This window comes from Paenibacillus sp. A14 (assembly GCF_036864815.1).
Classification (GTDB): domain Bacteria; phylum Bacillota; class Bacilli; order Paenibacillales; family Paenibacillaceae; genus Fontibacillus; species Fontibacillus sanfengchensis.
The window spans coordinates 230,687-288,357 of the sequence record NZ_JBAGJD010000005.1 but is presented as its reverse complement, the minus strand read 5'-3'; the positions used below and the strand labels follow the sequence as shown (position 1 = coordinate 288,357).

At 51.8% G+C, this 57,671-nt stretch carries 44 protein-coding genes and 2 CRISPR repeat arrays (2 of these 46 running past the window's edge); of the genes, 11 read left to right on the top strand and 33 right to left on the bottom strand.

The genetic code is table 11. From position 1 onward, the window contains the following. Nucleotides 1–781, top strand: partial view of a helix-turn-helix transcriptional regulator gene (locus tag V4U88_RS15795; RefSeq protein ID WP_334074208.1) — the 3' portion only. Its footprint begins 530 nt before the window's first position; 781 of the gene's 1,311 nt are visible here — the last part of the coding sequence; its start codon lies beyond the left edge, outside the window; the stop codon is at nt 779–781. Further along, complete coding sequence (locus V4U88_RS15790; protein ID WP_334074207.1) at nt 768–1,592, top strand: WYL domain-containing protein; 825 nt, start codon at nt 768–770, stop codon at nt 1,590–1,592. Before V4U88_RS15795 ends, V4U88_RS15790 begins: the two co-directional genes overlap by 14 nt. Before the next feature lie 43 nt (nt 1,593–1,635). Here the strand turns inward: V4U88_RS15790 and V4U88_RS15785 are convergent, their stop codons facing one another. Beyond that, the gene (locus tag V4U88_RS15785; RefSeq protein WP_334074206.1) at nt 1,636–2,688 is read right to left on the bottom strand and encodes a hypothetical protein; all 1,053 of its coding nucleotides are present in this window, start codon (nt 2,686–2,688) and stop codon (nt 1,636–1,638) included. 472 nt (nt 2,689–3,160) lie between these two features. Further along, nucleotides 3,161–4,546: an SEC-C metal-binding domain-containing protein gene (locus V4U88_RS15780; RefSeq protein ID WP_334074205.1), complete on the bottom strand. Its 1,386-nt coding sequence runs from the start codon at nt 4,544–4,546 to the stop codon at nt 3,161–3,163. A gap of 416 nt (nt 4,547–4,962) precedes the next feature. On the opposite strand from V4U88_RS15780, the gene V4U88_RS15775 reads away from it, so the two are divergent. Then, entirely contained in the window at nt 4,963–5,868 is a 906-nt protein-coding gene (locus tag V4U88_RS15775; protein WP_334074204.1) for an AraC family transcriptional regulator, read from the top strand. A 55-nt stretch (nt 5,869–5,923) separates the two neighbouring features. Here V4U88_RS15775 and V4U88_RS15770 read toward each other — a convergent pair whose 3' ends face one another. Beyond that, nucleotides 5,924–6,313 carry a tautomerase family protein gene (locus V4U88_RS15770; RefSeq protein WP_334074203.1) on the bottom strand — a complete coding sequence of 130 codons (390 nt, stop codon included), beginning with the start codon at nt 6,311–6,313 and terminating at the stop codon, nt 5,924–5,926. 30 nt (nt 6,314–6,343) lie between these two features. Then, on the bottom strand, nt 6,344–7,105 hold the full coding sequence (locus V4U88_RS15765; protein ID WP_334074202.1) for a DeoR/GlpR family DNA-binding transcription regulator: 762 nt from the start codon (nt 7,103–7,105) through the stop codon (nt 6,344–6,346). Nucleotides 7,106–7,414: 309 nt separating this feature from the next. On the opposite strand from V4U88_RS15765, the gene iolA reads away from it, so the two are divergent. The 4 genes from iolA to fba all read left to right on the top strand — a co-directional run bounded on the left by iolA (nt 7,415) and on the right by fba (nt 12,238). Then, nucleotides 7,415–8,878, top strand: coding sequence for a methylmalonate-semialdehyde dehydrogenase (iolA, locus tag V4U88_RS15760; protein ID WP_334074366.1), 1,464 nt, complete (start codon nt 7,415–7,417; stop codon nt 8,876–8,878). 17 nt (nt 8,879–8,895) lie between these two features. Further along, nucleotides 8,896–9,879, top strand: coding sequence for a 5-dehydro-2-deoxygluconokinase (gene iolC / locus V4U88_RS15755; RefSeq protein WP_334074201.1), 984 nt, complete (start codon nt 8,896–8,898; stop codon nt 9,877–9,879). An 87-nt stretch (nt 9,880–9,966) separates the two neighbouring features. Continuing rightward, a complete protein-coding gene (locus V4U88_RS15750) occupies nt 9,967–11,301 on the top strand; it encodes a gluconate:H+ symporter (protein WP_334074200.1) in 1,335 nt (444 codons plus the stop codon). A gap of 73 nt (nt 11,302–11,374) precedes the next feature. Next, nucleotides 11,375–12,238 (top strand): class II fructose-1,6-bisphosphate aldolase, encoded by an 864-nt coding sequence (fba, locus tag V4U88_RS15745; protein WP_334074199.1) that lies wholly within the window; start codon nt 11,375–11,377, stop codon nt 12,236–12,238. 81 nt (nt 12,239–12,319) lie between these two features. Here fba and V4U88_RS15740 read toward each other — a convergent pair whose 3' ends face one another. The 3 genes from V4U88_RS15740 to V4U88_RS15730 all read right to left on the bottom strand — a co-directional run bounded on the left by V4U88_RS15740 (nt 12,320) and on the right by V4U88_RS15730 (nt 16,340). Next, nucleotides 12,320–14,425, bottom strand: a complete 2,106-nt coding sequence (locus tag V4U88_RS15740; RefSeq protein ID WP_334074198.1) for an ATP-binding protein — start codon at nt 14,423–14,425, stop codon at nt 12,320–12,322. Between the two features lie 5 nt (nt 14,426–14,430). After that, complete coding sequence (locus V4U88_RS15735) at nt 14,431–15,042, bottom strand: cobalamin B12-binding domain-containing protein (RefSeq protein WP_334074197.1); 612 nt, start codon at nt 15,040–15,042, stop codon at nt 14,431–14,433. Nucleotides 15,043–15,167: 125 nt separating this feature from the next. After that, nucleotides 15,168–16,340 (bottom strand): DUF5050 domain-containing protein, encoded by a 1,173-nt coding sequence (locus V4U88_RS15730; protein ID WP_334074196.1) that lies wholly within the window; start codon nt 16,338–16,340, stop codon nt 15,168–15,170. 807 nt (nt 16,341–17,147) lie between these two features. On the opposite strand from V4U88_RS15730, the gene V4U88_RS15725 reads away from it, so the two are divergent. Further along, nucleotides 17,148–17,429, top strand: coding sequence for a hypothetical protein (locus V4U88_RS15725; RefSeq protein WP_334074195.1), 282 nt, complete (start codon nt 17,148–17,150; stop codon nt 17,427–17,429). Between the two features lie 544 nt (nt 17,430–17,973). On the opposite strand, the gene V4U88_RS15720 is transcribed toward V4U88_RS15725, so the two are convergent. The 4 genes from V4U88_RS15720 to V4U88_RS15705 are packed head-to-tail and all read right to left on the bottom strand — an operon-like array spanning nt 17,974 to nt 21,551. Further along, nucleotides 17,974–18,957 carry an SPFH domain-containing protein gene (locus tag V4U88_RS15720; RefSeq protein WP_334074194.1) on the bottom strand — a complete coding sequence of 328 codons (984 nt, stop codon included), beginning with the start codon at nt 18,955–18,957 and terminating at the stop codon, nt 17,974–17,976. A 17-nt stretch (nt 18,958–18,974) separates the two neighbouring features. Further along, nucleotides 18,975–19,760, bottom strand: a complete 786-nt coding sequence (locus V4U88_RS15715) for a TPM domain-containing protein (RefSeq protein WP_442951892.1) — start codon at nt 19,758–19,760, stop codon at nt 18,975–18,977. 8 nt (nt 19,761–19,768) lie between these two features. Further along, a complete protein-coding gene (locus tag V4U88_RS15710) occupies nt 19,769–20,800 on the bottom strand; it encodes a TFIIB-type zinc ribbon-containing protein (protein ID WP_334074364.1) in 1,032 nt (343 codons plus the stop codon). A gap of 28 nt (nt 20,801–20,828) precedes the next feature. Then, entirely contained in the window at nt 20,829–21,551 is a 723-nt protein-coding gene (locus V4U88_RS15705; RefSeq protein WP_334074193.1) for a PspA/IM30 family protein, read from the bottom strand. A 210-nt stretch (nt 21,552–21,761) separates the two neighbouring features. Here V4U88_RS15705 and V4U88_RS15700 point away from each other — a divergent pair, with 210 nt between their 5' ends. Next, complete coding sequence (locus tag V4U88_RS15700) at nt 21,762–23,558, top strand: right-handed parallel beta-helix repeat-containing protein (protein WP_334074192.1); 1,797 nt, start codon at nt 21,762–21,764, stop codon at nt 23,556–23,558. 90 nt (nt 23,559–23,648) lie between these two features. Here the strand turns inward: V4U88_RS15700 and V4U88_RS15695 are convergent, their stop codons facing one another. The 21 genes from V4U88_RS15695 to V4U88_RS15595 form a co-directional block, all read right to left on the bottom strand. Continuing rightward, nucleotides 23,649–25,040, bottom strand: coding sequence for an ABC transporter substrate-binding protein (locus V4U88_RS15695; protein WP_334074191.1), 1,392 nt, complete (start codon nt 25,038–25,040; stop codon nt 23,649–23,651). Nucleotides 25,041–25,129: 89 nt separating this feature from the next. Then, a complete protein-coding gene (locus V4U88_RS15690) occupies nt 25,130–26,101 on the bottom strand; it encodes a VanZ family protein (RefSeq protein ID WP_334074190.1) in 972 nt (323 codons plus the stop codon). 449 nt (nt 26,102–26,550) lie between these two features. Beyond that, nucleotides 26,551–26,703 (bottom strand): hypothetical protein, encoded by a 153-nt coding sequence (locus tag V4U88_RS15685; RefSeq protein ID WP_334074189.1) that lies wholly within the window; start codon nt 26,701–26,703, stop codon nt 26,551–26,553. Nucleotides 26,704–26,767: 64 nt separating this feature from the next. Further along, nucleotides 26,768–27,694 (bottom strand): carbohydrate ABC transporter permease, encoded by a 927-nt coding sequence (locus tag V4U88_RS15680; protein WP_334074188.1) that lies wholly within the window; start codon nt 27,692–27,694, stop codon nt 26,768–26,770. Between the two features lie 33 nt (nt 27,695–27,727). After that, a complete protein-coding gene (locus V4U88_RS15675; protein ID WP_334074187.1) occupies nt 27,728–28,639 on the bottom strand; it encodes an ABC transporter permease in 912 nt (303 codons plus the stop codon). A 12-nt stretch (nt 28,640–28,651) separates the two neighbouring features. Continuing rightward, nucleotides 28,652–30,265, bottom strand: coding sequence for an ABC transporter substrate-binding protein (locus V4U88_RS15670; protein WP_334074186.1), 1,614 nt, complete (start codon nt 30,263–30,265; stop codon nt 28,652–28,654). 578 nt (nt 30,266–30,843) lie between these two features. Next, entirely contained in the window at nt 30,844–33,123 is a 2,280-nt protein-coding gene (locus V4U88_RS15665) for a helix-turn-helix domain-containing protein (protein ID WP_334074185.1), read from the bottom strand. A 442-nt stretch (nt 33,124–33,565) separates the two neighbouring features. Beyond that, nucleotides 33,566–33,916: a zinc ribbon domain-containing protein YjdM gene (locus tag V4U88_RS15660; RefSeq protein WP_334074184.1), complete on the bottom strand. Its 351-nt coding sequence runs from the start codon at nt 33,914–33,916 to the stop codon at nt 33,566–33,568. A 95-nt stretch (nt 33,917–34,011) separates the two neighbouring features. Then, nucleotides 34,012–36,999 carry an Ig-like domain-containing protein gene (locus V4U88_RS15655; protein WP_334074183.1) on the bottom strand — a complete coding sequence of 996 codons (2,988 nt, stop codon included), beginning with the start codon at nt 36,997–36,999 and terminating at the stop codon, nt 34,012–34,014. 443 nt (nt 37,000–37,442) lie between these two features. Then, nucleotides 37,443–40,943: direct repeats of the CRISPR family, unit length 32 nt; unit sequence ATTTCAATCCACGCACCCGCGTAGGGTGCGAC. A 169-nt stretch (nt 40,944–41,112) separates the two neighbouring features. Then, nucleotides 41,113–41,403, bottom strand: coding sequence for a CRISPR-associated endonuclease Cas2 (gene cas2, locus V4U88_RS15650; protein ID WP_334074182.1), 291 nt, complete (start codon nt 41,401–41,403; stop codon nt 41,113–41,115). Between the two features lie 9 nt (nt 41,404–41,412). Continuing rightward, nucleotides 41,413–42,444: a type I-C CRISPR-associated endonuclease Cas1c gene (gene cas1c / locus V4U88_RS15645; RefSeq protein ID WP_334074181.1), complete on the bottom strand. Its 1,032-nt coding sequence runs from the start codon at nt 42,442–42,444 to the stop codon at nt 41,413–41,415. Further along, complete coding sequence (gene cas4 / locus V4U88_RS15640; protein ID WP_334074180.1) at nt 42,441–43,100, bottom strand: CRISPR-associated protein Cas4; 660 nt, start codon at nt 43,098–43,100, stop codon at nt 42,441–42,443. Before cas4 ends, cas1c begins: the two co-directional genes overlap by 4 nt. Then, the gene (gene cas7c / locus V4U88_RS15635; protein ID WP_334074179.1) at nt 43,090–43,953 is read right to left on the bottom strand and encodes a type I-C CRISPR-associated protein Cas7/Csd2; all 864 of its coding nucleotides are present in this window, start codon (nt 43,951–43,953) and stop codon (nt 43,090–43,092) included. Before cas7c ends, cas4 begins: the two co-directional genes overlap by 11 nt. 5 nt (nt 43,954–43,958) lie before the next feature. Next, a complete protein-coding gene (cas8c, locus tag V4U88_RS15630) occupies nt 43,959–45,896 on the bottom strand; it encodes a type I-C CRISPR-associated protein Cas8c/Csd1 (RefSeq protein WP_334074178.1) in 1,938 nt (645 codons plus the stop codon). Further along, complete coding sequence (gene cas5c / locus V4U88_RS15625) at nt 45,893–46,612, bottom strand: type I-C CRISPR-associated protein Cas5c (RefSeq protein WP_334074363.1); 720 nt, start codon at nt 46,610–46,612, stop codon at nt 45,893–45,895. Before cas5c ends, cas8c begins: the two co-directional genes overlap by 4 nt. A 45-nt stretch (nt 46,613–46,657) precedes the next feature. Next, entirely contained in the window at nt 46,658–49,093 is a 2,436-nt protein-coding gene (gene cas3, locus V4U88_RS15620; RefSeq protein ID WP_334074177.1) for a CRISPR-associated helicase Cas3', read from the bottom strand. A gap of 365 nt (nt 49,094–49,458) precedes the next feature. Further along, a CRISPR array of direct repeats spans nt 49,459–50,221; the repeat unit is 32 nt; unit sequence ATTTCAATCCACGCACCTATGTAAGGTGCGAC. A gap of 644 nt (nt 50,222–50,865) precedes the next feature. Further along, entirely contained in the window at nt 50,866–51,354 is a 489-nt protein-coding gene (locus V4U88_RS15615; protein WP_334074176.1) for a nitroreductase family protein, read from the bottom strand. Nucleotides 51,355–51,535: 181 nt separating this feature from the next. Beyond that, complete coding sequence (locus V4U88_RS15610; RefSeq protein ID WP_334074175.1) at nt 51,536–52,351, bottom strand: hypothetical protein; 816 nt, start codon at nt 52,349–52,351, stop codon at nt 51,536–51,538. Nucleotides 52,352–52,377: 26 nt separating this feature from the next. Then, the gene (locus tag V4U88_RS15605) at nt 52,378–53,034 is read right to left on the bottom strand and encodes a PspA/IM30 family protein (protein WP_334074174.1); all 657 of its coding nucleotides are present in this window, start codon (nt 53,032–53,034) and stop codon (nt 52,378–52,380) included. A gap of 1 nt (nt 53,035) precedes the next feature. Beyond that, nucleotides 53,036–53,572: a hypothetical protein gene (locus V4U88_RS15600; RefSeq protein ID WP_334074173.1), complete on the bottom strand. Its 537-nt coding sequence runs from the start codon at nt 53,570–53,572 to the stop codon at nt 53,036–53,038. A 63-nt stretch (nt 53,573–53,635) separates the two neighbouring features. Next, on the bottom strand, nt 53,636–53,761 hold the full coding sequence (locus tag V4U88_RS15595) for a hypothetical protein (RefSeq protein WP_334074172.1): 126 nt from the start codon (nt 53,759–53,761) through the stop codon (nt 53,636–53,638). 189 nt (nt 53,762–53,950) lie between these two features. On the opposite strand from V4U88_RS15595, the gene V4U88_RS15590 reads away from it, so the two are divergent. Together V4U88_RS15590 and V4U88_RS15585 are read left to right on the top strand one after the other, a co-directional pair. Further along, nucleotides 53,951–54,403 (top strand): MarR family winged helix-turn-helix transcriptional regulator, encoded by a 453-nt coding sequence (locus V4U88_RS15590; RefSeq protein WP_334074171.1) that lies wholly within the window; start codon nt 53,951–53,953, stop codon nt 54,401–54,403. A 25-nt stretch (nt 54,404–54,428) separates the two neighbouring features. Continuing rightward, nucleotides 54,429–54,947 carry a GNAT family N-acetyltransferase gene (locus tag V4U88_RS15585; protein ID WP_334074170.1) on the top strand — a complete coding sequence of 173 codons (519 nt, stop codon included), beginning with the start codon at nt 54,429–54,431 and terminating at the stop codon, nt 54,945–54,947. A gap of 96 nt (nt 54,948–55,043) precedes the next feature. Here V4U88_RS15585 and V4U88_RS15580 read toward each other — a convergent pair whose 3' ends face one another. Beyond that, nucleotides 55,044–57,671, bottom strand: the 3' portion of a protein-coding gene (locus tag V4U88_RS15580; RefSeq protein ID WP_334074169.1) for a cellulase family glycosylhydrolase. Its footprint extends 621 nt past the window's final position; the window shows 2,628 of its 3,249 coding nt (coding positions 622–3,249); its start codon lies off the right edge, out of view; its stop codon occupies nt 55,044–55,046.

Genomic DNA, 57,671 nt, shown 5'->3' with positions numbered 1-57,671 from the left:
GTACGATTTCGTGGATGTGATGGCCAATACGCAGATCCCCTCCGTCCAGGGATATCTTCTCCGCGACGGTCTAAAGAAGCATCTGCTGCGAAACCGGGCCGAGCCGCAGGCGCTGGAGCATTTTTTGTATAAATACCACTATTATTCGCGGATTCTGGATGAGGCGCATTTGTTCACGCTGCTGGACGCGATCCGGCATCGGCGGCGGGTGCGGTTTTTGTATTTTTCGCCCAAAGCCGACAAAAGCTACGCCGCGCAAAATACGAACCCCTTGTTCGAAAGGGAATCGCAAGGGAAATTGGAGAAAACCCTCCCCTTGAAGGTCGTTTACGACCACCAATACGGGCGCTGGTATTTGCTCGCCTCCGGCAGAGAAGGCATCCGGAAATACCGGATGGAAGGAATGACCCAGCTCGAGGAGGAGGACGCGGTGGCCGAGCAGGTATTTGCGGAGAAAGCGGCCGCTCTGGAGGAGAAGATGAGGTACAGCTGGCTGCTCGATACCGGACGGCCGGTGACGGTGCGGGCCCGCTTTTTCAATCCCGGTCATTTCGAACCGAATTTTGTCAGGGAGCGCGTCCTGCTGCAAGGTCAATGGGGGCAAATCGTCGCCGAGGAAGAGGAGAGCTTCATCTACGAAATCAAGGTCAACGGCACGACCGAAATCAAGCCGTGGCTGCGGAGTTTCGGCTCCAGCTGCGAGGTGCTCGAACCGCTTTATTTTCGCCGCGAAATGATTGCCGAGTGGAAGGAGATTCAGGCCTATTATGAATCCGTTTGAGAAAATTTTTAACTACCAGGTCATTTCCCGTCTGGATGATTCCGGCACGTTTATGGTCACCGCGCACGAACGGGCCTGGCTGAAAAAGATGCTGAAGCATCCGGCGGCCGAGGCGGCCTTTACCCCGGAAACCCGGCAAAAGCTGCAGGATTTGCTGCAAAGCGTAGAGGAGCTGACCACTTCGGATTATCTGACCGAAAAGGCGAAAAGCGCGGAGAAACAGGTATATCACCCGCTGCTGCGCGCCTTGCGCAAACATATCATTGAGCGGGGCGGCATCCGGATCTCGTTCCAGGTGAAGCGCGGCCGAGTGCAGCCCGATCGTTCGGGGCTTGCTTACAAGCTGGAATATTCCATGGTCAAAAGAGAGTGGTATCTGCTCTGGTACGATCTGCGCCATCGGTCGCTGATGAGCACCCGGCTGAGCAAATTGATCTCCGTCGCCCCCGAACCGCTGGACCCGGCCGCCGCCGACCAGGTCTATGAGGAAATCGCCCGGACGCTGGACTCGCGAAAGACGGAAACCGTCCTGGAGGTGGTCCGGGAATATCATAAAGAATTGTCGCGCATTCTGTACGCTTTTTCCTGCTTCGAGAAAACCGTCGAATACGATGAAGAGCAAGGCACCTATCGCCTCCGCGTCTGCGTTCTGGGGGACGAGGTGGAGTATCTCCTGTCCAAAATCCGTTTTCTCGGCAAACGGGTGCGGATTCTGGAGGGCGACTATTTGAAGCGGAGGATGCTGGAGGCGTCGACCAAGGCGCTGGAGCGGTATGGGGATGATGCTGAAGAGGTGGAGTTGTCTTCGTAAAAATAGAGCGGGCGCGGAGATCCTTGTGCTGTGCGGATCTCCGCTATTTTCGCTTCTCCAGCTTCTTCTTGAGCTTGTCCAGTTCGTCCTGCATGGCCGGGCGACGCGGATACATCTCACTCAACCGGTCCAACAACCGCAAACTCGCCTCCCGGGCACCCGCCTCGAAGTAATCTTTGAGAAGCTTGCAGGTTTCTCTGTACTTTCTTCGCTCCGTTGCCTCCTTCGCTTGATTCAAAATAAACTCCTCATACAGGAGATAGGTCTCTTCCGGAAATTCCTTGGCTACCCGCTTCCCGTATTCCCTAATTAGATACTTGTCCTTATGGAGCAGCTCCAGTAGTTTTGCAAACTCCCCGGCTTGATTCAGCAAGGAGGCGTAATCATGGGACATGAGATTTGTGGAAAGCTCTTGCAGCAGCGGCTCCCTCTTTTGTTCCCAAGTTCCCTTCGCTTCATAAAGCAGCTTAAGCTTCGAATAATATGACGTTCTACCGCGGAGCAGGATGTAATGAACAATCTCCTCCAGCTTCTGTGAATCGTTGGTTTCCGTATAGATGGACTCCAGATATTGCGCCCATTTGAGGTTACGGTCACCCCATTCTTTTCTCTGGGACATCGCCTGAACGCAAAGTTGCTCGGCCAACGCATAGTCTTTTCTTTCCAATGCCTTGTTGACGGCCAGTTCCCTGACCTCGGACACTTCCAGATTCTCCATCAGGTACCGGTCTGACGCCTCCGGTCCCTCAAGCCGCTCCACAATTTGATAAGTAATTAAATGCTCATCCGGATATTTGGAGCCGCTAAACATTGTCCCGAAACTTCCGCACACCTCGTAGACTTTTTGCGCCTGCTTTTCATCGCGAACCAACACGACCGCGGCTTTTAACAGACGAAAGCCAAAATCGGCCCAATCCCTCATTCCCGGAAGTTTGGCGGTCTTGAGGAGGGTTTCAAAAAAGTGTTTCCGGTTCGCTTCATCCGCCGTCTCGCACAGGGCGGCCAGCGCTTGAATGCTGAAATTGATCGCTTCTCCCAGGGACCCTGATGAATCATCGGCGTGGGAAAGAAGTTTGATTCCTTCCTTAACCAGCATGATCTCGATATCAAAGCTTCGGCTTGTTCCAGGATCGCCACCATTTCCGCACCAACCCGATTACTGCCTCCGTAAGGCAGGAAGCCCCGGTCCGAATGGCGGCGAATCGTCGCCTTAATCTGATCCTTAAATTCCTTGAGCTGCGGATGTTCCGGCATGGGAGCCCTCCTAATTTTTCTTAATAAACCCCTTACGTTTCAACTAAAATCTGCAACATTTTCACACTTAACCAGTTTTATTAACCAGTTTTAACGGGAAAATCCCCCGTTAATTTTCCACTCTTGGCCCTTGGTTCCGATTTAACTGGAAAAGCTACATCTATTTTGCGGCCCAAACACCGCTATACATGGTTTCCGGCGAATTAACGGGAGGTTTTCCAGGTAATTCACCTCTTCAGCCGCATAGGCACCAGATTAACGGGAACAATTCCCGTTAATCTGATCAAAAAGCCGTTTGTCCCTGGCTACTTTCTTCAAAACTCGTCCAAATCAAACCTTTTCAGCTTGGCTGCGCAGCAGAATTTGAACTTCTTGCCGCTGTTGCAGGGACAAGGCTCATATATATTGGACGGAGACAGCTTTTCGGTCAGCGCTTTTCGTAAATCGCTTAAATCCTCGAAAAATTCGATCCCTATGATACACTCCAAATCGTATTTTTCGCAAATTCGGGAGATTTTAGCGGCCTGTTCTTCCGATTTAACGGTTACGATGACCGTTCTGCCGGATTTGGCCGGGCTTGCCGCTGGCCTGCTCTCCGGCTGGGCCTCAGCCTCTTTTCGTGTTTTGGTGATCATCACGTCAAAAGTCCGATGCTTTTCCGGTATCTCTTCCCTCCTGTCCCCCAAGTACATTTCAGCGACCGGATAAAAGGATTCCAACTGATCCGGAATAAGATCGAAATCCATTTCCAAATGCTCGGGCAAAATCCCGCCCTGGTCTTCCGCCAAACCGAAACCGGCTGCGGTCTCTCCATACGGATCCAAAACCGCGATATCCTCCTTAGTCGGCATGATTTCAATGCCGCCAGCGGTTCGCAGATGGATACCTGTCAGGCCCCGCAGTGCCGCAGCCATCATCTGCCTTAAATCGAGGATATCCATTCTTCGATCATATTTGGCGCAGATCAAATGCTTCTTATAGTGGTAGGCCGCTTTCTCGTTTTCACGAATTTGATCCAACAGGAGTCCCAGACTGAAGTGGGATTCGGCTTGAGCCGGATCGGCCTGAAGGGATTTTTCGAAGGCCGCGGCCGCCAGCTCCGGTCTTTTCCCTTGTATATACAGGTTGCCTAAGCGGTTCCACAGGTATCCGTCCTGCTTACGGTCCGGGTCCGCGAGCAAGTCGAGCAGATGCTCTTCCGCATCGGTCACCCATTGAAAAGAGGTTCCGTCGTGAAGGACCGTTTTTCCTCTCCTGAAATTCGGCTGCTCTTCCATGGGGTCGGCCTTCATCCTCAGCAGATAAACCATAAGAAAAAGCGGGTCTTTCACAGTCCAGTTCCCCGCACCATTACAATGCTTGCAGCGAAAGTAACCCGTTGCTTGAAAATATTTGAACATATCTCCATCGTGTGCTGCTGAGTCGGTCGTTATAGATTCCTCGACATCCCGCCCCTGTTGTTCTATATCAAACAAGATCTGTCCAAGATCATACTGGCCTTGTCTGCCGCAGTGACCGCAAATCAGCGTTTGCTTGTTGGGCTCGGAATAAGCTTCAAACTTCTTCCGGTTTCTATTGATGAGCTTGGCTAGGGCTCCAGGAAGATGAGAAGCAGACGGACTGACGGGGATCTCCGACAAAGGTCGATCCGTTAATAATGAAATCAGATTGGGAGAAATTTGCGCACTCGGGGCCGGCACTATATTACATCCTCTCGTTAAAATTATTTGCTCCTGTTTGACTATGTGTTACAGTTCCAACTTATTCTATTCTACTATTTGCGCGTTGAAAAACGAAGTTTCAATGTCATACCTATCAGAGGAAGGAGAGCTTTGCCGACACGTAGAATTTAACGGGAAAACCTCCCGTTAAAATTGCCGCTCTTGACCCTTGAGTCCGATTAACTGGAAAAGCTCCATCTAATTCGCGCCTCGGCCTCAGAAAAACGCCATTTCAAGCGGATTAGCGGGAGGTTTTCCAGGTAATTCGCCTCTGCAGCCGCATAGCCACCAAATTAACGGGAGGTTTTCCAGGTAATTTGAAACAACGAGCTACTGCACTATTCGCAACCGCGGACAGGTCAAACTCTCCCCGTAGGATTATCATGAGAGGTGTTATGAGAACCAATACAAAGATCGACTGGCACCGGAGAGTGGAGGAAGCCATCCTCCGGATCATGAGTGCGCTGGATGAGCCGCTGAATTTTCGCCAAATATCGCATGAGGTCCATGCCTCGCCCTATCATTTTCACCGGAAGTTTCGCGAGCTGACCGGGGAGAATGTGCATGCATGCCTGAAAAGGCTACGGATGGAAAGGGCGATGCACTTCCTCCGCCACTCCTCGGCCGATGTGACAACGATCGCGTTCGACTCGGGCTACGAGACGCCGGAGGCGTTCACCAAGGCATTCAAGCGAATCTATGGCTTAACGCCCAGCGAAGCGAGAAGGCTTCCGTTTTGGAATGGCGCTCTCCACTCCTCCGTGGGTCTGCACTACAGCGAGCATCGGCCAGCCTATTGGTTCTACCTCAATCCTGAAGGAGAGAATGTTATGCAGACAAAAATTGTCGCTTTTGCCTCAAAACGGACCGTCGGCCTGAGAAATGTCGGGGATTACTGGGGATTGCCCCGGGTTTGGGAGCAATTCCACCACACTCTTGGAGAGCATGATCTATATCCGCAAGCCCGGGAAATGATGTCCGTGTTCCCGGATCATGCCGACGACATCCCGGTACAAGACAAAATCTCTTACGCCGCCATGGTCGTAAGCCCTGACTTCGAGAACACCTATGGGTTGGAGGAGTACACGATTCCCGAAGGCCTTTATGCCGTAACCGTTCACTTTGGCTCCTCGGAAGAAATCGGCCCGACCTGGGACCGCTGGGTGCAGGAATGGCTGCCGGACAGCGGGTGGCGGGCGGACCCTTCCAGGCCCAATTACGAGTGGTACCAAAACCACAGCGTTCCCCCCGAATTGCAGCTGACTTTTTTATGTACGCCGGTGGTAAAAATCCAGTTGTAGCGCCAAAAGCCCCCTCAACTTTTTCGTCGAGGGGGCTTGCTTTTCATGAACCCGTCTACAATTTGCCGGTCAAAAACTGGGCTTCTCCCAGCCCGAAGCTCCAGTCGGCCTCTCCGTTCTCGGTGATCGAAATCATGAGGTCCTGCGGAGAAAGCCCGCATTCCGCCTCAAGCCTCTGTGCCAACAGCGCGTACAGCTTCTCTTTCTGCTCCACGGTCCGGGTCTTGCTGACAATGCTGATCAACACCACGTCCCGGCTGCGTGTAAATCCGAGCCCCGTATCCTCAATCACAAGCTCGTAAGGCTCATGTTGATGAACGATTTGGTAACGGTCGCGGACCGGAACGCCAAACGCCTCCACCATCGCTTCATGCGCCGTATCCAAAAGTTTGCGCAGACTCGCTTCATCTCTTCCTTTAATCACATCAAAACGTAATAGCGGCATATATTCGCCCTCCTTCAACATGTCTGTGCTTTACTCTTCTTCGGCAATATGGACGGCAACGCCATGTTCTTCACAATAGGCCGCATATTCCTCCGGCATTCCCCGCGAGGTAATGACCGCATCCACCTTGTCCAGCGGCGAGTAGGTCAGCAGGGTGGAACGGCCGAATTTGGACGCGTCCGCAAGCAGGAAAAGCTGGTTTGCCTTCTCGGCCACCCGCTTCTTGATCTCGTATTCCAACACGTCGGAGTTGGTCAGACCGCTGGCGATGGAGACGCCGGTGGCGGCCATGAAGGCCTTGTTAATGTTGTATTTCTCCAACAAAGGCAACCCGTCGCTCCCGACGAATGACTTCGTGTCCCGCTTGTACATATTGCCCAAAACCAGGAGGGATATATTGTCCAAATGGGACGCGGCGTTAATGACATCCAAGCTGGTGGTCAGGATTGTCAGCTTGGGCAGGCGCGGCAAATATTCGACCAAATTCCGGGTCGTCGTGCCCGAATCAATGAAAATCAGCTCATGTCCCTCCACGAACTCCGCCGCCCGCTTGGCAATCGCCCGTTTCACCGATTTATTGGTCGTATCCCGATTTTCAAAGGGGATCAATCCCTGAGAAAGCGAGGTGACGCCTCCGTATACTTTTTGAATGGTTCCTTTCTCCAGCAGAACTTGAATGTCCCGGCGAATGGTGTTTTTGGAAACTTGAAAATGCTCACACAGCTCATCCAGCGATGTCGTTCCCAGCGAATGAATGTAGTCCTCCAATTCCTGCAAACGTCTCTCTCTCATGGTTATGCTCCGTTCCTTGTTCTAGTAAACTCATAAAAAAAAGATAACACATAACCAAAATGTAATCAACAATTACCTAAGTTGACAATGACTTAATAATTTTATGTTGACACTTAATCATTAAAATAATAATATTTACTCAAAAGATACCCAAAAGGTGAGTATGACTGAACAATCTTTTTAAAGCTATTAACCTGCACCTTACTTATGGGCCCGCTGAAGCAACAGTTCCCGGCACTTCGAGAAAGCGCCTTCACAGGCTGGTCCGAAGAGGGCGTCTTTTTACAAATCATAGAGAGGATGGACATGATGACGGAAATCAGAAGGCTTCGCAACTATGTAAACGGAGCATGGAGAGAGAGCCGCACCGACCGATATGAAAGCGTTGTTAATCCGGCGACCAAAGAAATTATCGCCTACGTTCCCATTTCCACGAAAGAGGACATTGAGGAGGCTGCGGGCGTAGCCGCACAGGCTTTTGAAAACTGGAAGAACGTTCCTGTTCCCCGGCGGGCCAGAATCCTGTTTAATTATCAACAACTGCTCACGGAGCACAAAGACGAATTGGCCCGCCTCATTACTCTGGAGAACGGCAAAAACCTCACCGAGGCCCTGGGCGAAGTGCAGCGCGGGATCGAAAACGTTGAATTCGCGGCAGGCGCCCCTTCATTAATGATGGGTGATTCGCTGGCCTCCATCGCAACCGATGTGGAAGCGGTCAATTACCGTTATCCGGTAGGCGTTGTCGGCGGCATCGCGCCTTTCAACTTCCCGATGATGGTGCCTTGCTGGATGTTCCCGATGGCGATCGCTTTGGGCAACACCTTTATCCTGAAGCCGTCGGAGCGGACGCCGCTGCTGACGGAACGCTTGGCCGAGCTGTTGACGGAAGCCGGGCTGCCGAAAGGCGTCTTTAATGTGGTCTATGGCGCGCATGATGTCGTGAACGGCATCCTGGAGCACCCGGAGATCAAGGCGATTTCGTTTGTCGGGTCCAAGCCGGTCGGCGAATATGTGTACAAAAAAGGCAGCGAGCATCTGAAACGGGTTCAGGCGCTCACCGGGGCCAAAAACCACACCATCGTGCTGAACGACGCCAACCTCGACGAAACGCTTACCAATATCATTTCAGCGGCCTTCGGTTCGGCCGGCGAGCGGTGCATGGCCTGTGCCGTCGTTACGGTGGAAGAAGGCATTGCCGATGAATTCATCCGGCAGCTCAAAGAGCGGGCGCAAAACATCAAGATCGGAAACGGCTTGGAGGACGGGGTTTTCCTGGGACCGGTAATCCGCGAGGACAACCTGAAGCGGACCCAACAATATATCGAAAAAGGGATCGCCGAAGGGGCCGCGCTGGTTTGCGACGGACGGGAGCATGTGACGGATGACGGTTATTTTGTCGGCCCGACGATTTTTGATCATGTGACCACCGACATGACCATTTGGAAGGACGAAATCTTCGCGCCGGTGCTGTCGATTATCCGCGTGAAGAACCTGAAGGAAGCGGTCGAAACCGCCAACCGCTCGGAATTTGCCAACGGGGCCTGCCTGTTCACGAACAACGCCTCGGCCATCCGGTACTTCCGGGAAAATATCGACGCCGGGATGCTCGGCATCAACCTCGGCGTTCCGGCACCGATGGCCTTCTTCCCCTTCTCCGGCTGGAAGTCTTCCTTCTACGGAACGCTTCATGCCAACGGAAAGGACAGCGTGGACTTCTATACGCGGAAGAAAGTGGTCACCGCACGGTATCCTAAGCCTTCATTCGAATAAAAAAGGGGACGAACGACATGCAACAATCCATAGCATCCAAAGCGTACGATGTGATTGCCATCGGGCGCGCCTGCATTGACCTGAACGCGGTGGAGTATAACCGGCCCATGGAAGAAACGCTGACCTTCTCCAAATATGTCGGCGGTTCTCCCGCCAATATCGCGATCGGAAGCGCCAAACTCGGCCTGAAAGCCGGATTCATCGGCAAAATTCCGGATGATCAGCACGGGCGGTTTATCCGAAAATTTATGGAAGGCGCCGGGGTAGACACCTCCCATATGGTCGTCGATCAGGAAGGGCATAAGGCCGGGCTGGCATTTACGGAGATCAAGAGCCCCGAGGAGTGCAGCATTCTGATGTACCGCGAGGGAGCGGCCGATCTATACCTGCGCCCCGAAGAAGTAGACGAGGATTATGTCCGGCAGGCCAAGGCCCTGCTGGTTTCGGGAACGGCACTGGCTCAAAGCCCTTCCCGCGAGGCGGTGTTTCAGGCGATCGCCTATGCGAAACAGCACGAGGTCGAGATCATTTTTGAACTGGATTATCGGGGCTACACATGGAAGTCGCCTCGTGAAACTTCGATTTACTACTCCCTGGTGGCCGAGCAGGCCCAGGTGATTATCGGAACCCGCGACGAGTTCGATATGATGGACAGCTGCAAGGGTAACAATGAACAGACCGTCGGTCATTTGTTCAAACATCAAGCCCGGCTTATCGTCATCAAGCATGGGGTTGACGGCTCCTATGCCTATACGAAGACTGGCGAGGTGTACCGCGGCAAGGCTTACCGAAGCAAAGTGCTCAAAACCTTCGGTGCCGGCGATTCCTACGCTTCGGCTTTCCTTTACGCGCTGATGTCCGGAAAAGATATTCAAACCGCCCTGCAGTATGGCAGTGCTTCCGCCGCTATCGTCGTCAGCAAGCACAGCTCCTCGGAGGCGATGCCGACCGTTTCCGAGATTGAAGCGCTGATCACAGCCCAAGCCGGATTATCCGGCTAAGGGGCGGCGGCGTATCATGGTCGGAGTTTTAGAAAGCGCTTAAACCTTTAAACCTCATTCCAGACAGACTATCTAGGAGGCAACCCCATGCCAATTCTAATTGTAGCCATCGGCGTACTGCTGTTGTTGTTCATGATCATGAAGCTGAAGTTAAACACCTTTATTTCCTTGGTCATTACCTCCGTTATTGTGGCGGTCTGCCTGGGTATGGATTTGTCGCAGATCATCTCCACCGTCGAGAAAGGAATCGGCGGTCAACTCGGCCATCTCGCCCTGGTCTTCGGGATTGGCGCCATGCTGGGCAAGCTGGTGTCCGATGCCGGGGGCGGTTACCGGATTGCCATCACCTTAATCGACCGCTTCGGTAGAAAGCGCATTCAAATCGCAGTTGTGATCGCTTCGTTTATTATCGGGATCGCCCTCTTTTTTGAGGTGGGCCTGGTTCTGCTCATTCCGATCGTATATGCCATCGCCAAAGAACTGAAAATGCCGTTCCTGTACCTCGGGATCCCGATGGCGGCGGCGCTTAATGTCACGCATGCTTTCCTGCCGCCTCACCCCGGCCCGACGGCGATCTCGGTCGCCTACAACGCCAATATCGGCCAAGTTTTGCTGCTGGGCATTCTGGTCGGGATTCCGACGACCATTGTGGCCGGCCCGCTGTTCAACAAGTTTGCGATGAAGTTTTTCCCGACCGCCTACGAAAAAGCCGGAAACATCAGCGCGCTTGGCGAGCGGAAGGCGTTCAAGCTTGAGGAAACCCCGGGATTCGGAATCAGCGTGTTGACCTCGCTCTTTCCAGTGATTTTTATGGGGCTGTCCACCCTCTATACGCTGATTTTCCCGGCCGACAATACCCTGAAGGAAATCGTGGTCTTCATCGGGAACCCGGGAACATCCATGCTGATTTCCCTGCTGCTCGCCATTTACACCATGGGACGCTCGCGCGGCATCTCCATGAAGGAAGTGGGCGAATCGCTATCCAAGTCGATTGCCCAAATCGCCATGATGCTGCTGATTATCGGCGGGGGCGGCGCCTTTAAGCAGGTGCTGGTGGATGGAGGCGTCGGGGACTATGTCGCCACCTTGTTCAGCAACTCCAATATGTCGCCGCTGCTGGTCGCCTGGATCATCGCCGCGATTCTCCGGCTGTGTTTAGGCTCGGCCACGGTGGCCGCTTTGACGACCGCCGGTCTGGTAGCGCCTATGATGGTGGCCGGGACGGTAGATCCCGCGCTCATGGTGCTGGCTACGGGCGCAGGCAGCGTCATCGCCTGCCATGTCAATGACGCCGGCTTCTGGATGATCAAGGAATACTTCGGGCTCAGCATGAAGCAGACGTTCCAAACCTGGACCCTGCTGACGACGGTGCTGTCCGTAACCGGACTGGGATGCGTCATGCTTCTAAGCTTGTTCATGTAAGAAAGAGAACCGTGAAGCGGAACACGGCTATCGCTTATGAAATCTAGAAACCGGATAGAGAGGAAGATCAACCATGGCTCTAATCTCCATGACATCCATGCTGAGGAAGGCCCTGGACGGCACATATGCCGTCGGCCAGTTTAACATCAACGGTCTCTTGTGGGTGCAGGCCATTCTGCAAGCGGCCGAAGAAACAAAATCGCCGGTCATTCTGGCGGCGTCGGACCGCCTGATCGATTACCTCGGCGGCTTCAGGACGGTCCAAGCGATGGTCTGCTCCATTATGGAGCAGCAGCAAATCACCGTTCCCGTGGCCCTTCACCTGGATCACGGCTCCTCCGTCTCCCGCTGCAGGCAGGCGATCGACGCGGGATTCAGTTCGGTGATGTACGACGGCTCCCACGGACCTATTGCCGATAATATCCGCAATACGAAAGAGGTCGTCCAATACGCCCATGAACATGGCGTGTCCGTTGAAGCCGAGGTCGGGACGGTCGGCGGCATGGAGGATGGACTCGTCGGCGGTATTTCTTACGCGGATTTGAACGAATGCAAGATGCTGGTGGCGGAGACCGGGGTGGACGCTCTGGCCGCGGCGCTCGGTTCCGTCCACGGCAAATATCAGGGCGAGCCCCAGCTCGGTTTCCGGGAAATGCAGGAGATCGCCGAGGCCGTTCGCATCCCCCTGGTGCTTCACGGCGCCTCCGGCATCCCCGTTCCCCAATTGCGGAGGGCCATCGAGCTCGGGCACGCCAAAGTGAATTACAACACTGAACTGATTACGGCATGGGCCACCTCCGTGCGGACAATGCTGCTGTTCAACCCTTCCGTGGTGGAGCCTAAAGTCATTATGGCGCCCGCCAAGGAAGCTTTGATCTCCAAGGTCAAAGATCTCATGGCCGATCTCGGATCCGTGGGAAAAGTTGAAGCAGGATAGACACTTAAAAAAGCTCAAGCGCTGTTCATGAAACTGAAGCGCTTGAGCTTTTTTCCCGTTGAGATGGGAATCGCTATTCGGCTAACTTATGACCTTCATATTCTCGCCGCCGATCCATTCGCGAAACGCCTGGCAGGATTGCCGATACACCTGTTCCAGCCGTCCCCACCGCGACCTTGCGGCTTCCACGTTCCCATCGCGGGCCAGCCGCTCGATCTCGGCCAGAATCCGCGCCACCTCGACCATTCCCACACTGATGCTCGCCGATTTAATATTGTGGGCGATTTGTTCCAGGGGGCCGGCCATATCTTCTTGTCCATCAAGCACGGCCCGCAGTTCGTCCAGTTTGACCGCCGTATCCGTCAGATACATCTCAAACAGGCCACCCAGCATACTCCGGTCCTGCTCATCCCATGGCGGCGGGGCAATGTCCTCTATCGTTTTCCGATTCAGCAGAATCTCCGCATCGGGAAGGTCTGCCGTCAAGCGATCCGCCGCTTCCTCTCCGCGCACCTCGGGAAGAAACCGCGCCAACACTGCCTGAAGCATCTCCAAATGAACGGGCTTCGTGATATAATCGTCCATCCCGGCCTCCAGGCAGCGCTCCCGGTCCCCCTGCATGGCGTCGGCCGTAATGGAGATGATGGGCACATGCCCTCCCTCCGCTTGTTCGGCCTCCCGAATGCGCCTTGAGGCCTCAAAGCCGTCCAGCACCGGCATTTTATTGTCCATAAGGATGAAGCCCGGTCTGCGCTCACGCCACATCCGGACCGCTTCCTCACCGTCCCCGGCGATCAGAATGCGCTCGAAGCCGAGCTTTTTGAGCTGCAGCGTAGTGATGTGCTGGTTAATCACATTGTCTTCCGCCAGTAAGATCAAAGTGTCCAAATCTTTGCCTTCCATGCGCCGAGGGGGTTGTCCGCTTCCCGGCTTGTCCGTACCGGTCAGCGGCGCCGCGGATTTCTCCAGCCCGATTTCAAACCAAAAGGTGGAGCCTACGTCGGGCATACTCTGGACGCCGATCGTTCCGCCCATCATTTCCACCAACTGCTTGGTGATCGAAAGCCCGAGCCCGGTAGAACTGAACTTCGCCGAAAAGCTGTTGGCGATTTGATAAAACGGCTGAAACAACCGCTCCGCGTTCTCCTTGGAAATCCCGATGCCGGTATCCTTGACCTCAAACCGCAGTCGCTGCCGATTCCCGCTGTCCTCCAGCAAAAACACCCGAATCTCGACCTGTCCCTCGTAAGTAAACTTTACCGCATTCCCCGCCAAATTGAGCAGAATTTGCCGCATCCGGTTCGGGTCGCCCTGAAGGCCGGCCGCCACCTGCGGGTCGATAAACACTTTTATTTCGTTGCGCTGCTCCTCCGCCCGGCTGCCCAGCAGTTTGACCACATTTTCCGCGAGCTCCGGCAGTTCGAAAGGGACTTGATCCAGCTTCATTTGACCGGCCTCAATTTTGGACAAATCCAGGATGTCGTTGATAATATTGAGCAGCAAGTTTCCGGAATCCATAATGATCGAAACCGATTTGTGCTGCTCGTCATCCAACCGCGAATCCGCCAGCAGCTCGGCGGTGGCGATGATGCCGTTCATCGGCGTGCGGATTTCGTGGCTCATGGTCGCCAGGAAGAGGCTTTTGGTTCGATCGGCGCTCTCCGCCTTTTCCTTGGCCGCTTTCAGCTCGATGTTTGTTTTCGCCAGTTTCCGCTGCAGGGAGACCAATTCATTGTTCATGGCGGAGAACTCGTCGAAGGTTCTCATTTCCTGCTCCAGTTTGCGCGCCATCTCCCGGCCCAGCTTCTCGTTCGTTTCGCGCAGCGCCTTTAACTGCTCGTCGCTTACCTTTAACATTTCACGAACAAAGCAGGACGAATCCATAGCCCGGTCCGATGCCACAAGCAGCAGTTGCTCATCCAACATACCGCCGTCGACATAAAAAAGTTCGAGACGTCCTCCCCGTTTAAAATAGATCCGCCCGTTCAAAACCGGCTGACCGTTTTGGGCCTGCTCCACTAAACCGCTAAACGCGGAATCCTTCGACTCGTCCATCATCGCGAAAATACTCGTTCCGATCAGGCTGCTTCCGGACCTTTCAAACAGGCCGAAGTCATCCCGGTTGATCTTGATGATTGTGCCGGAAACGGTGCATAGCAGCGAAGTGATGCACTCCTCTCGTTCCATCCGTATCAAGCCTCCTCGCCTAATTCGGCAGACTCCCGGCCACCGAGCAGCCCGTACGCTGCCTCGATCGCCGTTCTTGCATCCCTGGCATAGCCGTCGGCACCGACGCTGCGCCAAAGCTCCGGGTCGATGTTGAAGGGCATGCCGCCGACCAATATTTTGACCTTCCGGCATGCTTCAGCTTCATTGACCCGGATCTCTCCGATCAACTTCCGGACAAGGCTCACATGATAAGTCAGGGTCGCCGACAGAGCCAGTACATCCGCCTTCCTTTCGATGACCGTACGGATCACCGAAGCGAAAGGCACGTTCGCACCGATATAGAACGTTTCCCAGCCGTTTAATTCAAAGATGTCGGACACCATACGCAGTCCGATCTCGTGCAACTCCTCACCGACGCAGGCGGCAACCAGCCGATACCCGCGCCGCGAAGAAGTAAAAATATAAGGGTAAAGCTGTGACATAATCGCCTGTGTCGCGGCCGTAAAATAATGCTCCTGCGCCACCGAGATCCGGTTTAGCTGCCACAGCCTGCCAATCTCATACTGAGCGGGTTGAAAAATTATCCTATTCCTGCCAATCAGTATACTATAGTGCCGAAAGCCGCAAAAGTGCATCCTGCCCTAGGAAGAGGACTAATGAAAGCGCATGAACGAGGATAAGAGCGATACGCCGGCGAAATTAGCTAAAAAACGGACGCAAAAAACACCATGAGGGTGTCATGGTGTCTTTTGCCCCAAAATCAATTTACTTTATAGTGCAGCAAATCTCTGCCGGCCCCGGCACCTCCCAAGGTCGCCACTTTTTTGGGGCTCGTACCGCCCTGCTTCGTCACAAACACTTCGTTGGCCACGGAATATGCCACATAATCGCCTATAGGCTCCACATTTTTGATCCGTACCCAACCGTAATCAAACCCCAGGGGAATATTGACCAGCAGCTTTTTCTTGCCGGTCTTGAGATCCGCCAGGTACAGTTGCTGATTCGACTTGCCGGGATGCTGTTCTTCCGTAAAGTAAAGTTTGCCTTGTTCCGCCGCGAAAATGTCCACGCCATCGGTACGAAGCTTGCAAATCGCCCGTTTACCGGTACCGTCCAGGTTCATTTCGCGCAGTGCCTTGGAGCGGTTATCCAGATAATAAATTTTGTTGTTGGCAATATATATCTTGGCTACATCAGCGTCGCCCGACAGCTTGTTCTTATGGGTGCCGTTCAGCGTCATCCGGTAGAGGGCCCAGCGATTATTTTCGTAGTATTGATAATAGATCCAGCCGTTGTTGACATGTTTGATATAAGAATCATTTGAGGACAGTTTCGTTTTCTTGCCGTTCGACAGTTTATAAATCGCATAATCCCCGTCTACATCCGTAAACCAGACCTCATTGTTCCGGATATACGTTCCTTCTATTGAATGGAGCTGTCCTTTCGCCAAGGTCTTCCGGTCGGACATATTCTTTTCATTTACCCTGACGATATAACCTTTGGCATTGTAATACTGGTAGCCGTCCTGCGCAAACTGTAGATACATGCCGGCGTTGGGATCGAAATCATAGTTTTCCGCCTCGCCGTCCATCCCGATCTTCTGAACTCGATACGCGTCAAAAACGGACCCGGCGGTATAAAAATAACCGTCACTTTCCGCCACAGGAGTGATCATACGCGGCGTTCCCTCAGAGTTCACGTCCTTGCTCTCAATTGTCCCGTCCGGGTAGACGGTCAGGATCTCCCGCCCCCCAGTGTAAACCACCTTCGGCAGCGAGCCCTGCTTTTGCTCCGCGGATCCGTCCTGCGTGGAGCTGTCTCCCCCCGCGACAGTCTCCTGGGTTCCGCCTCCAGCGTTTTCCTCCGCCGCTGCGGGAAGCGCGCTCAAGCAGACGCAGAGCATGATCGCGATAAGGCAAAATTTTTTGAACAACTATCAATTCCCTCCTTTAATATGGGTGTTATTCCCACCCTCCATGATACACCCTTGTCATTTCGAGCAAAAGGAAAAAAATCCTCCCTATACAGGTTGAACTAAAAAATTGGAGTTGGGCAAGGATGTGATAGGGTTTCGGAACTGCGTTGTCAACATCCACAATTGTAGATATAGAGTCCCACCGTCGGAATCTACGTCATTAACGGGAAAATATCCTGTTAATGTACCGCTCTTGGCTTTTCAATCAGATTTAGCTGGAAAAGCTCCATCTATTTCGCGGCCCTATTGCCCAAATACACCATTTCAGGCGAATTAACGGGAGTTTTTCCAGCTAATTCGCCTCTGCAGCCGCATACGTACCAAATTAACGGGAAGAACTCCCTTTAATTCAAACCAAACATTCAGGTGCAGTTCAAGAGTGTAAAAAAACCTTTACACCGCTGTCTAATATGCAAATCAATAGTTCAACCTAATATAGCGGCTTAGGAAAACTCCTGTCCTGGTTCATGCAAAATTTGTAACTTTCTGAATGATAACAACCTGCTATAATACTAGACAAATTTAGACATTTTCCACAATTTGGAGATCTCTATGAGGAGTTTAAGTAAAGAGATCGCTCAAAAAATTATAACCAACGAATTAAGTCCGGAAGCCTTAAAACGCCTATTTCCCGAATATCAAAAGGAGGTGTTGGATGAACTGAGGAAGCTGAGAAATCAGAATGCCTCGGATTTTGCGGATTCGGTTATTGCTAAGTATACAGCGCTAGCCAAAATGGCCAGCCAACAGATTCACAAAAGCGGAATGAATGAAAAAACCGTTCGGGCCTTCCTTCACCATGTGATCAAAGCCAGACTGGCCATCTCCTACATGGAACAATTAAGCTTCGCCGCCACCTTGGAGCAGCTTTCCGGTACCTTGAGATTTAACCTATGGGATGGGACGCTGCTGCAGAAGCTGTTATTTAAACAAGGGTTTGAGCGAAAACCGGTCTCCCTCCGGCTATTCCATACTCCTGGCCGGTGCCCCGAAACCCATATGAAAAGCATGTCTTTCAAACGAAATCCGGCGAAATCTACATTGTAATCGGAACCAGAAATCCGGCGGTCACGGGAGATTTCGAGGCTTATGCAGATGCCAAAAGCTTCACGATGGAGTTGAACGAACGGCTATCTTCTTTCCTTCTGCCCCCATCCGGGGAAAATGCAGTCTATATTTTCCGAAGACAGTAAAAGGACCCTAAACGGCCAAAAGACCTGAAATCCCAAAAGCGGATTCTTAGCTATCTGTCGCGGTAATTAAGGGAAAACAGCGCACTCTGCAAATTTTGCAGTGAATACCGTTTAACGGAAATCATAGCCGCTATTTCTCTAAAAAACGCTTTTTGGAAATTTTAACGGACGTAATAGCGCCTATTTCCCTGGATTGTCCTAGAAAAGACCGCCACAGAGCCAAATAGGCGCTACTGCTTCCGTTAAAATATGACTTCTGCCGCATATGCCGAAATAGCGGCTGCTATTTCCGTTAGAACGAGTTAAGGCGCCACCGGTCGAAGCCCATCTCAATCAAAAAATCCCCAACCTGTATCGGTTGGGGGTCCCCGCTCTACACTATCGTACTCGCCCTCACTTTATCCCAGCTTCTGACCGCAATTGGGGCAAAAATTCGCCCCCTCGTTCTTCGTGCCGCAGTTCGGGCAGAAGTTGGGACGGGCGGCGGCATTTCCCGCAGCGCCCGCGATCGTATTCGGATGTTGCCCCGCGGCCGGGTTCTGGCTCAGGTTTTTCATCATCTCGCCGGCCAGGTTCATGCCCATCATCATCCCCGCCATATCCGCGGCCGCGCCGCCGCCCTGCACTCTTCCGGAAGCGATGCCGTCCGTCATGCTGACCTGCTGGTATTGGGTCAGGTTGCCGATCATCCCCTGGGAGGCGACCTTGGTGATCATATCCTGAATTTCCTGCGGATAATTGAAACTCATCACCTGGAACCCGGTAATGGTCAGCCCGTCGCCTATCACCTCCATGTCCAGGTCTTCACGAATGCCGCGCGCGATTTCCATGCTGTTGGCCTGAAGATTGAACATATCCTTGCCCTCCCGGCCAATCCACTTCATGAGCAATTGGTTCAGTGCCGAAGTAATCCGGATTTTCACGTCTTCCACCAGGTAAGTTTGCTTGACGCCGGCCACCTTGTCGATCAATGTCACATAGTCGTTCACTTTAAAATTGAACGTCCCATTGGCGCGGATCGGCATTCCGCCAGGAAGCTGGGGCGTCGGGATCAGGATCGGGTTTTGCGTCCCCCATTTCACGGTGAACTCCTTGGTGTTGACGAACAGCACTTCCACCCGCATCCCGCTGTTAAACATGAACTTGAACCCTTTTAATGTCGATAAAAAAGGGATGATGTCCGACTCGATCTGAAATTCGCCCTCATCTTTAAAAATCCCCTCGATCTTGCCGTTGTTGATAAAGATGGCGTCCTGGCCGGGACGAATGATCAATTTGCTTCCTTTTTTGATTTCGGGGTTATTCCACTTCCAGAAAATCATATCATCGCGAAACTCTTCCCATTCCACGACATTCGAAAATTGATTTCTAAAAAAACTCATTCTCCTCATCCCTTTCGCTAAAATGATCCCCGGCTGCCGCTGTGCGAATGACCGCCGCTTGTGGTGCCGCCTCCGCCGCCCGAGCTGCTGCTGCTTTTCTCGATTTTCCGTTTCGTCACCGTTGTCCGGATATACCGGTCTTCGCGCTGAAGCACGCCCGAGTTCCCGGCGTCTTCGTAAGTACCGCCGTTCACCGTCACGCGGCCGCCCGAGCGATAAACCATCATGCCGACGGCGATACCGCCGATCGCCAACGCCGCGCCCAATTGGAACCAGAGGCTGAACAATATATTGTCCGGATTGACGCCCGGCTTATATTTCATATACCGGTCCACCGTTTTTATAAAGGTTTCGAACGCCTGCCGATACTCCCCTGCCGACAACAAAGGCGCGATTTTTTCCCGAATCCGGTCCAGCCGTTCATCATCAAAATATTCCTCGCCCTTATAGAATCCGGCCAAATAAATGTCCCGGTTTCTCATATCCATGGTCAGCATGACTGCATTTCCATGGGCTTTATCATATCCCGGGGCCTCTTTATCGTAAAAATCCTCGGTGATTTTCACAACATCCTGATTCTCCGGATTTTCGGTCGTAAGAATGACAATTTCGATCTCATGTTTGGCCCCGTACTCCCTCGCCATGGCGTCCAGCTCATCGGAGTCGGCCTGGTCCAACAAATGGGCATCGTCATAAATCAGTCTTTTTATATCCGCAGACGCTACCGCCTTCTGGGCCATCCCGGGAACGATGAAGCAAAAAACAATCAGTCCTATCGCGGCTGCAAGCCAAATTCGCTTAATCCGCTTGTTCACAGAAATCCTCCCCCCATCATCCAGGCCACCAGCTTCAACGACAGGAAGGAGATGCCGGAAATCCCGGCAAACCATGCCGCCACCTTCGCCTTGCTGATCGGGGGCTTGCCGACGACCTTGCCCGTCTGCCCGTTCATGGCAAAGACATACGGCTTCCGGTTGTAGTCGTAATAGACCATCCAGACCGGAAGCAGGACGTAATCGGCCCGTTTTACCTGCGTACGGATCTGTTTTTCGGAGAGGTCCACCGACGTATATCCCGAAACGGTCGAGGCAATATACGATTCCATGTAAGGCGCCGTCTTTTCCTTGGCCCGCGGGGTGAGGTCCTCATCGGTATAACTGTATTTTTCGGCTATGTATCCGGCCAGATAGGGAGTCTTGAAAGGCTTGAGCCGGTCGTAAGGAAAAGGCTCCAATTTATCCATCAGCTCATCGTTCATCTTCGCCGAGGCGTCGATCGGCAGGCGGACGTAATCAAGGCGGATTTTTCGGTAAATCTCGTAATGCTCCGTTTCCGTATATCTGTAGTCTCCTCTGGTGTAGCTTCTCACCTTTGTCCCGTGGCCTTGGACATCGATGTCGTTATGCAGATCATACAGCCAAAACGGAACATAGACGCCCGTAATGCCCTGAACCCGATCCGCGGTCATAAAGCCCTTCGGGGTGAGCCGCCCTTTCCGGCACCACTTCTTGAAGGCGGCCATCGCCTCCTCCTTGCTTACGGCAAAAGGGATCACCTGCGCCGGGGCCAGCTTCCCGGTCAAGCGGTCGCTGAGCACCACGGCCGAACCGCAGAAAGAACAGCGGGTTGCGCTCGTCTCCGGCTCGGTAACGATCACGGCCCCGCAGCTCTCGCAGTGATACTCCCTCACCTCGTCCTCCGTGAACACCTGCTGCTTCAGCGGATCGGGAATCTGCCCGATATCGTCTTTTCTGCCGCAGCTTGGACAGGACAACATCCCCGTCCCGCTGTCAAAACCCATGCCGCCGCCGCAGTTCGGACATTTGTATTCAATCACCGGCATTTGCCTCACCTCAATCATCAGGAAGAAATCAGGATTCCTTCTTGTTCATTCTCGCTTTGATCGCCGCAAGCTCGTCTTCGGGGTTCATTTCCGCCTTGCCCCCGGCCCGGACAATCGTCTTCGGCCCTCCGGGCACTGACGCTTCCGTCCCCTGTTCCAATTGCGCGATCAGTTCATCCAGATCGTCCTCCCGCGTCCCCGCCCGCAGCTCGGCCAGCGCCTCCGCTTCGTTCAGAGCCTGGTCTGCCTTGGTCTCCAGCGCGCGAAGGGCCTCGCCCGCTCCGCCGGAGCCGTCTTTCCGCCGCAGCGTCTCGGCTTCCGCCAGCCTTGCGCGCAATTCGGTGCGCCGCGCCTCCAGTTTGCTTACATCCGCGGCAAGCTTATCCTGCATTTGCTTCATCTTTGCCGCGTGATCGGCCGCCTGGTCATAGGCCGACTGCAATCCGTGAAGCCTTTCCGCCCGCTCGACCTTGCGCTCCAGAAACTTCAACGCTCCCGATTCGTCGCCCGACGCCACCGCTTTCTCCGCGTACCGCTGCAACTTGCGCACCTCTTCGGCGCACTCCTCCAGCTCCCCCTTTGCCCGGCCTTCTTCCGCCAGCACCGAGGCCGTTTCCGCTTTAATCTGTCCCAAATCGCGGTTCATTTGGCGCAGGCATGCCTCGACCGTTTTCTCCGGATCCTCCGATCGCTCCAGCAAACCGCCAATATTCGCCGTCATCACGTCCCGAAACCTCGACAAAATCCCCATATCCGTCCCTCCTTCGATGATTAGTTTATTTAATAATACAACAAATGGACGAGATTGGTTTCAAACGAGGGGATAAAAGAAGAGCCCCATTTCTGTCCGCCGCTTGTCCAGCAATTGACCGTTAGCTTGATTTTGGCCTTGCTATCCTTAGGTTGTACAGATCTTGCCGTATCTGTAAACGCGAAAAAAATACGGATGGGAGACTAATCTATGGAAAACGAACAAAAAAAGACAAACTGTTACATTATCGATCCTTCGGCATGGGGGCTTCGGACGGATGGCACCGATGCCTTGAAAACAACGGACGGGCTGAACCAAGCGATCGCCTATGCAAAGAATGCCGGGTATCCCGAAGTTTTCATTCCGAAAGGAACCTATTTGATTCAAGGTGTCGGAACCGCCTATCCGACGTCCCCGGAGAAAGGTGCGGGGATCCACGTACCGTCCCACATGAAGCTTGCCCTGGATCACGAGGCGGAGTTGAAGGTCGAACCGAACAGTTCCAAGGGGTATTCCTGCATTTATCTTCGCAAAGTGGAGAATGTCACGATTTCAGGCGGAATCATTACGGGCGACCTGGACCAGCATGATTTCAGCAAGCTTCCCAAATCGTCACAAGAATGGGGGCTGGGGATTTATGTACACGGAGGCAAAAACATCGTGATCGAAAACATGAAGATCCGCAAATGCACCGGGGACTGTATTTTACTCGGTCCGGTGGGCCTCTTGGGGGTGGACCCCGACTATGACAAGCCGGAGAAGGTATCCATCCGAAATTGCTCGCTGGACGGAGCGCGCCGGAACAATATTTCGATTACGGGCGGGGAAGGCGTCTTTGTCGAAAATAATGAAATTACGAACGCGGGCGCCGTAAAAGGCACCAAGCCATGGGCCGGTATCGATATCGAAGGATACGGTGAAGGCGATATCGATTACGAGGAGCCGCGAAAAGTCGTGGTCCGGGGGAATGTATTTCGCGGCAACGCCGAATCGTCCATACTGAGCTTTAACGGTTACGAAGTGATCATTGACGGCAACCATGCCGACAATACGATTTCCTACGGCAACGGCACGGATACCGTCATCAGCAACAATGTGCTGCTGCGGACGGATAACGCCAGAGTCGCCATTGCCGGACAGAAGGTGTCGAACGGACTCGACGGGAACAACGTAACGATTGTCGGTAACAGCATCAAAGGCTTCAGCAGCGGCATCGACGCCCGCGGGAAAGACGTCGTCGTTACGGGAAATACGATTTCCCATTTGGGCAACACGAGCGGTACGGGCATCGGCGTATGGGATGCGGAAAATGTACTGGTTGCGGATAATGCCGTTCACCGCAGCCAAGGCCTGGCATACAAGGTTGACAACAGCAAGGATGTTCAACTTTTGAACAACAAGGCCTACCAGTCGGACAGGTACGGCATGGAGGTGGACAAGTCCCAGGAAGTCGTGTTGCGGGGGAATGTATTTAGCCGCTGCAAGGGCGGCATTCAAATTACGAACCGCGGAACAGGCACGCAGGTGTTGGCGGAAGGCAATCATATCGATTGCACCGGTTATACGGGGCAATCGACGTATACGATCAGCTTCGACAAGAGTAGCGATGTCGCCATCAAATCCAACTATATTCGCGGGGCCCGCAATATCGCCATTTACGGAGCCAGCGCCGCCGGCAGAAGCGTCAAGATCACGGACAACGAGATTGCGGACAGCACAGGCGTAACGGCGGCGATTCAACTGGACGGGGGAGAGCGCGGCGAAATTGCCGGTAACCGGATCACCTTCAACAGAACGGCGGACGGCGGTTACGGGATCGTCTTGTTGAACACCGTGGATGCCCTCGTCGCGCAAAATTCGATTGGATCGAGGTCGAATTTTGCCTTATCCGGCTCAATCGTCACAGAGAAGTCGCAGTCCACCAAAGTAGTGAACAATCTGGCGTTCAAGGGCAGTATGAAATTGAATACGCAGACGGATCTCAATACCGGCAATACGGTGATTTGAGTAGGGATACCCACTCTAAAATCCAGAAATGGCTGTCGAGTCCTCCTCGACAGCCTCCCCGATGATCACAGCCTCCGAGCCGTTATCGCCCTACTCTCCGCTCTTCTTGGCGGCCTCATCTTTTACCGCCTTATCCAATACAATCTGCCCTTCCTGCTCAATCGTCTGCAGTGCCTCTTCAATGGATTTCTTCTTCTCCTCAACCAATTTAAGCTCACGGTCCACGATCGGTTGGTATTGAGCGTAGAAATCGCGGGGAATTTTAATGATGTCCAGCGGACTTCCAACGTCCAAATTCGGTTTCAATTTGTAGAACACATCCAGGTTTACGCCGTCATATTCCTTCGCTATTCCCATCTGGGACAAAAAACCGTTATTCAACGATCTCGATTTAACTTTGGCGTATTGTTCCCCATTCACAAATTTCAGGAACTCCCAAGCCGCATCCAGATTCGGCGAGTCCGCGCGGATGGTAAAAATTTCATTAATGTCGATATCCCGGGTTGTTTCGGGTTCGGCCGGATCGACCGGCCCCGCGACGACGCCGACTTGAAAAGGTTTGTAATCCTTTAGTGTGCCTTTGGCTTCTTTCATGCTGCGCAACAAATACGCGCTGCCGGTTGTCATGGCCATACGTCCTATCAAAAAAGGCTGGCTCTGGTAATACGCTTCGATCGTTCCGCCCTGGAACCCGCCATCCTCAGGATTGTAGATCGTACCCGAATCGACCGCAGCCTTGGCCAGTTTATAGGCCTGCTTCCAGGAATCCGTATTCAGCGTGATTTTCATCGTATCCGTATTGATAGATTTTAAACCCTGGGTACCTGCGATGGCCGATGCAAGACTCTCCAGGGACATGCCGTAGTCGCTGCCAAATCCGTAGACACGGGTCTTCTCGTCGCCTTCGGTCGGAAACCGCCGGGCCGTGTCAATGATTTCCTGCCATGTCATCCCGTCATGCGGCACTTCGACGCCGTATTTAGCGAACAGATCCGCATTATAGAAGAGGGCGTTACCGTAAAAAGAAGGAGATAAGCCGTACAGCTTGCCGCCGCCTTTCTCCTTAAGAATCTCGATCAGCGCCGGATAAATGCCCTTGAGATCGTATTTGTCGCGTTTAATCAAAGTATCGAGGTCCTGCAACTTGCCTTCCGCGGCGAATTTCTCGTAAGTGTCCATTCGCAACAATACTACATCCGGCTGTTCCTTCTCCACGAGGTCCGCGAACGCTTTGTTGTAATCCTGAACCTCCTCCCTGAAAATACTAAACGGGCTGACCACTTCAATGTCGATGTTGGGATGTTTCATCGCAAACAAATCGCAATATTGTTGGAAGAAAGTCGATTCGTTTATATCGTCCATATACATGATTTTGAAACTGGAGCGCTGCTCCGTTTCCTTGGCGGGAGCACCGGAGCACCCTCCAAACACGACACCGCATAAAAGTAACAGTAGGGCCTTATGTAGCCATTTACTTCTCATCCTGACCTCCAAAACAACGTTTATTTTACTGCCGATTGTTTCACGTTTTAGAGGAAGAATTGTTACCTAAAATGTAGAAAGTAATCCGTCTATTCCTTCAAAGTACTAATGAGAACCGCTTCAGCCACCTGCTTATCTTCGTTGGATAGCCAAACCCTAACCGAGGGAGCGGGATCCCCGGTTTCTAACAAAGAGGATATATCGGAACCTGTTATTTCTTCATACTTGCTGATGACGGTATTTTCCTCGGAGGAAATATAACTGGCAAATATTTGGGTTGAGGCTTTGATTTGGATATGAACATACTCATCGTCCGTTTCTTTTTCCCCAGTTGTTCGCACAGATTTAGGATTCATATAGACTGTTATTTTATTTGTTTCCACACCTGCCAAATCTCCAACCAAGTCTGCCTTTGCTTCATCCCATCCCGCCATTACCTCCTCATTTTCATAAATAAATTCGACCTTAGCCGATGAGAAAGGCAGCAAATCGGGAGCAATCATCCTAATCGCGGCGCCCCCCAAGAGTCCTGTAACCAAGAAGAAACCAATAAGAGACATCAAGAATTGATTCCGGGATGACGTTGTTTTGCGGAACCATTTATATATACCGACACCTATAGCCCCGCCAGCGAAATTCAATAAAATATCATCGATGTCGCTGCTGCCCAAAGCAAACACATACTGAATCACCTCAAGCGCAAATGAGGTCAGCAGCAGGCCAAGAAATGAAATGCGAAGCGGCTTGTTGTGTGCGGCATAAGCCACAAAAACCCCCAAAGGAACAAATATCGCGATATTCCCTCCGATATTCGCCAAAGCCCTCCCCATGTCCATGTTCTCACTTGTAAGAAATTCTATAATCGTATGTAATGGAATGATATTAATACTTCTTAATGCTGACATGATCCCTGAATGGAACAGTGCGGAAAAAGGAATGGTCTTAAACAAAATAACTTTAATAGCAATGAAAGCATAGGCAATAAAAATCAAGTAAAATAGGAAGATCAATAACCTGCTGCCTCCTGATTTTTCAGGGTTACTCTCCCGGTTTTCGCTCAACTTGAGGTCCACGCTTGTCACACCTTTCCTTATTTTGAAATCTATTCATATAGTTTCATCAAAAAAACGTTTATTTTGAATATTTAGTTACACTAGTACCCCGTCAGACAACCTTGATAACATAGAATTCCTGCATATCTGCATGTTTTTTTCTTGTTCGGGGCCAAAATTTCAAAATTCCTGCGATTCTGCAGGAATTTTCGGCGAAACCGGCTCGGTTCTCTAAAATCACTAGAAATTCCTGCAGATTTGCATCTTTTTTCGAATCCCCTCGTGGATCGGCCTAAATACCTGCAGATTTGCATCTTTTTGGAGTTGGAAGTGTTGGAAGTGCGCTCGGCGCCTTGATGGCCGTGGGCTTAGTACGGATTTGGATGTCTGATGGGGCACTAGCCATAAAAAAAGAACCCAACCTCTAAAGTTGGGTCCTTCCGGGACAGGGGCGGCATTCATTCGGCTTCCGTATCCGCCTTTTTCTCGGAGTAAGCGATCAGATTGACTTTTTCCCCCGTCGATTGTTCCAGTTTTTCCTCCAGATTTCGGATTTCCTGAATCAAGTGTTCCTTCTTTTCCAAGTCGGTAAACACATAATCCTGTTTCATCGCGCACCCTCCTGGCCGTTTTTGACCAGTTTTTGTAATAAGCCAGGTTTTTATGCAATCCGCCTCATCCCTTAATGGACCCGATCATCACGCCTTTCTCAAAATACTTCTGAATAAACGGATAGATGATCAATATCGGCAGCGTGGAGACGATAATCACGCCGTACTTGATCTGGTCGGCATACCGCTGCGCGTAGCCCCCGCCGTCACCGCCGGTGCCCGCCCCGCCGGCAAACACCTGGTTGGACAGCAGGATGTCCCGCAATATGATCTGCAGCGGCTGCAGTTCATTGTCCCGAATGTAAATCAAGGCCGTAAAGAAATCGTTCCAATGCCCGACCAAATAGTAGAGGCCGATCACGGAAATCAGCGCCTTGGATAGCGGCAGGGCCACCTTGAAGAAAAAGGTGAAATGGGAGCAGCCGTCGATGACCGCCGCTTCATGCAGCTCCTGCGGCAGCGAATTTTCAAAAAATGTGCGGGCGATAATCAGATAAAACACGTTCACGCAGAACGGAAGAATAAAGACCCAGATCGTGTTGGTCATATGCAGGTCTTTCATCAGCAAATAAGTCGGGATCAAGCCCCCGTTAAAGAACATCGTCACCACGAAAAGAAACATGATCACCCGTCTCGCCCGAAATTCGCGCCGGGACAGCACGTAAGCGGCCGGCATCGTAAACACCATGTTGACCAGCGTCCCGAATAACGTGTAGAACACCGTGTTGCGGTAACCCGTCCAAATCCGGGCATCCTTGAAAATCTCCTGGTATCCGAAGAAGCTGATCCCTTTCGGATAGAACAACACCTTGCCCGTCGAGACGAGGGTTGAATCGCTGAAAGAGGCGATAACGATAAAGTACAGCGGATATACGATCAGCAAAAAGATGACGGTACAGATGAACCCGAGCACCACTTTAAAGACGAGGTCTTTACCTCCGGTCCGCGGTCCGTTTAACGCTTTGCCCGCCCGCGTTCTGGTCAGCTCCATAGCCGGTCCCTCCTTTCACACGGTTTATCATTTTTAGAAGAGGCTGGTCTGCGAGGCCCGTTTGGAAATCGTGTTCATGGCGAACAGGAACACGAAGTTAATCTGCGTATTGAACAGGCCGATCGCCGAGGCCAGGCTGAACTGGTTGGAGACGATCCCGATCTTGTACACGTAGGTGGCGATCACCTCGGAGACCGGAAGGTTCAGCGAGTTCTGCATCAGGAATATTTTCTCGAATCCGGTGCTGAGAATGTTGCCCATACTGAGGATGAACAGAATGATAATCGTCGGTACGAGCGCCGGAATATCGACGTAGCGGATCGTCTGCCACCGGCTGGCTCCGTCGATTTTGGCCGCGTCGTAAAGCTGGGGATCGACCGAGGACAGCGCGGCGAGATAGATGATGCTGTTCCAGCCGCAATGCTGCCAAATATCGGACAGCACATAGACCGGGATGAACGTGGAGGTGGACGCCAGCAGATTGATATGGCCCAGCCCGATCGATTTCATGAAATGCCCGACCACCCCGGTTTCGGAGGACAGCAGCACGTTCAGCATCCCCACGAGCACGATGACCGAAATAAAATGCGGCAGATACACCGTCGTCTGCATGAGCTGCTTCATTTTTTTGCGCCGGATTTGGTTTAAGATAAGCGCCAGAACAATGGGAGCCGGAAAGCCGAGCACGATACTGGCCAGACTGATCATAAATGTGTTTCGCATCAAATCGGTGAACAGGTAGCTGTCGATAAACTGTTGAAAGTACGCCAGCCCCCGCCATTCGCCGCCGGTCAGCCCTTTGCTGAAGTCATAATCGCGAAAAGCCAGCTGAATCCCGTACATCGGAATATAGTTGAACATCAGAATCACGATAATGGCGGGCAGGATCATAATCCACAGCTGGTAGTCGCGTTTCAGAACCTGAAGTCCTTTGCGGGACGGCATAACATCTCCCCCTTACTGCTTGCTTTTGTATTCCTCGTAGTATTTCTGCATGATTTCGAGGTTCTGAGTGATGCCGGCCTTTTGGGCCTCCTTCACGTAAGCGTCCCATTCCGCCTCGATTCCGCCTTTGGTTACCCATTTCGCGAAGCTGGAATCGGCCAGATTCATCACGTTTGTATTGTTCAAACTAAGGATGTTGTTATCCATCGTGGAGTATTTGATAAACAAAGCCGGGAAGATGTCGTTGTCCAAATCGACCTTCTGCGCCTCTTTCAAAGGTTCGGACTGCGCGAGCACTTCCTGCATATCTTTGCCGAGCGTTAACTTCAGGGAATCCGGGATATAAAAAGCGCCGTGGTCCGCCATCGTGGACGTCCATTTCCAGGTTCCCGGGTCCATCTCCGCCTTGGCCGGAGGCAGAACGGTATAGCTGCCGTCTCCGTTATCCTTGATATTCGGGCCGATGGAACCGAACAGCACCTGCATGCCCACCTTTGGATCGTATAATTCGTTAATAAACCGCATGGCCGCTTCCTTATGCTTGGTTTTGGCCGACATCACGATATGGTTCACGCCGTAGTTCAGGTTGTAATGGTCGTAGCTCCAGCTCAGCTTCCCGGTATAATCGGCGGAGACCTTCAGCGGGGACATGGACACATACTGCGGGGCAAGCTGTTCCCCGAAGCGGTCCGAGGCCACCCAGCCCCAGGTGAACCCGACCTTTGCGATATCTCCCTCGCCGCGGGCGACAGACTGGAACTTCGTATAATCATGGGTAAACACTTCCTTATTGATTAAGCCGGCCTTGTACAGTTTGTTCAGGAAGGCGACCATCATTTTGTAGCGGTCATCGATCAGAAAATTCTTCACCTGGCCGCCCTCGACGAAGTAGCCCTCCGCGTTCCCGTCGGAGAGGGTGACGCCCATGCTGCCGAGCAGCACTGCCGGATTGAAGTAGCCGCCGATGCCGCCCGGCCAATCCATCGGGATTTCATCGTTCGGATCCCCGTTGCCGTTGGCATCCTTCTCCTTGAAAGCGACGAGCACTTCATACAGCTCATCCCAGGTCGTCGGCATGGCGAGGCCCAGTTCATCCAGCCACTTTTGGTTGATGTACTGTCGTTGGGCGGACGAAGGCCAGAAGCGCTGATACTTCGGGAGACCGTAGATCTTTCCGTCGGGCTGGGTGGCGATGAGCTTGGTCTCCGGCTTTTCCTTGAACATGTTCTGCACGTTCGGCGCCTGATCCAGCATCGTGGACAGATCCTGGAACAACCCCTGGAACTGGGCGAAATCGGCATCCGTAATGACATTCGGTCCGATGAACAGATCCGGAATATCGCCGCTGGCCAGCATCGTTCCTTTCTTTTGCCCCCAGTCGGACGTGATCTCTTGCCATTCGATCTCTACCCCCGCGGCTTCCTCCACCTGCTGGAGCCACTCCATTTCCTTCAGCGGCTTGGTGAGCGGATGCTTGGTCATGATCGCCGTCAGCTTCACCTTTTCACCCGACGCCTCCCCGGATGCCTCCGCGGATTCCTTGCTCTCTCCCCCCGAACCGCACCCGGACAACAGCATGGCCATGATGATGACGAGCGACGTGAAAACGGTTACCTTTTTCCGCATTTCTCTACCTCCACACGTTGGATTTGGGCACATCGATTGGATCGCTGCCACAGTTTCGCCTGGCTTAAGCCGGCACCTATGACTGTAACGGGAGGTTCCGGGCCGCGTATACGGGCAGTTTTCCGGCGGTTCACACTTTTTGAAAGCGCTTAATAATGGCGGAAGATTCAAATTTTGTGGATCTTCAAAAAATGAACGTTCTACTCCACTTAACTCCTTATTAACGGGAAAAACTCCGGTTAATTTTCCTCTCCGGGTCCCTGAATCCGATTTAGCTGGAAAAGCTCCATCTATTTCGCGGCCAAACCGCCGAAATAGCCTAGTTTCAGGCGCATTAGCGGGAGGTTTTCCAGCTAATTTGCCTCTACAGCCGCATAGGACCCAAATAAAGGGAGGTTTTCCCGTTATTTGGGTCTCCCAGCCTCCTACGACGAATGCGGATCACCCTCCGGGTTATTAGATTTGAATTTAAGATCAGCCATTCCGTGAAGCCATCGGGCTCCCGCTAGGCAGTTCTTCCTTGAGCGTGGATTCTGCGGCCCGGGTGGAAGATGATAGGTTGGATAACGCGCCGGGACTCAGTTCTTATGAGTTTGGCGGTATTGCCCGGGAGTGGTGCCCACGATTTTTTTGAAGGTTCGGATAAAACTCGAGGTATTGGTGAAACCGACCCGGGCAGAGATCGAATCCAACGTTTCCTCGCTCTCCCGAAGCAGTTGCACGGACTTCTGGATCCGGAGGCGGTCGAGGGTTTCCTTGAAGTTCTGCCCCACCGTTTTTTTGAAATGGTGGCTGAAATTTGAAACCGACATCCCGAAATGGTCGGCCATCAGCTGCAAGGAGCAGTTCGGGTCCAGGCTCTTCGCTTCAAGGACCGCAAGGATTTCCTCCCGGGTGGCCGAGCGGGCGGACGCCGGCAGCGTCTCCCGAATCATCTCGCAGAGCTTGGCGCTGCTCTCCCGCAGAATCCCCGTCATTTGCTCCAGCGTATAGCGCGGCTGAAAGGCGGCATCCGTCAGGCGCAGCAAGCGCTGATCGTCATCCCGGAAGCGCTGCAGCCCGTTAAAAATCACGCTGGCCGTGTTCAAATAGATGCTGCGCAGCATGTGCGGGGACAGCCCCTCCCCGCTTATATAACCGATGATGCGCTCGACCAGCGATTCTACTTGGGCGGCTTCATTTTTCAGAATCGACAATTCCAGGGACTGCAGCAGTTCGGCGAAATAAGAGACCGTTCCGGACGATGACACCTCGATCTCCTCAAAGCAGAGGATGCGGGAAGTGCCGCGGAGCCGCAGTTGCTCCACCGTCCGCAGCGCCTGCAAATAGGAAACGTGCGCCCCGTGGGGACAGCGGGCTTCCGCCGGACTACCGATCCCGACGAGGGTCCTCTCCCGGATTTCGGCCTGGAGCGCCTCCTGCAGCTGCGCCAAATGCGCTTTCGCCGGAACGCCCGCTTCATGCGAGCAGACCAGGATGATTTCGTGATGATACATACTTTTGAAAAAATACCCCCGGATCGCTTCGGGCAGCTCGGACTCCCGGGTTTTACAAAACTCAAGCACCCGGTTCGTCTCCCCGCCCCGCTCGGCTTCGCAGGAGAGGACGGCTACCGTCAGGCTGGGGCCATTCAGGACAATTCCCGCCCGGGACGCCTCCCGTTCAAAATCCTCCCAGGCCGTGAAATGGCCGTTCACCAGCTCGAGCAGCACATTGTCCCGCAGGTAGGGAAGCGTTCCCTTGACTTCCTCGTCCAGCCGGCTGTTGGCCGCGGACAGTCCGTCCAGGGTATAGCGGATCGTCTCGATTTCGTTCATCGACCTCGAGGCTCCCGGTTCAAAAAGCCCCGTAGCAAACTCGACCAACCGTTTGATCGGGTGGTAGTTTTTGCGGATCGAAATGTAGATTACGATCACTTCCAGCAAAAGAATCAGTCCGACCAGGAGCGCCGTGTTCCATTGAATCGCGCGTATGTCCTGCAAGGTTGCCGATTCCGGGAGCATACTGACGTACTTCCAGCCGTTTTTCTCCGAAACCGTCGCGGAAATGAGGTAGGAAACGCCGTTGATCTTGTGGATGCCGGATACGAGGCCTGACGCCTGGCCCATCCGGTCCACCAGCCGGGACAGGTCGTCCGAGCTGCGGTACAGCGACCCGTTTGAGGCCACCAGCGGTTTTCCCTGCCCGTCAAAAATAAAAAACTCCCCGCGGTACGTTTCGGAAACCGATTTCATCATGCGGAGAATCGTATCCTCCCGCACCATAATCAGCACCGCGCCGGGGGAGTGGGAGCCGCCGACCGGCAGCGGTTGCAGGAAAGTCAGCATCCGCACGCGGTTATGCCCCGGAATGATCACATCCTCCACGGGCCGGACGACAGGGGAGTCCAGCGTATTCAGCGTCTCCGCCAAATCCTCGTACGGCCAGTTTTCGTAGTAAAAGCCGATTCCCGGCTTCGCCATATCCTCCATCATGTATGCGCTTCCAGTTTTGGAGAACAAATAACCGATGTTCTTTACGTACAGCAAGGTGTTGTAGATAAAAGCATCGGTCGCGTTGTATTTTTTCATTTCATTGGCAATCAGCACCCGCTGATAGTCACTCTCTTCCGCCCGGTACATTCGAAACTCGCGGTTCTGCACCAGCTCGAACGGCAGATTATAGACATAGCGCGTGAACGTATCCATGGAAGTCATGAACTGCTCCGTAATATGGGCGTTCCAGTCCAGCTCCTTCTGCTTCACGACCTCTGCCGAGTACGGATAGTAATAAAACAACAGAATCATCACCGGAAACAGCAGTACGAGCAGATAAGAAATCAACAGCTTTGTCAGCAAATTCACCTTGTTTCTTCCCAATCCGGTCCCACCTTCCTATTCCAACTGTCAGCTTTTTTTATCGTAACGTTGAGGCGGGGGATTGGCAATAGAGTGAATTCAGTTCTTCCGGGCGTGAACTCAAACTGTGGTCCATCCCCATGGCTTGCGGAAATAATAGCCGCTATAACTGCATAAAATACCGATTTCAGTTTTTAACGGTAATAGTAGCTGCTATTTTGCCAAAATGCGGCCATTTGAGGTGTGATTGCGGAAAATAGGCGCTATGATTTCCGTTATAATCGGGAAACGGCAATTTTACGCGAAATAGCAGCTCCTGTGTCCGTTACCATTCCGGCATTTGCTCAAAGGACACATTTTACTAAATTAACGGGAAGGATTCCCGCAAATTCAATTCAATTCACAAAAAAAACAAGGGCCGCGCCCCGCGTCCCCTGCCTTCCAAGCGGTTAAATTCCCCACTTTAGACCTTCTTCACAAACTCCGATTTAAGCTTCATCGCCCCGAATCCGTCGATTTTGCAATCGATGTTGTGGTCTCCGTCCTCGATCAGCCGGATACTCTTGACCTTCGTTCCTATTTTCAAAACGGACGAGCTCCCCTTCACCTTCAAATCCTTGGTAATCGTTACCGAGTCGCCATCCTGCAGCACGTTTCCGTTGGCATCCTTGACCGTTTTGGCGCCCTCAACCGGCTCCGTCCCGCTCTCGGACCCGGGCATCCACTCATGGGCACACTCCGGACAAACCAATAGACTACCGTCCTCATAGGTATATTCCGATCCGCACTGCGGGCAATTAGGCAAATTAGACATTTTATGTTCTCCAATCCTATTTAATATATTGCAATTGTATCATATGCGGAAAAAGAAAGAGCCCCGGAGGGTGTTCCTCCGGAGCACTTTCTATGTTATTTCACCTGTTCGCCACCTTCGGCCCGTGCTTCGAAATCATGGCTGTAGGAAGCTTCCATAATATTTTGATATGCCCAATGAGCGGTCTCAACGTCACTCCAAAACCGAATGTCTACGCCGTACAAAGGACCTCGGTTGAATAACCGGTTCACGACGGTGACGGTTTCGGCACGGGTGAGCTCCTTCGACGGAGCAAAGCTGCTGTCTTGGTAGCCAGCGATCACGCCGGACGCTTTACCCGCCGCGATATAACCCGCGGCCCAGTGGCCCTGGATATCGTTGAAGGCGCCACTTGCCTCCGCCTCGCCCAGCGGGGTCAGCTGCTTAATTCTGGCGGCGGTCACCGCCATCTCGGCGCGGGTTACGGCCGCTTCCGGCCGGAAATTTCCCCGCTCGTCCCCGATCATCAGGTTCTTCTCTTTTACAAACGAAATCGCTCCATTGGCCCAATAGCCGTCCGCCATATCCGGGTAAACCGCGCGGCTTGCCGTACCCGCATAGCCCAGGTTCCGCGCCAGCATCATGGCCATCTCCGCCCGGGTCACGGAACGATCGGGCTTAAAGGTGCCATCAGGGTAACCCTTGATGTAAGCCTGATGAGCGGTCAGGTCTTTTCCATCCCAACTTAAAATGGTAAAAGTACTGAATTTATTCACTTGGAACTGGAGCCCCTGCTCCCCGCTTCCATAATCCACAACCGAACCGCGAACCAATTCCTTTGATCCATCGCTATGTTCGATGTAAATCGCCAGGGAATCGAGGAAGGCCTTTTTCTCCTGCTCGCTGGCCGGCATAGTTACATCGCGCAGCGGCAGCACCAAAGTAACCGGACGGCTCTGCATATTGGTTTCGATTGTCATCGGACGGCTGACTACGAACGGTGCCAAGTCCTTCGAGATGGTTGTAACCACAGTCTCTTTTACGGCGCGGTCGCGGATAACCTCTTGTTCGGACTTTTGTTTCACCGGCACCAGCCGGAAATACAAATCATCCGGGAAGTTCAACAGCGAGCCGTTTGGCACCAGCACGCTGCCGTTCTCCGTATAAATCCCCAGGTTTTTGCCCCCGGAACTTACGACATTCAACGCGGCAACCGGTACGTTGACTTTGGTCTCGCCGACCTCGTCCTCCTCGTCCGGAATGACGACTCGTACGGTCGGCTGATTTGCGGCGATGGCCTTGTCCACCGCTTCCTGCGCCTTCTCCCGGCCGAGGGTCACGTTGTCCTTGACGATACCGTCCGTTCCGGTGGTACGCTGAATTTTTGCTTTGGAAACTTCGGACTGACCTTGGCCCATATCCACAATGACTTCAATTTCCTTGGTGTTGCCGGCCGGTGCCGATGCTGAGCTGCCGCCTGAACCGCCGGAGGTGCTGCTGCCGGATCCTCCAGTAGACCCGCCTGTGGATCCACCATTAGACCCGCCGCCAGTTCCTCCACCGGAGCCGCCGTTTCCGGCCGATCCGCCGTCGGATGGGTCCGGGTTCGATCCCGGAGCCGCAGCAAGGATGGTCAAATCAAATGTTCCAATGGTTTGACTGGCATCTGCTGCTGTTGCTTTTACGGTTACGGTTCCCGCTGCGTTGGCAGTCAACAAGCCCGCATCGGAAATGACGGCAGAGCCCGTTTCATTCGCAACCGTCCAAATCACGTTCTTGTTGGTCGCGTTGGACGGTTTAACCTCTGCGCTGAATTGAAGCTTGTTTCCGGCAGTGACCGAGGTGGCTGATCCTTCGCTCGTCACTACGATCTCGTTCACCAGAATCGGCGTCACCGTGATCTCCTGGGTCGCAAAAACACCGCTGCCGTCGGCCGCCGTGGCGGTGACGGTTACCTTCCCAACCCCCGTCGCCGTGAGTAGTCCGGTTGCGGCATCCACTGTCGCCGAGCCCGTTCCGTTCTGCACGTTCCAAGTCACTCCGCGGTTATGGGCGCTGTCCGGTTGTACGCTTGCGTTCAACTGCAACGTATTTTCAACCTGAACGGTGTCGGGCGAAGTGATCGCGATGGAAGATACGGGGATGGCCGGAGGCGCCTTGACCGTAATTGTCTTGCTTCCGCTAACTGCCGGGTTTTGCACCGAAGTTGCGACAATTTTCACTTCACCGGGAGTTAATCCGCTAACTTCACCGCTAACGGGGTGAATCACGGCTTGGCCGTCCAGAGGCTCTACGCTCCAGGTTACCCGTTTATCCGTCGCGTTTGACGGTGCCACGGTTGCGGTCATGGGCAGCGTGCCCCCAGTATAGACTTCATCAGTCAAAGAAGATACCGTAATTCCGCTCACATCCACTTGCGGCGGAACAATTTCAATTTGCATCGTGTCTTTCACATTAGGGTTCCCGACGGATATGGCCATCACTTCGGCTCTACCGGTCTGAGTTGTGGTCAACACGCCATTCTCATCGAAGCTTCCGTAGCCTCCCGGCAGGGTAACGGGCCGCCCCTGATCGTCTGTCCCCGGAGTCGGCAGGCCGTTAATCGACCATGTCACCTTTTTGTTAAAAGCGTCCGTGGGCTGAATATCCGCTATAAAGTGTAAGGACTCGCCCAACGTAACCTGGGTTGTATTTTCTTGATTGCTGATCGTCATACTGGCGGGCAAAGTCTGCCCTTTAACCATAATCTGCTTTGTAGCCCGGATGACGTTGTTCTCGTCAGCCAAGGCGTACACCTCGACGATCCCCGGATAAATTCCCCACAAAATACCGGTCTCCGAATCAATGTTCGCTACCCCGTCCCTGTATAGAACCATCCAATGAATTCCTTGATTCGTGGCATCGGTCGGTAGCACTCGGGCGGTCAGCTGCACGGATTCCCCCACGTACACTTCCTCGACATCCCCGGTAATTTCGACGCTGTCCACATTAACAATTGCAGCCGTTGCATAGGCAGCTTCCGTTCCCGCATAGGCGGAGGTCAACACGAAACTTGCCGATAATACGATAGATAGAACCGCTGATAACCATTTGTTCTTTTTCAATTCTGGGTTGCTCCTTCTTGGATGAAATAAACTTTAGCGACGTTCCATCTCTCATTACGTTCCGATGTTCTCTTGTCTGTAAATTCCTGCTGTCTCCGCCCTTTCCTTATGGAGTGTTAATTTGCAATAAGTCTTTATCGGAATAAATTTAGAGGATTTTAATATTGCCGCCATGAAATAATTTTTGCCAAAAAAACACCCCTCTCGGAAAACGAGTTGACGTTTCCTAAAGAGGGGGAGATATCGGATTGTGTTGTTTAATCCAGATGAGTTGTGGCATCAATCCGCTGCATGCCGCACTGCATCCTTGAGTCAGAAAACGGAGGCAAGGCTTCATCATTCGGACAGGAAGCCGCTATTCAGCGTGGGTCGCCAAATTTTATCGGTGCACCCGTGTAGGGTGCGACTTTGATTTCGTCACCTGGAAACATGATAGTCTGTATATTTCAATCCACGGACCCGCGTAGGGTGCGACAGCTGCCGGTACACGAACGCCCGCTCCGACGCGAATTTCAATCCACGCACCCGCGTAGGGTGCGACATTGCCGGTTACGTGATCGACAGCCTTGTATACCTTATTTCAATCCACGCACCCGCGTAGGGTGCGACGAGCAGGGCTTGATTATCTCTTACTGTGGCGGGAATATTTCAATCCACGCACCCGCGTAGGGTGCGACGCTGGACCGATTTGGGGTTATCGAGTCCTGAGAGCTATTTCAATCCACGCACCCGCGTAGGGTGCGACCCCAATAAGGCAGTGACCAAAAACTGCACGTTGCCATTTCAATCCACGCACCCGCGTAGGGTGCGACATTCTTTCTTCCGATCCTGCTTTGTACCGTGCCTATTTCAATCCACGCACCCGCGTAGGGTGCGACGAGGGCACGGCAAAGGCTCCATGCGGTCCATACACAATTTCAATCCACGCACCCGCGTAGGGTGCGACCTTTTTGTCTGCTGTAACGTGGATGTCTACGTTGATTTCAATCCACGCACCCGCGTAGGGTGCGACGATGTCCTTCAGGCTGCCTGTATCGTCCACCCGATATTTCAATCCACGCACCCGCGTAGAGTGCGACAAGTTCCTTATACTTGGCCGCTTGCTCAGCTATATTTCAATCCACGCACCCGCGTAGGGTGCGACATTCTCGATGAGTACGGTCCTTTGCGCGTATTAGTATTTCAATCCACGCACCCGCGTAGGGTGCGACACGGTCAACAATCGCCCCGTAGCGTCGAACCACGATTTCAATCCACGCACCCGCGTAGGGTGCGACTGGGTGATATTCCGTTTCTTCCCATCCTTTATAAATTTCAATCCACGCACCCGCGTAGGGTGCGACGCGGAGGATATCGAGCGCCACGTCAAGGACATCGAATTTCAATCCACGCACCCGCGTAGGGTGCGACACTGATTCACGGGCAGATACGTTACCGTCATTTCATTTCAATCCACGCACCCGCGTAGGGTGCGACAAGAACGATCAAGACAGAAATCATCAACCCATTTGATTTCAATCCACGCACCCGCGTAGGGTGCGACGTTATACATCGAATACCACCTGCGTCACTTGTCCTTATTTCAATCCACGCACCCGCGTAGGGTGCGACCCGGAAGCTCCCTCTACTTGAACCGTCCTATTCTTATTTCAATCCACGCACCCGCGTAGGGTGCGACGCTGATCTGCTGGCCAATCTCGACACAATCGAGCAATTTCAATCCACGCACCCGCGTAGGGTGCGACTTCACTCGCCATTCCCCCTAATCCTTGATCAATCATTTCAATCCACGCACCCGCGTAGGGTGCGACATCCGGAATCCGATGATGATACGGATGATCTGCAATTTCAATCCACGCACCCGCGTAGGGTGCGACATAAATATTTTATCGTTGACAGTGGACACCATCATTTCAATCCACGCACCCGCGTAGGGTGCGACATATCGTGCAGTTCCTTTGTACACCGTGTTGTCCTATTTCAATCCACGCACCCGCGTAGGGTGCGACAAATAACATGGCTACAATCAAACGTTTGACTATTATTTCAATCCACGCACCCGCGTAGGGTGCGACCTTCGCGCGCCCCCGGCCAAAGTTCTGTTTCCTGATTATTTCAATCCACGCACCCGCGTAGGGTGCGACATTAAGTGTGACTTCTGGATGGACGAGCATAATATTTCAATCCACGCACCCGCGTAGGGTGCGACTAAATACAACAGCGACTAAAGCCAATCCACCCCAATTTCAATCCACGCACCCGCGTAGGGTGCGACACATCGTTTGCCATGGCGGCGAGCACCTTTCTAGGATTTCAATCCACGCACCCGCGTAGGGTGCGACGAGAGCCAACTTTGTTGCTCCTTTCAGTCAAAACGATATTTCAATCCACGCACCCGCGTAGGGTGCGACCAACCATAGCCAGTTCTTTTGCCATATCCAGTTTGAATTTCAATCCACGCACCCGCGTAGGGTGCGACGACCAAACGCCCTTAAAAAGTTTGCCAGCGGCAAAGATTTCAATCCACGCACCCGCGTAGGGTGCGACTACGCCCACTTTTTCAAGTTTATCCCTCCATCGATAATTTCAATCCACGCACCCGCGTAGGGTGCGACTACGCCCACTTTTTCAAGTTTATCCCTCCATCGATAATTTCAATCCACGCACCCGCGTAGGGTGCGACTGACACGCTGCCGAACGAGTCGGAAATCAAGATATGATTTCAATCCACGCACCCGCGTAGGGTGCGACAGTATGTAAAAAATACTTTGCAGCCATACATCACATTTCAATCCACGCACCCGCGTAGGGTGCGACGATATTGTAAAGCTCGTCCCGAATGGCTTCCTTATTTCAATCCACGCACCCGCGTAGGGTGCGACTTGGCCGCCGTTTGCATATGGACGGACACCCATAAATTTCAATCCACGCACCCGCGTAGGGTGCGACGGGCAAGCTGGTCCTGTTTGACGAGGCGGAGTATGAATTTCAATCCACGCACCCGCGTAGGGTGCGACGGAAAATCTTTGATGGGCACCGTGGATAAGGTTGATTTCAATCCACGCACCCGCGTAGGGTGCGACGACGATTGAAATCCGAAAGGTCCTGGGGTGGTAATTTCAATCCACGCACCCGCGTAGGGTGCGACAGGGATACCATAGCGTTCTACAGCTTTCCTAAAGATTTCAATCCACGCACCCGCGTAGGGTGCGACCATAGACATCGTGGTAGAGGCGCTGCGCAGACATATATTTCAATCCACGCACCCGCGTAGGGTGCGACGAGCTGTTGGAGGCATTTTTACCACCTTAACCACTTATTTCAATCCACGCACCCGCGTAGGGTGCGACATACCGTCCGGAATACCAGGGATCGCAACAAATATTTCAATCCACGCACCCGCGTAGGGTGCGACGTTAAAGTAAATATCCCCGTAGGCGGATTAAAAATTTCAATCCACGCACCCGCGTAGGGTGCGACCCACTCCATGTTAAAGTCCAGGACTGTGGCGTAATTTCAATCCACGCACCCGCGTAGGGTGCGACTTCCGATTGGTGAATTTTTAAACCAGGACTCTTTAATTTCAATCCACGCACCCGCGTAGGGTGCGACAAGGGGATTATTTTTCCCTTTTGTCGCGGAGCTTGGATTTCAATCCACGCACCCGCGTAGGGTGCGACGGCCTTGGTCACATAGGTATTTGCGCCAAGGTCATATTTCAATCCACGCACCCGCGTAGGGTGCGACGTCGAGTTGGATTGATGACGAAGACGGTACGGAGATTTCAATCCACGCACCCGCGTAGGGTGCGACTCCTGATGGTGCTACAGGTTATCACATCTATGTATTTCAATCCACGCACCCGCGTAGGGTGCGACCAATATTCGACAGTGGAGGGCAAAAGTCCTATCAATTTCAATCCACGCACCCGCGTAGGGTGCGACTCCGATTTTTACTACAAGAAAAGTAATAAAATATAAATACTGTTAATATAGACTCCTTGATTAGCGCATTCCTTCTTTTTTACAATGAAAAGATTTAGCTTTTATGGAAATTAATTTAAATTTCATGGTGCGAATCCCCCGGGAAAATCATGTTCGCTTCACATTCGCACTACAGAATGAGGGGGCCCTCCAAGTCGAGGGCGGCCTTAATTCCCACATGTTCCACTTTATTCTTATACTGATTCCCCAACTGATAAAATCGAAGGCTATCTTGCTCCGGATCAATCAGTTCCATCAACTTGATTTTTAGTGCCGCCCATTGCGCAGCATCAACGATACACTCGAATACGGAGTTTTGAACACGTTGTCCGTAATTTTGACATGCTTTAGAAACCTGGCGTAGTCTTCTTTGTCCTGCTGCATCAACGGTACTCACATCATAAGTAATCAGTACCAGCATCCAGTCCACCTACTTCCATAAAAATGGAGGGTACTCATCCAGATCCCCGCGCAAGTATCGAGCCAGCAGTAAGGCTTGGACATGGGGCACCAGCCCCCAGGCTATATTTTCACCTAGGTAAGGGTGGGTCATTTTCTCTTGCTTCCTGCTCTGCCAGGCGGAAAGGAACTTTTTTCGAGCGTCCTCGGTCATTAGTACGGCACCGTTCTCCTTGCGGACAAAGTCATTTGCAGTCACTATCTTTTTATTGATCAGTGACAGGACAAACCGGTCGGCAAATACCCCGCGCAGTTCCTCCATCACATCCAGGGCCAAAGACACTCGCCCCGGCCGGTCGCGATGTAGGAAGCCTACATAGGCATCCAATCCGACTCCCTCCAGTGCAGAGGCCGTATCATTGGCCAGCAAAGTGTAGGCTAAAGACAACATGGCATTGACATGATCCAGCGGAGGTCTCCGGGACCGAGTATGAAAATAAAAATCCTCTTTCTGTTGCAAAATCATGGCGTCCAGCAGTTTGTTGTAGCTTAACGCCGCCTGCCCCTCCAGCCCTCTCAGCCGGTCCAGGTCCTCACATTCCCGGATGGCCATCATCAGTTCCGACAATTGGAGTGAAGCTTCCTTAAACTGGGGCACATCGATCCGCAAAGGATAATCCCGAGTCATTCTTTCCAGCATCCATTTGTGATTGTATACCTTACCCAAAATAAAATTACGCGCCACGCTGGCGGACAATGCCTCGTTCTCCGAAACGGCGTATTGCTTCTTGCGGAGGACCACATTCCCCCGGCTAGCGCCGATGACTCTAGCCAGAAATCTCCCGTTTATCGTCATGAAGACGATAGAGATATTCCGCTCCGCACAATAACCCATCAACGCGGGGCTCGCCCCGGTATACCCAAAAGCGATAATCGATTCCAGATTATGCAGCGGCAAGCGACCCAGTTTCTCCTGCTCTTTCAAAAGTACGATATTGTCGCCATCGAGCGATAAATAAACGTCCGGCTGATTAATGAACAGCGTATTTAGCAGCTTCTTCATTCCTTCAGCTTCCCTTCAATATAGCTTCGCACCGAACGCTTTTGCAAAACCTCCGGCAGACACACCGACTTCAAGGAACAGCTTTGGCAAAAAGAACCCGCCTTCACCCGAGGCGTATATCTTCGCCCATAGTAATCCCACATTTCGGCAACAATTCCCCGTACCTTATCTTTCAATTCCGTGGTCAATGGTACTTCGACTCGGCGTTTAATTTCATTGTAGAACATGTAGCCCACCAGAACGGAGCAGAGCAGCATTTCCTCCAAACAAATTGCCTGCGCCGCCAGTTGCAAAATATCCGCGTCGTTCTTTTTAGGCTTGCCCCGCTTATATTCCACGGGGCAAGCCTTGTACCTTCCTTCGGCCTCGCTAATTTCAACACCATCTTCATCTCGAATAAATTCGACTACATCGCAAATCCCCGTGATTTTCAGTTCCTCGGACTTAACGGGAAGCGCCCTTACAGTCAGCTTGTCGCCACGCTTCTCTCTTACGAAAGGCTGATCGGCTTTACGATGCAGATGCTGGCCCTCAATCGTTCCCACATTTTCTTCCCACTGCTGTTCGATATGAATCAGCGCCCACTGGCGCTTGCAAAATTGAAAATGCTGAATGCCGGACAGCATCAGATAATCCTCTTCCGGATTAGCGTCCATCCAAAACTTCGACCTTCAATCCGTCCAAGTCATAGAGTTCGATGGCATAATCCTCAAAGGAACGCGGTTCCTCCACCTTGGATTTGACCTGTAAGGAGCGATGCACCTTAGCGGAGGAGTATTGCCCCAATTTGGAACTATGCTCCCACCAATACACTTTATGCACCTCCATGCTGCCCTCCGGTCTGGCTGACGATAGGTCATTTTCAAAGAGCGTCAAAAGGGCTTGTTTTATTTTTTCCGCATCATCGTTTGTAAAGCCTGTTTTCTCCGCCAATTGGGTATTGATACTTCCATAGAAAACATACAGCCCGAAATCCACGCGGTGTTTCATCCCCATGGTATCGGACCCGCGGTCTTTGCCCGGCTCCGAGTTGACACTCTTGGTAATCTGCATACTACTAATGTCGATGGGATCTACACTTCTGGCCGTATGAATGGACACGGGACCTCTAACGCCAACGGAAACGCCGGCACCGTTACCCGATCCTTTAAAAGCAAATACTTGTCCAAAGCTGCGCACATCGATCCATTCCCGACAAGCGACGGTGGCGAAAGCCTCACTCGATGCGGTTTTGGATTTCAAAATTTGATTCAACTCCGCATTGCCATCCGCACGTTCCCTTAAACTATCATACTCATCTACCTTACGATCATTCGATTGTACGAAAATCGTTTCCCCCATGTCCTGCAGCCGGTTTCTGATCTTACGTTTGAGGGCCACATCCGAAATTTCTCCATAGCCGTCATAGTTTTGCCGCGGACGGTTTCCATTTAGCGGATCGCCGTTGGGATTGGCGCAAGTCACCGACAAGACAACGGCAAAATCAATTTTATGGTCCAAACTGCTCATTCCAATCACTCCTCCATATTTGATGATACTTCCGCTTCCGTGCTGCTTTCTTGATTTTTACCTTGATAGAAGACATGTCTCTGACTATAAAATCCAAGCAAATACTTGCCGGATAACGGTTTGTTATTAAAATCCTCCGGTTTGAACTTGAAGCCGATCTCGTCGATCACTCTTGTCCAAAATGCGGCATCCCTGCCCAATCGGGCCAAGTAAGGCTGCAGGCCTTCCTGAATAATCCGCCAGGTCCGTTCGGGGTGCTTGGAGAATGCATTCATATAGCGTATGGCATTGGTTGCCCGTTTCTCCTCTTTTCCCAGTGCCCGTCTCTCAAGCACATCGGCCACGGCCAACATGCGTCCGAACAAGTAGCTGCGGTCGTCGCTGTTTACATCAAGCGCCATTCCGATTCCCTCCTGTTTATCCGTTAAATGCTTGTTAATCAAAGCGCAGGCGATACTTAGCGTCTTCTCCCATTCCCAATTTTCCATGCCCACAGGATTGGAGGCCCGGTTAATCGCGCTCGTGATGATATCCAAAGGAATTCTCGTGCCGTCCACGATACACGGAAGCATGCGCTCCATCAGACCTTTGACAACCTTATCTCCCGCCCTGGGCCCGTAGGCCGCAAATGCGATGTCTTTGGTGGCCGGAGCCCCGTAAAAAGCGACAAATTCACTCTGGTCGTTCTTCCGGTACCGGTGAAGCCAGGCACAGGTGGTATGCCATTTGGCAAGCCTGTCCAAATAGAGCTCCTTATCCATATTGCGGAAATACAAAACCGCCATACGACCTGTGGTCGCCGAATCCAATACCATAATATTAACGGTGGGTTGGAGTTTGCCGCGAGTTCCCTCCCCAAGTTTATTTCGGTAACCGTCCAAAGCTTTGGCTACTTCTTGGGCTAACGACTCATTCGTATTAGACTTGTGAGTCACGGCGGGAATGGCGTCCGGATCCAACGCGAACGTGTCTTCCGACGGATCCGGAATATATAACGAATCATTGCCCCACACCAGGAATACCCGTTGATCTATCGTCTTCCCTTGACGGTTAATGAGCCATTTCAGGGCATTGTGTGCTTTTTGAGATACCTCATAGCTAATGTTGGCGGCATCCCTGCTCTGAACAAAACGACCCCGAAAAGTAAATCCGCTGGTATCGTTCGCCGAAATGAGCTTGGCCTTATCCGCCGCATTGCGAATTTTGTTCGCATGCCGTTCTGTGCTGGGCAAGTTTTTTCCTGTGACATAACATACATCCTCTTCACCCAACCGTTCTTGGTAAAAAGCGATGAAAGAATCATACACTTCGCGATCTTTCCAGATGTCGGTTAAAATCCGGTCCGGCGAATGGACATTAAACCGCACAAAAGCACTAGTCTGATCTCCCGCTACTACGCCAAAAATATCCGGTTTTTCAGGATAACGCGCTTCATATTTTTTGTCCCATTTCTCAATCAAACGGTTGTCCTCATCCACTGCCAGAACGTGTTTATGATTGACCAGGTCATGGATCAGCGTTCTTTTGCTGAGATACCGGTAAATGCTTACTATTTTGGGGTGAGCATAAGGTGACTCCGCCCAATTCTGCAATTCATGTATGTAAGTTTCAAAAGGCTCCTCACCTTTAATTTTCCCGCCGTAAGCCACAAAGTCCCCCGCCACGTAACTTAATTTGTCATGCAGCGGGTAAGGTGCGATGACGGACCCCGCCCGGCTGGCGGACTTCTCGGTACAGGGAATCAAGGTGCTTGCGTCGCTTTTGTCGATCACTTTTGCGAAATGGAACTCGCCCTCCTCCGTAATCAGCACTTCAATATGTGCATTCTGAGTCGTGTGCGAGACGGGGAGGAGTGTGTATTCCCGGCCGTTTTTCAGTTCAATCTCGCCTACACGATCCAGATTGGCTTCATAAGTTTCATATAAGCTGAGCAGCCAACTCATAGATATTCCTCCTCTCCCCAACTGGCCAACAGTTGGTCTGCGGATTCTACATCTGCCGAATCAAAGCGCTTCGGCTCCATCTCCGATATTACACGGACCTGTGGGCATTCCTCCGGCCGCGGGAACGTAATGATTCCATTCTTCATTACCGGTTGCCACAGTCGAACTTCCAACTGATCTCTACCCGTTTCATCCGGGTAGTTGATCCCATGCACCATCGTGCCAAGATGAATTTCGCCATAGTCGTCATAATAACTATCGCCTTCCCCAAACCGGCACGGCTCCACATATCCCTGACACTCCCGAGTGCCGAGAAAAATATCCCTCCGCCCTCCTGCCTTGACGCTGCGCATAAGAATATTATGGTGTTTGTGCTCGTTCCGATCGTAAGCCATATCCGGACGGTTCATATTGAACTCAAAATGGCATCTGACTTGATAGTGCACTTCTTTTAAATAGGTGTAATTGGCAAGCGTATTACCGCCGCTATAGTCAATGGGGCGAACCCCCTTGGACTCCATTCGAATCGCATTCATTACCCGGATCTCGTCGACGATCATGAGGATCGTAGGCTTCCAATAGATACTTTCACATATCCCTTTGATCGCCTGGTAGGTGGGGACCTGATAGCTCAGCTTCTCACCGCCGAGTTTGGTTAGCGGATCGGTAAACAAGGCGTAATCTCCATACACGGAAAATTCAACGGAGTTTCTGATCATATAGATTCACCTCCTTTCGAGTTCACTGTTACGCTTTATTTTTCAAAAAATACTAGCCCCCGACCAGCTCTCATTCTCCAGATCCAATCCGTACTCCTCGTTATAAGCACCGTCTTTCAGCACCCGTACCTGTCCATCCAGACAGTATTCCAGACCGCCGTTTTTACTCAATTGCTCCAATTCATACGGAAAAAGGTTTACAGTGAACTGCTGCGCCTTCCGCATCACCCTGCCGAAATCTTCGATACTTTTTGCCCCGTTTAACTCGGTAATGATCTCCTCGCCTTCTCCATACGGCACAATGACCGGTGTGGTCATATTATCAATGACGTGAAAATGCTCTGCGGCCGTGCGGTAGCTGTTGACCAGAAACAGAGGGGGCCGCTTTGGATGGTTAAGGCAATAGTCCTGAAAATATTTATTTTCCTTATACCCGGCAAAAAGTAAGGTGGTCATGTCCATATTCAATTTTGGAACATTAAAATCCAGGAATGGCTTCACTTCCGTATAAAACCGCTGAAAGTAATAAGTCATCGCCTCCACCGACAAAAGATCGCCGCCATGGCTGGATGCCTTATGCCGCAGATCAATGAGCATTTGCTTCGTGATTTCCTTGCCCTTGCCGATTTCCTGCAAATGCCGCAAATTCTCTTCCGCATGATCGATCAGATAAACCTGCTGCAAGGTGTCTTCCCCGTGCCGGTTGCATCTTCCGGCCGCTTGAGCCAGGGAATCCAGCCCGGCCAACGAACGAACGACACATTGAAAGCTGATATCGACGCCTGCTTCGATCAGCGGTGTACTGATGCAAACCATTTGCTCCTGATTCGCTAGATGTTCACGGATTTTGCCCATCCTATCCTTCCGATGCGCCGGACACATCGACGTGCTTAAGTGATAAACCGGGATATCCCGCAGCTGGTTAAGGAGACGCTGATACAACTCCTTCACTACGGCTTTGGTGTTCAGAATAATTAGAATATTGCGTTTTTCCTTCAGCATATGGAGGACAAAGTTGGCCAGCTTCTCATTCGTGTATTTTTCATGACTTGCTTCATCCATCAGTTCTACACGCTTAAACGCCGTAATCACTTGACCCAGATCTTGAATCATTTCTGCATTCTGTTGGATCTGGAGCTGATGCTTCACAAAGTTTAGCGCCGGTTGGGTCGCCGTGCATAGCACGATACCCGTACGGCAAAAATCATTCAGAAAATTCACCGCCTCATTAAACAAAGACACACAAGAAACCGGCACTTTCTGAACTTCATCAAAAATAATCACGGACTCGCTAAGGTTATGCAATCTCCTAATATTTCTGCTGCCCTTGGCATAAAACACATTCAAAAACTGCACCAATGTAGTGAAGATGACGGGAGAGTCCCAGTTGTCCTTGGCCAGCTTTAGCTTTTGCCGCACATTCATAAGACCGTCATCCGCTTCATCATCCCCATCCAAATCTTCAATCACATTGGAATGGTGCTCCAGAATGTGGGCGTCATCCTGCAAAATTCTGCGGACTTCGGCAGCATTCTGCTCAATGATCGTGGTGTAGGGCAGCACATAAATAATATGTTTTTTGCCATGGATTATCGCATGCTTCAAGGCATATCGAAGGCTCGCCAGCGTTTTCCCGCCTCCCGTAGGAATGGACAGCGTGTAAATCCCCGACAGCCTGTCCGCAAATCGGTCACACTGCTCCGACATGTCGTTCCTTAACTTGTTAATGGAAGAAGATGAGCCTGTCTGTTTACCCATGGACTGGATCACAGCCATCAATTTATCGTAATAACCCTGAAAGAGTTCATTGGCGGGAGGAGCCTCCTCCTCTCCATCAGCAACATTGTCTTCGAAACGCCTAGTATCCGTACGGTCCCCGTCAATTAGAGCGCTGAATACAAACTTTGTTAAAAACATGCATTTAGCTTCCCTGCTAAAAGAAGAAGGAGCCAACAAATATTGTTTTAGTTCCCTTACAGCCTGATCGACATAATGCTGAAACTCCACTTCACTCATCACTTGTTCAAAGAAAAGGCGTACACTTTCGTCATAATCCGCGATATCTTCTTTGTCTCTGACACGCCGCAAATAAGGGGATTCCAAATCCGGGTCCAGATAGTCGTGCACATAAGAGTGGTGGGATATAATCGCGTTGCCTACAATTTCAGCCAGGATCCCCTTTTCCAGCTCAATATTGCTTTTGTGGTACAAATCGTAGAGAAGCCGCCCGCCTGCCGTGGAATGATCTACGCTCCCGCGTTTGGGGGGAGCCTCCGGATGATTCACCGCCTCCATCAGATAATCCTGAAACGCGTTCGAGAATTTCCCCATATCATGCAGCACCCCCGCCAGCCCGGCTACATGGGTGATTCCGAGCTTTGCCCCAAAGGATTCCGCCAGCTTCCGAACTCCGTGCAAATGGGCCTTCAGGGATTGCCGTTCCCGGTCGCTTTCACGGATATGAGCGATAAACTCCATAGCCCTACCTCCCCCTTTCAAAAAAATAGTTCAAACGACTCGTTAAATTGTTATTTACTAATTCTCTAGCACTATCGCATTTCCCTTCCAAAATTCTACATATTTCTTTATTTATTGTTTTATTTCTAGCTTATGAAGTCTCACATTTTGTGTACACATCTATTGGGTAAAAAAAGAACAGCCCCTGCCGGGCTGCCTTATCCATAAAATGTTAAGTTAGGTAGCGTAGTGTCTTACATGGAATCTATGCACCTAGTTAAGTGTGCGACTAATCCTCAAATGATTTCAAGTCATTCCGCTATTTCAAGCCACGCACCTACGTAAGTGCGACTCAATTTGTAACACAACTTCTTAGTGTTCTCAATATTTAAATCCACGCACCTATGTAAGGTGCGACCATGGATCGGCCGGAATTAATTCCTCATCCGCCAAATTTAAATCCACGCACCTATGTAAGGTGCGACCCGGCCATCCGGACGCGGCGCCCCGTTCTTCTCAATTTCAATCCACGCACCTATGTAAGGTGCGACAGTGAGTGCAAAAGGGATGTCCTGCGAACCAAAGATTTCAATCCACGCACCTATGTAAGGTGCGACGAGATTCCAGAAGGTTCATCGGGGACTTTCTTTTTATTTCAATCCACGCACCTATGTAAGGTGCGACCATGTCGAAAACCTTTGTAATAAGTAGGCAATGTATATTTCAATCCACGCACCTATGTAAGGTGCGACTCCTGCGAAACCTGTTGATGTCGATCCTCCAGCATTTCAATCCACGCACCTATGTAAGGTGCGACCTGTCCCGATCAATCCGAGGTATTTGGTGTTATGAAATTTCAATCCACGCACCTATGTAAGGTGCGACGGTTCACGGGCTACTTCGCCAAAGTGGTCCGATTTTTATTTCAATCCACGCACCTATGTAAGGTGCGACTGGGTATGCCCAAAGGATTATGCTATTCGACAGATTTCAATCCACGCACCTATGTAAGGTGCGACCGAATGGCCATGAAAGCCGTAAAAATCCAAATGATTTCAATCCACGCACCTATGTAAGGTGCGACGCCAAGGTTTAAGGATGTGCCGAAGGCAAGGGGATTTCAATCCACGCACCTATGTAAGGTGCGACGCGTTTTTTAACATATATTGTTAGAAAATATACTTCAAAACTACAAAACGACTACTTTAAGCAATTGAGTGATTATTTTACTGGTATATTTTATGTGAATATGGAAACTTAAGTAAGATATTTTAGTGCGAATCCCCCTAGAAAATCATGTTCGCTTCATATTCGCACCAAAAGTATACGCCTCTGTATAAGTCAAACTGTCGTTTTTACCAGATAAGGTGTGAAGTGTCTTTATCGTACTCTTACGCAATGCCAATTCTTTAATTTAAATTAACTGGAATTCCTCCCGTTAATTTGATGCCTATGCGGCTGCAGAGGCAAATTAGCTGGAAAACCTCCCGGTAATTCGCCTGAAATTGCGTATTTCGGCAGTTGGGTCGCGAAATAGATGGAGCTTTTCCAGCTAATTCGGGTCCAAGGGCCAAGAGCGGTATATTAACGGGAGGTTTTCCCGTTAATGATAGAGGTTAAATGTGTAGACTCCAACGGTGGTGCTTGATATCTACATGGTGAATTCCGGCAAAGTTTAACCTAAAACTAGGTTAGAAGATTTCCACGAAATCTCCAAGATTCTTACATTATACCATAGGAAAAATGTCCTCCGAGAAGCCAGCTATCCTACACATAGAGCAGATGTTGATCGCTCAAGGCAGATACGCAATTTTTGAGGTAATCGGCGTTCTTGGCTTGGCCGCCGGTACTTCCGCCGGGTAACCGACTCCCAAGACTCCGACGACATCGTAATTCTCCTGGACGCCGAGAACTTCGCGATTACGTGGCGTGGCGCCGATGGACGACCAAAACACACCCGCACCCGCCTCATGAGCCGCCAGCATGAAGTTTTGAATGAAGCAGGATACGGCCATCACATTCTCATCCCGCTCTAAAGGAGTGGAAGCCGGTTTGGATAAAATTGCAAGTACGACTGGGGCACCGCCAAAGTCGGTTTTATGGTTCAAACTCGCTCTCGTCTCCGGCCCGATGAACAGGATCTCCCAAGGTTCGTTCATCCGGTGATTGGGCGCGTAGCTTGCGGCTTCCAGCCAGGCGGTTAAGTCCTGTTCACCGACCGGATCGGGTTTAAACATCTTGATATTTCTCCGGGTCTTCATGGCCTCCGTCAATTTTGTCATGGTTTTCCGTCATCTCCTTCACTGGCATATACCTATGTATACGACAAGTATACGATTACAAATGTATACATCTTCCTGGGGATTGTCAAAGTAAAGCAACCTTGCTCCACTTCTTAAGTTACCGGGCTGTATCAACATTTAGAATCCCCCCGCTTCATTCGAAGCAGAGGGATTCTCATCATCAGCTTGCCGTCGTCTGCGCTTCATCCGTGTCTGTTTTAGTCCCGGATTCCTGCTGCCCGCCTTTCCCCATATGCGTATGCGTCCCGTTGACAATCTCCAGCGCTTTATCCGCTAGGCTGGCCTTGCGGCTATCATACTCCGTTTGCGTAATCTTGCCGTCGGACAATCGCTCATCCAGCGCGGTGGTCAACTCGCTCGTGACGAGGTCAACGACCGATTTCTGGGCCACGCCTTTTTCTTCAGCCAGGGTAGCCAGAGATTTTCCCGCATGCAAGCCGGTTTTCAGATCATCCGCCGTCATCCCGAGCAGCGAAGCGACACCCTCCTTATCCAGATGAGTTCCGCCGTGTCCGCCAAACCCGCCTTTTCCATCCGACACCCGGTTCACCAGCTCCGCCGCTTTCGCCGAGACTTCGGCTTTTTCCGTGTTATATTGATCCTGCGCCAGGCTGCCGTCCGCCAGCTTCACATCCAGATTCGCGGCTAGCTGCTCCGCAACCAAATCAATCACCGACTGTACCTCGATGTTTTTCTCTTCGGCCAGGGTCGCCAGCGACTTCCCTTCACGCTGCGCCGTCCGCAGCTCCTCCTCGGTCACCCCCAGCAGCGATGCGATCGCCGCATGGTCCAGCTTTTTGGCGCCGCCTCTTTTTTTCAGCGTCCCTTTCGCCGCAGTGTCCGTTGAAGCGGACGATTGCTGCGTATCGGCGGCCGTATCCGCCGCCGCGGCATAAGCCTGTCCGGCCAGGGCGGCACCGCCGCCCAATGTGATAGTCAATGCAAGCACACCTGCTGCCAGTATTTTTTTATTCATGAAAGTTTCCTCCTAAGTTAAGTGGTTTATGAGCTTTGTCTGGCTGCCTTGAGGTTGTCCAGTTCCGCCTGCACTTCATCCTGCTCCGACCAGTCCGCCAGGCGGGAAGTCGGTTGGCCCACGGCTTGATAGGCCAGGGTGCTTGCTTCCAGCCGCATGATTTTTTGCTCCATTTGATCGAATCCGCGGGAAATTCGGCCCGCGTCGATGGCCGGAACAGCGCGCGCCGTAGCCCGCAAAGCCGCCGCCGCGTTCATGCGCGCCATCAGAAACGTCAGCTTGTCGTTCAACTCCCGGCGCAGGTCGAGCAGACGGTCCATCTCCCCGCGAAGCGCCTCCATCTGCTGCCGGATCGCTTCGCGCTGCTCCGTATAGGTCTGATGCAGCTTCGCATGATGCAGCTTCTCCTGAATCGCCAGCTTCGCGATGTCCTCCTCGCCGCGGTCCACGGCGAGCCCGGCTTGGCGGGACCGCTTGTCCACCACCTGGATGGTTCTGGCGATCAGCACATCGAACTGCTGCTCCGCCGCGATTTGGACTTCCAGCGCCGCGCGAACCTTATCGATCTGCTCCTCCAGCTGCCGGATATAATACTTGGCCATGCTGACCGGATCCTCCACCTGATCGAGCAGCCGATGTACGTCTGCCGCGGCAATATCTTTAATTCTTCCGAAAATCCCCATGTTATTCATCCTCCTTTTTATGTTGATCCCGTTCCCATTCATCCAAGAAGCGGCCTCGGCTTACACCGGGTTCCATGGAAGAAGTGTAGGCGATAAGAGCCTGGGGGGATGTATTGTTACGATGGTTTGCAATCCGTCTGTACAGCCAAAAAGCGAGAAGCAGCACGATCAAGCCCCAAAGCGGCGTCAGCAAACTTAGGGTACATAAAGCCGCGAATACGGCTCCGATCCATTTGAGAATCCCCGTACCTTTTACAAAAAGAGCGACGCCCCCGAGCAAGACCGCCAGTTGAAGCAGAATCGTTCCTGCCGAGGCTGCTGAGTCTGACGCTCCGGCCATTTCCGGCTTCGCGAACCTCGCACCTTTCATCGCAAACGCAAATCCGTGCTGACCGTGCCTCATCCCATCATGCCATGCCTGGCGGTGTGGGAATGGTTCGCCGGACGGGGCACCCATGCTCATTTTGAATGCTAAAGCAATCAGCAGGATCGCGATCCCTGCGAGAGCGATACTCAGAAGTATTGAAGATCGTTTCATTGGCGCTCACCTCCTTCCGTGATCTCCATGGCCTTATCTTAGGGCAGGAACCTTTAGTGAATCTTAAATGCTTTTTGGGTCCATCAAAAAAATATCTTTGCCAAATTGAAGGTCAACCGCCGCATGAGTGCCATCGCCCAGGCCAAGGAGCTGCGGATGATCGGCGAAAACAAGCGCTGACGCAAACAAGGAGGGAGCTCCAAATTCACTTCCGGTGACCTCGGGGCTCCCTCAAGTCCGATGCCCAAACGGGAACAACCTCATCAAAAATTTGCGATATTGACGTGTTTTTGTTGCAAATACAATAAAATTAGGTTAAATTTAATATGTATTATTTTTATTGCATTTGCAACAAAAATATGTGCTGAGGAGTTAATTATGAAGGAGATTCTGCGTGAAATTGGAATGATCGCAAGGGCATTAGACTCTATAAGTAATATTGAATTTAAAGAATACGACCTGACAAAAGGGCAGTATTTGTACCTTGTACGAATTTGTGAAAACCCGGGAGTCATTCAAGAAAAGTTGGCTGAGATGATAAAAGTAGACCGGACTACAGCAGCCCGCGCTATAAAAAAGCTTGAAATTAATGGCTTTATTGAAAAGAAAGACGATACACACAACAAAAAAATTAAAATGCTCTTTCCATCAGAGAAAGGGAAAAGTGTATATCCTTTTTTAAAAAGAGAACATGATTATTCCAATAGCGTCGCATTAGAGGGATTCTCCGAAAGAGAAGCGGAAACCATGTTCAATCTTCTTCAAAGAGTAAGAAAAAATATAGAAAAAGACTGGGATTTTGTAAAAAAGGGAAACAAAAGAACTTATTGATGACATAAAGGAGCGACATATTCAGATGACTATAAATTTAAAAAAGTGTACCCTTGAGGATTCACACCAACTTCAAGCTATTAGTTATGAAACATTTAATGAGACATTTAAGCATCAGAATTCACCCGAAAATATGAATGCCTATTTGGAAAGGGCTTTTAACTTAAACCAATTAGAACAAGAATTATCCCATATTTCTTCGCAATTCTTTTTTGTTTATTTTAATAATGAAATCGCCGGATATCTAAAGGTCAATACCAATGATGCCCAGTCCGAAGAAATGGGGGACGCATCACTTGAAATCGAGAGGATTTATATAAAGAACAAATTCCAAAAACATGGGCTTGGTAAATATCTGCTGAATAAAGCTATGGAAATTGCGGTGGAACGTAATAAAAAGAATATCTGGCTGGGCGTATGGGAAAAAAATGAAAATGCAATTGCTTTTTATAAGAAAATGGGGTTTGTTCAAACTGGAGCCCACTCTTTTTATATGGGTGATGAAGAACAAACGGACTTTATAATGACCAAAACTCTTATATAAGAAAAATTTAATTAGGGGCGCCCCTCGGCCATCGACGGATGACCCGGGAGCGGCCCCTGCTTTTTGTTTTATTATATGGGAACTATACGGGTCCTCCTAGAAATTCACCTCAAAGTTCGTGATATTCAGGGTACCCGCCTCTACGGTTTCGCCGGTTCCCGCATATACCTTGAACGCGATGGCCCGAATGTCCGTCAGATGGGATACGGGCGCACTATGGACCCAGTTTGTGTCTTTGGATTTCCAGATCGGGGCATTGAACGCGTATGTTACGTCCACCGATTCCCCTGCCGCGATGACCCGCTCGACGGAAGGATCCGTTGCGGTTTGCCCTCCCGTCTCTTCCCAATTCCATCCGGTACCGGTCCGGAGCACCAGGGAGACGCGAATCGGCTTGGTTCCTTCATTGGTTAATGTGGAGGAAATGCCGGCATACCGGGACCAGTCATCCCCCTTCCCCAAACCGGGCTTCGTCTCGGTCGCCACGCCGGCCGCAACCGTATCGCTTAAGGTAGAGGCGTAATTCACAAACACGGTTTCTCCATTTAAGCCGCTCGAAATGTTCCCCGTAAAAGCCGAATCCGTAAAGTTCCACGGATAATGACTTGCGGTTTTGGGACGGTTCATCTCGGCAATCGTCGCCGCATAGGCGTCGGCCGGTAAATCAAAGCTGACGGTATGCAGTTGAATGCTTCCCTTCAGATTGCCGCCTCCGCCTTGCACCCTAAGAATGATCCGATTTACTTCTTTATCGGAGAGAGCCGTTAGCGGAACGGTAGCCAGCATGGTCGTTTTCGCCGGAATTTGGATGTACTGGCCAAGTTCCACCCACTTCCAAGTGCGGTCTTTAACAATCGGCTGCAGTTGAATTTCAACCGGATTCGGATTGGTGATGATGAGCTTCATGTGGTTAAAAGAACTCCAGTCTGCCGCCGGGCTGGGATCCACTTGAAAGCTGGGGTAATTCTCCTTCTGGAGATCGAAGGTCATGTTTAACCCGCCGTTTTCAAGCGGGGCCAGCTTGGCTTCAGTCGGATTCGTCGGCTGATCACCGCCGTTAATCCCAACGTACCAGTTCGAGTAATCGTCGATGATGCCCGGATCGATCGCCGGCAGTTGATTCGGGTCCCCGGTGGTTACCGTGACGGCATTGCTGGCCTCCGACACATTCCCCGCATCGTCAAAAGCCTTCACAGTGAACGTGTACGTTGTATTCCCCTCCAGGCCTGAAGCGATATACCCGGTTGCCGGGACGGAGCCGATCAGGACTCCATCTCTGTACACCTGATAGCCCGCCACTCCAATATTGTCCGTGGATGCCGTCCAGGACAGATTCGCTGTTGTGATGGCGGGTACAACGGTGAGGCCTGCAGGTGCCGTAGGCGCCGTTTGATCGTGGCTGTCCGCGGTTTTCACGCTTGCCGGGTTGCTCGCTTCGGATAAGTTTCCCGCGGCATCGACCGCTTTTACCGTAAAAGTGTAAGTCATGTTGGCCTTTAGCCCGGTTACCCGATAAGTCGTAGTCGGACTGATATCCACCAATACTTCGTCCTTGTACACATTATATCCGGTCACGCCGACATTATCGGTGGAAGCATTCCAGGCTAGCTCTACCGTGGAGTAATCCGGCGATGTCCCCGTAAGGTTCGCGGGGGGTGACGGAGCCTCACGATCAGACGGGGCATGATCATAAACGGAACAAATCTCCGAAGTCGCCCGAATGCCGTTCGGCCCGTTGATGAGGATATTCCCCTGCTCGGTATAGCTGGTGCCCGCCCAATCGTGGGACATGTCCAGATACTCCAGCCCCGAACCGTTTCCTTTCCAGGACCAGCCGAGATAACCTACGCCCTTTTCCTCGCTATAGCTCATGATCGTGGCCTCGTCCACATCCCCATTCGTATGCCGGATTCCGAATTCGCCGATCACGAGGGCCAAATTCTTGTTCAATACCTGATCTATGTTGCTCTTGACGGTCGAGGCGTTTCCTCCGGCATACTCGTACATATGAATCGCAAACATCGTATTTCGAAGAGGGTCGGCATTAAAAACCTGGGTCCCGTAGTCGAAAACCGATTGCGGATATTGCCCCCATCCCGCGCTGTCCACGATGATCGTGTTCTTGATGCCGGCATTCCGGAGTTTGGGGATGACGGACGTATAGCCGTTTGCCCATCCCGCTCCATCCCATGAGCCATACCATTCGTTCGCTATATTCAGGATCACGGTTTTTTCTTTGCCGATTAAGGCGCTCTTCATTTCGATCCAGTAATTTGCGATGTTGTCCAAGACCGCTTGGCTGTCCGATCCGGTTCCATCATGGACTTCGAGCACGACGACCAGCTTATTTTGTTCGCATAGCGTAATAAGATTCTGGATAGAGGATAAGCTGTCTTTCGACCACTGTTGGCCATCGGAAAGCACGATTCTTACCGTGTTGGCGCCTGTCGCGGCGATCGCGGGGATGGCGGCGGAGAGCTGATCTTTGTACCACGTATGCGCATGATTGATCCCCCTCATCACAAACGGGTTTCCGTTCGCATCGTAAAGCGTCGTCCCGTCAATGTAGAACCCGGTGTGCGTTGAGACAGGACTGGTTGTAACCCTTACTTCACCGCTCGCTCCCGACACATTGCCGGCGGCGTCTTTGGCTTTGACCGTAAAGCTGTACTCGGTGTTCGCCGTTAAGCCCGTTACGGTGTAACTTGTCGTGGCACTTGAACC

Bases quoted from the DNA above. Each gene is read 5' to 3' on its own strand.
- fba (WP_334074199.1), top strand. From the start codon at position 11,375: ATGGCTCTAATCTCCATGACATCCATGCTGAGGAAGGCCCTGGACGGC.
- V4U88_RS15600 (WP_334074173.1), bottom strand. From the start codon at position 53,572: ATGAAACGATCTTCAATACTTCTGAGTATCGCTCTCGCAGGGATCGCG.
- V4U88_RS15605 (WP_334074174.1), bottom strand. From the start codon at position 53,034: ATGGGGATTTTCGGAAGAATTAAAGATATTGCCGCGGCAGACGTACAT.
- V4U88_RS15770 (WP_334074203.1), bottom strand. From the start codon at position 6,313: ATGCCGCTATTACGTTTTGATGTGATTAAAGGAAGAGATGAAGCGAGT.
- iolC (WP_334074201.1), top strand. From the start codon at position 8,896: ATGCAACAATCCATAGCATCCAAAGCGTACGATGTGATTGCCATCGGG.
- V4U88_RS15740 (WP_334074198.1), bottom strand. From the start codon at position 14,425: ATGGAACGAGAGGAGTGCATCACTTCGCTGCTATGCACCGTTTCCGGC.
- cas1c (WP_334074181.1), bottom strand. From the start codon at position 42,444: ATGAAGAAGCTGCTAAATACGCTGTTCATTAATCAGCCGGACGTTTAT.
- V4U88_RS15590 (WP_334074171.1), top strand. From the start codon at position 53,951: ATGAAGGAGATTCTGCGTGAAATTGGAATGATCGCAAGGGCATTAGAC.
- V4U88_RS15700 (WP_334074192.1), top strand. From the start codon at position 21,762: ATGGAAAACGAACAAAAAAAGACAAACTGTTACATTATCGATCCTTCG.
- V4U88_RS15710 (WP_334074364.1), bottom strand. From the start codon at position 20,800: ATGCCGGTGATTGAATACAAATGTCCGAACTGCGGCGGCGGCATGGGT.
- V4U88_RS15720 (WP_334074194.1), bottom strand. From the start codon at position 18,957: ATGAGTTTTTTTAGAAATCAATTTTCGAATGTCGTGGAATGGGAAGAG.
- V4U88_RS15775 (WP_334074204.1), top strand. From the start codon at position 4,963: ATGAGAACCAATACAAAGATCGACTGGCACCGGAGAGTGGAGGAAGCC.
- V4U88_RS15705 (WP_334074193.1), bottom strand. From the start codon at position 21,551: ATGGGGATTTTGTCGAGGTTTCGGGACGTGATGACGGCGAATATTGGC.
- V4U88_RS15790 (WP_334074207.1), top strand. From the start codon at position 768: ATGAATCCGTTTGAGAAAATTTTTAACTACCAGGTCATTTCCCGTCTG.
- V4U88_RS15670 (WP_334074186.1), bottom strand. From the start codon at position 30,265: ATGCGGAAAAAGGTAACCGTTTTCACGTCGCTCGTCATCATCATGGCC.
- iolA (WP_334074366.1), top strand. From the start codon at position 7,415: ATGACGGAAATCAGAAGGCTTCGCAACTATGTAAACGGAGCATGGAGA.
- cas8c (WP_334074178.1), bottom strand. From the start codon at position 45,896: ATGAGTTGGCTGCTCAGCTTATATGAAACTTATGAAGCCAATCTGGAT.
- cas2 (WP_334074182.1), bottom strand. From the start codon at position 41,403: ATGCTGGTACTGATTACTTATGATGTGAGTACCGTTGATGCAGCAGGA.
- cas3 (WP_334074177.1), bottom strand. From the start codon at position 49,093: ATGGAGTTTATCGCTCATATCCGTGAAAGCGACCGGGAACGGCAATCC.
- V4U88_RS15695 (WP_334074191.1), bottom strand. From the start codon at position 25,040: ATGAGAAGTAAATGGCTACATAAGGCCCTACTGTTACTTTTATGCGGT.
- V4U88_RS15610 (WP_334074175.1), bottom strand. From the start codon at position 52,351: ATGAATAAAAAAATACTGGCAGCAGGTGTGCTTGCATTGACTATCACA.
- cas7c (WP_334074179.1), bottom strand. From the start codon at position 43,953: ATGAGCAGTTTGGACCATAAAATTGATTTTGCCGTTGTCTTGTCGGTG.
- cas4 (WP_334074180.1), bottom strand. From the start codon at position 43,100: ATGGACGCTAATCCGGAAGAGGATTATCTGATGCTGTCCGGCATTCAG.
- V4U88_RS15685 (WP_334074189.1), bottom strand. From the start codon at position 26,703: ATGAAACAGGATTATGTGTTTACCGACTTGGAAAAGAAGGAACACTTG.
- V4U88_RS15680 (WP_334074188.1), bottom strand. From the start codon at position 27,694: ATGGAGCTGACCAGAACGCGGGCGGGCAAAGCGTTAAACGGACCGCGG.
- V4U88_RS15725 (WP_334074195.1), top strand. From the start codon at position 17,148: ATGAATGAAAAAACCGTTCGGGCCTTCCTTCACCATGTGATCAAAGCC.
- V4U88_RS15750 (WP_334074200.1), top strand. From the start codon at position 9,967: ATGCCAATTCTAATTGTAGCCATCGGCGTACTGCTGTTGTTGTTCATG.
- V4U88_RS15615 (WP_334074176.1), bottom strand. From the start codon at position 51,354: ATGACAAAATTGACGGAGGCCATGAAGACCCGGAGAAATATCAAGATG.
- V4U88_RS15785 (WP_334074206.1), bottom strand. From the start codon at position 2,688: ATGCTGGTTAAGGAAGGAATCAAACTTCTTTCCCACGCCGATGATTCA.
- V4U88_RS15735 (WP_334074197.1), bottom strand. From the start codon at position 15,042: ATGCACTTTTGCGGCTTTCGGCACTATAGTATACTGATTGGCAGGAAT.
- V4U88_RS15675 (WP_334074187.1), bottom strand. From the start codon at position 28,639: ATGCCGTCCCGCAAAGGACTTCAGGTTCTGAAACGCGACTACCAGCTG.
- V4U88_RS15585 (WP_334074170.1), top strand. From the start codon at position 54,429: ATGACTATAAATTTAAAAAAGTGTACCCTTGAGGATTCACACCAACTT.
- V4U88_RS15765 (WP_334074202.1), bottom strand. From the start codon at position 7,105: ATGAGAGAGAGACGTTTGCAGGAATTGGAGGACTACATTCATTCGCTG.
- V4U88_RS15660 (WP_334074184.1), bottom strand. From the start codon at position 33,916: ATGTCTAATTTGCCTAATTGCCCGCAGTGCGGATCGGAATATACCTAT.